We start from the raw sequence: 57,671 nt of genomic DNA on the forward strand, positions 1-57,671 counted from the left end.
TTTAACGCTCGATGTTCAGTTTTCAAGGAGCAATCTCGTCTTCGCTCTCGGCCTCTTGCTCGGCGGCCTCTCAGCGGCGACTTGAATAATATATCACAGACGCCTAGAGGAATGCAACACTTTTTTATAATCTATTTTAAAAGCTATGCATGCTTACCCGGCTCGTCTAGAAAGCAGGCTCGCAAGTGCGTTTCATAGGAATAAGAAAACCGACTGCCCTCACGGACAGTCGGCTCAATGCCTCCATCTACATTCTATTCGCCGCGCATATGCGGGAACAGCAGCACGTCGCGGATGGACGGCGCGTCGGTCAGCAGCATGATCAGGCGATCGATGCCGATGCCGAGTCCGCCCGTCGGCGGCAGGCCGTACTCCAGCGCGCGGATGAAGTCCTCATCCAGATCCTGCGCCTCGTCGTTGCCCGCTTCCTTCTCCACCAGCTGCGCCTCGAAGCGCTGACGCTGGTCGATCGGATCGTTCAGCTCGGTAAAGGCGTTGGCATGCTCGCGCGCGACGATGAACAGCTCGAAGCGGTCGGTGAAGCGCGGATCCTCCGCATTCTTCTTGGCCAGCGGCGAAATGGCCACCGGGTGTCCGGTCACGAAGGTAGGCTGGATCAGCGTGTGCTCAACGAACGTCTCGAAGAAGGCATTCACGATATGGCCGAACGTCATGTGCGGCTCGACCGGCACCTTGTGCTCCTTGGCCAGACGGTGCGCTTCTTCGTCGCTTATGTCGGCCGTGAAGTCGATGCCTACGGCCTTCTGGATCAGCGAGGTCATGGACTCACGGCGCCACGGCGCGGACAGGTTAACCTCCTGCCCTTGATAGACGATCTGCGTCGTGCCCAGCACTTCCTCCGCGAGATGGACGACCAGTTCCTCCGTCAGCTTCATGATATCCTTGTAATCCGCATAAGCTTCATACAGCTCGAGCATGGTGAATTCCGGATTGTGGCGCGTCGACATGCCTTCGTTGCGATAGACCCGGCCGATCTCGTATACCTTCTCCAGACCGCCGACGATAAGCCTCTTCAGGTGAAGTTCGATCGCGATCCGCATATACAGCTGCATGTCCAGCGCATTGTGGTGCGTAATAAACGGCTTGGCCGCGGCGCCGCCGGCGATGGCATGGAGCGTAGGCGTCTCGACCTCGAGGTATCCGCGCCCGTCCAGATAACGGCGCATCGACTGAATGATGCGCGAGCGCGTGATGAACGTCTTTTGAACGTCCGGGCTCACGATCAGATCTACGTAGCGCTGGCGGTAGCGCGTCTCTACGTCCTTAAGGCCATGGAACTTGTCCGGCAATGGAAGCAGCGACTTCGTAAGCACCGTTAGTCCCGATACCTTAATTGAAGTCTCGCCTGTACGTGTCTTGAATACGGTGCCCTTGACGCCGATGACGTCGCCGATGTCCAGGATACCGAACGCTTTGTACTCATCCTCGGATACCGAGTCCTGCCGCACGTAGATCTGAATCTTGCCGCTCAGATCCTGAATGTGCGCGAAGGAGGCCTTGCCCATCGAACGCTTCTGCATGATGCGGCCCGCCACGCTGACTTCCTCGGCAAGCTCGTCCAACTCTTCGGTCGACTTGGCGTCGAGGCGCGCGAGGATGTCGCCCGCCTGGGCCGTACGGTCGAACTTGGTCCCGAACGGGTCGATCCCCAGCTTGCGAAGTTCGTCCAGCTTGCCGCGGCGGATCTGCAGCATCTCGCTGAGTTCGGCGGCGGTAGGTTCCGCGCCTGCCTGTTGTTCCATATCTTGACTCATGGTGTACACCCTTTCCTTACTTCAATCCGTTCGTGCACGGACCACCCCTCTTCGTTCAAAAAAGCTCCCGCTATCGGAAGCTTTTTCGTTCTTCGCAGATGGCCTGAACGCTCGCCCGGCACGAAGCCGGCGGAAGCGATTACCTTTTGATATCGACGATCTTGTATTGGATGATGCCCGCGGGGACGCTGACTTCGACGGTCGTGCCCTTGCTCTTGCCGATGATGGCGCGCCCGACGGGGCTCTCGTTGGAGATCTTGTTCTTCAGCGGATCGGATTCGGCCGTGCCGACGATCGTGTATTCAAGCGTTTCGTTAAACTCGAGATCCTCGACGACGACGGTGGAGCCGATGCTGACCGTGCTCAGGTCGATCTCGTCGTTGTTGATGATCCGGGCGTTGCGCAGCATCTTCTCCAGCGTGAGGATGCGGCCTTCAATGAATGCCTGTTCGTTCTTGGCATCTTCGTATTCCGAGTTTTCGCTGATGTCGCCGTAACCGATTGCAACCTTAATCCGCTCAGCAACTTCGCGGCGCTTGACGGACTTCAGGTTCTCCAGTTCCTCTTCGAGCTTCTTGAGCCCGTCCGGGGTCAGAAGCACTTCTTTTTCGCTCATCTCACCGATCTCCTGTCGAAGATATGATATCCATGCCGGGCATGAAGGCTTGCTAGCGGAGGCAGCGCCGCGAATAGCGCGGCGGGACGCACACCTTGAATACAGTTATATGGCGAATTGCCGCCGACATGACTGGGAAAGTCCCGGCCAGCCGCGGCAATCTCGACCGTCTTGCGAATATTGCTTTGAATTATATTTCAACCCCTATTAAATGTCAATTGACAGGGAGCTGGCCCCGAATCAATGGACGACCGCGGGTCCTTCCTCGGTCTGCGCGGAGACGTCGAGGTCGGCCAGCGACTCCACGTATTCGTCGAGTCGGCGGGCGACGTCGGCGCGACGCGTCATCTCCATAATCTCGTTTTTGACGTGCGCGGCGTCCGGCAGCCCCTTGAGGTACCATGCCAGATGCTTGCGCATCTCGCGTACCGCCTGCCCCTCGCCCTTAAGGTTGATCAGGCGGTCCATGTGCAGCATCGCGATGCGCATCTTCTCCGAAGGCTCCGGCTCCGGGAGCTTCTCCCCCGTGGTCAGATAATGGACGGTCCGGTAGAGCATCCACGGATTGCCAAGCGCGCCGCGGCCGATCATGACGCCGTCTACGCCGGTATGCGCGAGCATGCGCTCCGCGTCCTCGGGCGAGAATACGTCCCCGTTACCGATCACCGGTATGGATACGGCCTCTTTAACGTCCTTTATAATATCCCAGTTCGCGTGGCCGGTATACAATTGCTCCCTGGTGCGCCCGTGCACGCTGACGGCCGCGCCGCCGGCGCGCTCGACCGCGCGCGCGTTCTCCACCGCGTAGATATGCTCGTCGTCCCAGCCGATGCGCATCTTGACCGTCACGGGCTTCTCCGCCGCATCGACCGCGTAGGAGACCATCTCGTAAATCTTGGCCGGATCGAGCAGCCACCTGGCGCCCGCGTCGCACTTCGTGACCTTTGGCACGGGACAGCCCATGTTGATGTCGATGATATCGGCGTTCGTGTTCTTGTCGACGAACTTGACCGCCTCGACAAGCGACTCGCGGTCGCCGCCGAATATCTGCAGGCTGAGCGGTTTCTCCCGCTCGTCGACGAACAGCATCTCCAGCGTCCGCCGGTTGCCGTGCAGGATGGCCTTGTCGCTGACCATCTCCGCGCACACAAGACCGCAGCCGAATTCCTTGGCGATCAGCCGAAAAGCCGGGTTGCAAACGCCGGCCATCGGCGCCAGCACCACGTTGTTATTCATCTCCACATTGCCGATCTTCAGCATGTGATTCCCCCTCCTTGGGGCCGCGCGGCTCCGAATCCGGACCCAGGCGGCGTATGCCTTCCCTCTCGAGCGCAGCCGGCGCGATCTGCGCTTCCCAGGGGAAGACTTCGCCGGGCGTCCACACGTCACGCAGCGGCGCAAGCACGAACGCCCGCTCCCCCATGCGGGGGTGCGGGAGCGTCAGCTCGTCCGTCTGGAGCGTCTCGTCCTCGTACAGCAGCAGATCCAGGTCGATGATCCGGGGCCCCCAGCGGAACTCGCGGACCCGGCCCATCGCGAGCTCCAGCGCGAGCAGTTCTCGCAGCAGGCCGAGCGGCGGCAGGCTCGTCGCAAGAGCCGCCGCCATATTGATAAAATTAGGCTGGTCCGTATAGCCGACCGGCGCGGTCTCGTACATGGCGGATACGCGCTCGACGCGGATGCCGGGCATGCCGCCGAGTCGCGAGAGCGCCTCCGACAGCGTCCGCTCCCGGTCGCCGAGATTGGCGCCGAGCGCCACATAAGCCAGCTTCATCATGCTTCAGTCCTTCTATACCTCCGGGCGAGGCCGCCCGCGATCGGTCATCTGGCGCGCGTCAGCTCAACCGTGACGCCGTCGAACGTAATGTCGAACGGCGGGTTGGGCTTGGTCACCCCGACCGTGACTTCATGGATAATAGTATACGTACCGAGTACCGCCGTTGCAATGGTCGCCGCGAGCTTCTCGATGAGCTTTACTGGCGGCCCTTCCACGATTTCCTTGATCAGCGCGTGCACTTCGGCATAGTTCACCGTGTCGGCCACGTCGTCGCTCTCCGCCGCGCGGCTCAGATCGATCTTCATGTCCAGATCCACGTAGTACTTCTGGCCGAGCTTGTTCTCTTCCGGATAAACGCCGTGATAACCGTAGAAAACCATTCGCTTCAGCTTCATCCTATCCATTTGTCGGTCACTCCTCCGTCTTCGCTTGGCGGTATACGATCGCGTCCGTCATCGCCGCGACCCGCTTCATGGCTCGCACGTCGTGGACGCGCACGATCTGGCAGCCCTGCGCGATACCGAGCGCCGTCGTCGCGCCGGTGCCTTCGACTACGTCTCCGGCGGGCAGGTCCAGTGTCCTGCGGATAAACGTCTTCCGCGAAGTCGCCAGCAGAACGGGATAGCCGAGCGCGTTCAGCTCGCCGAGCCGTCCCATCAGCTCGAGGTTTTCTTCGTAATCCTTGGCGAATCCGATGCCCGGATCCAGCCAGATCCGGTCGTCCGCGATGCCCGCAGCCTGCGCAAGAGCGACGCTCTCCCGCAGGTCTGCGGCCACGTCCGGCACGAAGTCCCGGTAATCTCGCTGCGCGCGATTGTGCATCAGGATGATCGGGACCTGCGCGTCGGCCGCCACGCGCGCCATGCGGGGGTCGTGCTTAAGACCCCAGATATCGTTTAAAATGTGGGCGCCTGCCCTCAGCGCCAGCTCCGCGGTCTCCGGCCTGTACGTATCGACGCTGATCGGCAGCCGAACCGTCCTGCGCAAGGCTTCGATGACCGGGAGAATCCTGCGCTGTTCTTCCTCGGCGGTGACGGGTTCGTGTCCCGGTCTCGTCGACTCGCCGCCGACGTCGATCAGGTCCGCGCCTTCCTCGGCCATCTCCGCCGCGCGGCGGACCGCCGTTTCGACCGAATCGAACTGCCCTCCGTCCGAGAACGAGTCCGGCGTTACGTTCAATATGCCCATGACAAGCGTCCGTTGGCCTAGCGAGAGCTCCAGGCCGTCCGCGAAGCGGTAGCGTCTATGGTAAATGACGGGATTCATGCTTCATCGCCTTTCTCCGCGGCGGCGCGGTAGGCCGCCATCAGCCTGCGGGTCCATGGGCCCGGAGTTGCGGAAGCCTCCCCGCGGCCCGCGTCCGCGGCTGTCGAATCCCCGCGAACAAGCGTCCCGTCCGATGCCTCCAGCCGGATGACCGGCACAATCTCCTGAATCGAGTTCGTGACGAACCATTCGTCGGCCTGCGCCAGCTCGTCCCACCGATAACGGTCCTCGCGGCATACGATGCCCTGCCGCCTTGCCAGATCCAGCACGAAGCTCCGCGTGACGCCGGCGAGCGGACCCGTGTCGAGGGACGGCGTGTGCAGCTCTCCGTCGCGAATCCAGAACACGTTGCTCACCAGACCTTCGACGACCTCGTCTCGCTCATTTAGAAACACGCCTTCCGTGGTGCCGGCTGCGCGCCCGGCCTGAAGCTCCCGCTTCGCCGCGATATTGTTCATATAGTGGAACGACTTGAGCCGGAGCTCCCCGATCTCCGGCCTGGAGCGCCGGAGACGCAGCAGGCGCAGCGCCTTGCCGGGCCGCGTCGCGGGGTCGTCCGGCGCGAGCGGCTTGGCGTAGACGATCTCGCGCGGACGGTCGTACTCGCCCGAAGGCAGGCCGACCTCGCCGCTGCCGGCGGATACCGACCAGCGGATATAGGCATCGGCGAGGCCGCCGGCCTCCAGCAGCCGCGCCACGCCGGCCGCCATCGCATCCGGGTCCGGCCTGTACGCGATGCCGAGGGCTGCGCAGCCCTCGGCCAGCCGCTCCGCGTGCTTGCGCAGCAGCCAGGGTCGCCCGCCGTACGTACGGAAGGTCTCGAACAGGCCCATCCCATACAGGAAGCCGTGATCGTAGACTGAGATCACGGCTTCCCGGCTGTCCTTCAATTGTCCGTCCAGCAGCAGCGGCTTCATTGCCGCAGGCCCGACTTGTAGTTCAGGAAGTTCTGCAGCAGCGTGCGGCCGTGGTCGGTCATGATCGACTCGGGGTGGAACTGCACGCCCTCCACGACGTACTCCTTGTGCCGCAGCGCCATGATCTCGCCGTCCGTCTCCGCGCTGATCTCCAGGCAGTCCGGCAGCGTGTCCCGCTTCACGATGAGCGAGTGATAGCGCGTCGCGGTGAACGGCGACGGCACGCCCTCGAAGATCGTGCGGCCGTCGTGCGCCATCTCGCTCGTCTTGCCGTGCATGAGCTGCGGCGCGCGCACGACGTCGCCGCCGAAGGCCTGTCCGATCGACTGGTGCCCGAGGCACACGCCGAAGATCGGGATCTCGCCCTTGAAGCGGTCGATCAAGGCTAGGCTGACGCCCGCCTCGTTCGGCGTGCAGGGCCCCGGCGAGATCAGAATATGGTCGGGCTTAAGCGCCGCGATGCCGTCCAGATCGATCTCGTCGTTGCGCTTCACGACGATGTCCTGGCCGAGCTCGCCAAGATACTGAACCAGGTTATAAGTAAACGAATCGTAATTGTCGATGACCAGAATCATGCCCAGTCCCCCTTCGCGTCGGCCTTCGTCCCGTCCGGGCTGAGCCGCTCCCCGTACTGTACCGCCTTCCAGAGCGCCTTGGCCTTGTGCAGGCACTCGTAGAACTCCCGCTCGGGATCGGAGTCGATGACGATGCCGGCGCCGGCCTGGATATGACATAGGCCGTCCTTCGCCACCATCGTACGGATAACTATATTAAATTCCATATTTCCCGCATAGTCAATCCATCCGATTGAGCCGGTATAAGCCCCTCTACGTACGGGCTCGAGCTCCTCGATGATCTCCATCGTGCGGATCTTGGGCGCGCCGGTGATCGTGCCGCCGGGAAAGGACGCCGCCAGCACGTCAAGACTGTCCTTGTCCGGCGCCACGCGACCCTCGACCTGGGATACGAGATGCATCACGTGCGAGTAGCGCTCGATCGTCATCAGCTCCGGCACGTGCACCGAGCCGTAAGCCGAGACGCGGCCCAGATCGTTGCGCGCCAGGTCGACGAGCATGATGTGCTCCGCCCGCTCCTTGACGCTCGCCAGCAGCTCGTCCGCCATCGCGGCGTCCTCCTCCGGCGTGCGCCCGCGTCTGCGCGTGCCCGCGATCGGACGCATGCTCACGCGCTCGCCCTGGCGCTTGACCAGGAGCTCCGGCGACGCCGACACGAGGCTGAAGCCCGGCAGCCGCAGCAGACCCATATAAGGCGAAGGATTAATGAGGCGGAGCCACTCGTAGAGCGCCTCCGGGCTTGCCGTGACGGGCATCGTCTGCCGCAGGGACAGGTTCACCTGGAAGACGTCGCCCTGGCCGATGTACTGCTGGATCCGCCGCACGGCCCGCTCGAACGCTTCCTTGGAAAAGGAGGTCCGCAGCCCGCGCGCGAACGCCTCCACGTCTAGCGCCAGCCCCTCCTCCGCAAGCAGCCCGCGCGCGGACGCCAGGGCCGATGCCGCCTCGGGCGCCGTGGCCGCCGCCACGATCGCGTCCCAGTCGGCCTTCATGCGCGCCGCGCACGCGCCTGCCGCGTCGTATGCGGCCGCGAGCTCCGCGTCGCTAGGCGCAATGCCCGGGTCGGCGTGGACGGCGAGGTACAGCTCGCCCGCCTCGTGATCGACGATCCAGAGCTCGTCGATCAGCAGAAAGACATAATCCGGCAGCCCGAGCTCGTCCGCCGCCGTCTGCGGCAGCCGCTCCAGCGAGCGCGCGACATCGTAGCTCCAGTACCCGACGGCGCCGCCGATGAACATCGGCAGCCCCGTGTCCGCGGGCGCGCGATAGCGGCGCATGATCTCGCGCACGACCGAGACCGGATCGCCGCTCAGCCGCTCGGCGGCCTGACCGGGGCCGTCCCCGCCGCAGCGCAGCAGCTCGGCTTGGTCGCCCCGGCCAGTCAGCACTGCGCTCGGCCGAATGCCGAGGAACGTGTATCGGCCGCCTTTGCCGCTCTCGAGCACGAAGGCGCTGTCGCCGGACCGCTCCCAAGCGCCGCGCCAGAGCGGCACCCGGTCTTCGCCGGGTTGCAGCCGGTGCCGCTCTACGTACGGAAGCCGGCTGTACGGTTCGTTGTCAGCGGAGCCGCGATTTGCCCACTTCAGCCATTGCTCCAGCGTCATGCATCTATTCAAAAGAGAATCGTCCTCCTCGGCTTGCCTTCCTCTTAGAGTATACAAACAAACTTATTCGGCGGATAGTGGCCGCGCCGTCTGCCGACTGCATAAGGTCCGTCGCAGCCCCCTTCCTTAAATTGGGAACTTTTGTGCCTTGGCGCTCGTCTACTTATTCGAGTCCATGATTCCATAATGCCGACACCTCATAAGGAGATGATTTACTTTGCATATTCGCGTACCCTTCCTCAGATCCCGGTTTCTCGGCCTGGCGCTCCTGCTTGCGGCAGGCACCGCGACCGCAGCCGGCGCGATCCCAGCTGACGCCGCCGCTCCGAGGCCCATCAAGCTCGTCGTCAACGGCAACGAGATTGCAGCCGGTTCCGCGGCGCCATACCTTGATGCCAGCGGCAGCGTGTACGTGCCGGTCCGCATGGTCTCCCAGCTGCTCAAGTCTTACGTCGACTGGGACGGCGTCCGGAAGCTCGTATCCGTCTATGCGCCCAACCATACGGTGAAGCTGACCCTCGGCGCCAAGACCGCGTTGCATAACGACAAGTCCTTCGCGCTGAACGCGCCGGCCCGGATGAAGAACAACACCGTGTACGTGCCCGTTCGCTTCGTCGCGCAGTCGCTAGGAGCCGAGGTCAAGTGGCAGAGCGCGCAGCGCACGGTAACGATCGACGACGGCGATCCGTACGCCGCGGGCTACGCCATCACGACGACCCCGTCCATGTTCTGGCTGGACAAGAAGACCGGAGACCTCTACCAGTCCGATCCGTCCAACAGTCCGGCCGTGCTGACCGGGAAGCTCGACTTCAAGCTTCAGGAGTATCTGAGCCTGTCGGTCGACAAACTCGGCGCAGGTGGGTACATGATCACGGCCTCGGATATTTACGGCGAACCCCACATCAACGTCCAATATACGACGGCGTACATCAAGAACAAAAAACTGGTCGACCAGTCCGCGGTCCATTACTGGCAGCGAATGACGCCGAACGTGACGCGTCTCGGCAGTCAGCCCGTCCTGACGGACGGCAGGACCGTACGGATCCTGAATACCGACGGCACGGTGGATCATGCATACGATCTGGCGAAGCTCGGCGGCCTGGACGAAGCGTATGGCGTGGAAGGCATCGGCGCGGGGTACCTGCTCATCCGGCCGAACCGAACCGGGCTGCTGACGCTGGTCGACCCGGGGACCGGCAAGAAGAAGGAGCTGTACGAGCTGCTCGGTCCCGAGGATCGGGAATACGCCAAGCTGAACGACGTCCCTTACCATGGCGACACGTTTACGGTGAGCGGCGAGAGAGACGGCGTCATCGATCTGGATTATGTCGGCGTCAAGGACGGTAAGCACCGCACGCTCACGGTGACGGTCAAAGATTGGTTGTGAGTCGCGATCCGACTCCATGAATACTCCGAAGTCCCGCCGCCGGCGGGGCTTGTTACTTTTCGGACGAGAACGGGTACTTGACGGCAGACGGATTTAGAGGAGCGTAGCATCATGAGCATACAGGATGGCAATCCGGCAAAAAGACCCGTCATCGCGTTGACCGGCGCGAGCGGCTATATCGGCCGCAATCTGCTCAAGCGGCTGACGCCGTTCGCGGACGTGATCGCGCTGTCGCGCGGCGAGGGCCGGGAGGATCAGCCCCACGTGACTTGGCGCTCATGCGACCTTTTCTCGCTGATCGATGCCGAACGGGGGCTGGAGGGCGCGGATTACGCGGTGTACCTGGTTCACTCCATGCTCCCTTCGGCCAAGCTCACGCAAGCCCGGTTCGAGGATATGGACGTGCTGCTCGCCGATCACTTCGCCAGGGCCGCCAGCAGGAAGGGCGTACGCCAGATTGTCTACCTGAGCGGCATCATCCCGCCCGACGTCCCGCCGAGCGAGCTGTCCCGCCATCTTAGGAGCCGGCTTGAAGTGGAAAAGGTGCTCGCTTCGTACGGCGTACCCGTGACGACGCTGCGCGCCGGCCTGATCGTGGGGCCCGAGGGTTCTTCTTTTCCAATCCTGCTGAAGCTCGTGCGACGCCTGCCCGTCATGATCCTCCCCAGGTGGACGCGCACGCTCACGCACGCGATCGCCCTATCAGAAGTTCTGGATGCGTTGACGGCGACGATCGGACGGACCGACCTGTATCGACGCGCGATCGATATCGGCGGACCCGACGTTATGACCTACCAGCAGATGCTCGGCCAGACGGCGGAGGCGCTGGGGAAGAAGCTCCTTTTTATCCCGTTTCCCGCCTTTTCCGTGTACCTGTCCCGTCTATGGCTCGCCCTGGTTACCGGAACGCCCAAGGAGATGGCCTATCCGCTGATCGAGAGCCTCGTGCACCCCATGGTTGCCAAGCCCGAGGCGCGGGAGAGCGGCATCGGCGAGGGCGTCGTTTCGTTTCGACAGGCGGCGGAGGAAGCGATCCGGCAGGAACGGGACAAAGCGATCCGCGACGGCCGCGCCGCGAGCGGGAAAAAGCGAAAATCGCGCGGAGGGGCGGCGAAGTCGGACGTACGCTCCGTGCAGCGCGTCAAGCTGCCTGCCGGAATGAACGCCGGCAACGCCGCGAAGTCATACCTGGTCTGGCTGAACCGGTGCGCGGGACCGTTGATCAAGGTCGTGCACGACAGGGCGCACATCTACCGGATCCGCGTGGCGGGTCGGAAGGCGCCCTTGCTCGAGCTTACTTATTCTACGGAGCGGAGTTCGCCGACCCGGGCGTTGTACTATATCACGGGCGGCTCCTTCTCGAGCCGCAAGGAGACGCATCGCGGCCGGCTGGAATTCCTGCAGGTACCGAACTCCGACGAGTGCATCATCGCGATTCACGATTATTTGCCGGCGCTGCCCTGGTTTATTTATAAATACTCGCAGGCCAAGATTCACTTGTGGGTGATGTACGCGTTTCGGCGCTTTTTGAAAAAGCATATCCGTTGATGGAGCGGGGCTGCGGAGCGCTCCAGCCCTTCGGCTACGCAAAAATCCGGCCGCCCCGAAGGGCGGCCGGATCGTCTGCCTGGCTATTAGTTCTCGAAGTTGAACAGAGGCGTGCTCAGGTAGCGTTCGCCGTTGGAAGGTACGACCGCGACGACGCGCTTGCCGGCGCCGAGCTCCTTCGCCACTTGGAGCGCTGCGAAAATCGCCGCGCCGGAGGAGATGCCGCACAGGATGCCTTCCTTCTTGGCGGCCGTGCGCGCCCACTCGAAGGCGTCTTCGTTCTCGACCGCGATGATCTGGTCGTAGATCTCGCGATCCAGAATCTCAGGCACGAAGTTCGCGCCGATGCCCTGGATCTTGTGAGGACCGGCTTTGCCGCTCGAGAGCAGCGGGGATGCCGCAGGCTCTACGGCAACGATTTTCACGCCGGGGAAGTTGTCCTTGAGCACCTTGCCGGCGCCGGAGATTGTGCCGCCCGTGCCGATGCCCGCCACGAACGCGTCCAGCTTGCCGTCGAGCGAGTTGATCGCCTCGACGATCTCGGGACCCGTCGTCTCGAGATGGATCTTGAGGTTCGCTTTGTTCTTGAACTGATCGGCGAGGAAGTAATCCGGGTTCTCCTTGAGGAGCTCTTCCGCCTTCTTGACGGCGCCGTTCATGCCTTCGGATCCAGGCGTCAGCACCAGCTCGGCACCGTAGGCGCGAAGCAAGTTGCGACGCTCGAGGCTCATCGTCTCAGGCATGACGATGACTGCGCGGTAGCCCTTGGCCGCGGCTACGAGCGCGAGGCCGATGCCGGTGTTGCCGCTGGTCGCCTCGACGATCGTGCCGCCGGGCTTCAGCTTGCCTTCTTTTTCCGCTTCCTCGACGATGCTAATGGCGATCCGGTCCTTGACGCTCGCGCCGGGATTCTGGTACTCCACCTTGACGTACACTTCCGCGCTGCCCTCGGGAACGATGCGGTTCAGGCGGACGAGCGGCGTATCTCCGATCAGGTCCGTGATATTCTGCACGATTCTAGCCATGGCGAATAATTCCCTCCTCATCATGATAACGGACGGCTTCGTCCCTAATATCCTATTCCGACCAATTAAGTCGGCTTTTATCTTTTCTCATCTTATCAACGTTGCCTAAGATTGTCAATAGAAGGATAATGCCGCGAAAATTAAAATTGCAGCGCTCCGTCAAGCACGCGGGCCCCGTATTTGTCCAGCAGCGACTGCTCGACCTCGGACAAAGACGGCGCTACCGACAGCGCATACTGACGCTTCGCTTCATCCCGCTCCGCCTGCGGCTCCTGCTCTCCCTCGTCCCTGCGTCCCGACAAGAGGACGATCTCGTAACCCGCATCGGTGCGTATCGGACCCGCGGCTTCGCCGATCTCGAGCTTCGAAGCCGCTTCCAGCAGCTCCGGCGCCACGAAAGGATCGTCGGACTCGACCCACCCGAGGTCTCCGCCGCCTTCCGCGGTCTCCGCATCCTTGGAGTCCGAAGCCGCCAGCTGCGCAAAGTCTTCCCCCTGCTCCAGCAATCCGAGCAAGCGCTCAGCGTCCTTCTGCTTTTCCACGACGATATGGGACAGCTTCAGCTCCGAGCGCGGCGCGAACGCTTCAGGATGATCGCTCATGTAATGGTCGACGTCCGTCTCGGTCACGTTGATGCCGCGGATGGCGAGCGCTTCGAGCTGCAGCTTATAGACAAGATCCTTGCGCACGTCCTCGCGGCTCATGCCGAGCTGGTCCTGCCTGGCGGCATAGAAGGCTTCCAGGCTCCCGTAGCCCTCGCTCGCCTTGCGAAGCTCCCGCTCGACCGCCTCGTCCGATATCGAAATGCCGTCGGCCTCGGTCTCCTTCTGGACGGCTACCCGGAGCATCATCATCCGGACCGTCTGCTCTCCGTACGAATCGAGCAGCGCGTTCAGCAGCTGCCGCCGGGTGATGCGCGTCTCTCCTACGATCGCCACGGTATCGCCCGCTCCTCCCGGCGCCCCCGTCATCGAACCCGATGGGATCGGTTCCGTGCCGGGCGGCTCCGCCGTATGGGCCGGCTTGGCCGTACAGCCCGTCTCGGCAGCCAGCGCCCACGTCAGGGCAAGCAGAACGATCGGCTTCCCCAGCCGCTTCGTCTGCCACATGGCCGTATCCCTCCCTTTGCTATATTAAGAAGTCGCGCGTTCCAGAATCCCCCGGAGCTGCTCGCTGTCGAATTGATAAGCTTCATTGCAAAAATGGCAGTGCACTTCGGCGTGCCCGTCCTCGTCGATCAGCTTGCGAAGCTCCGACTCGCCCATGCTGACGAGCGTACGCTCGACGCGTTCGCGAGAGCAGCCGCAGACAAACTTCGGCTCGATCGAATCGTGGATCGTCACGTCGTCGCCGACCAGGAATCGCAATATTCCTTCCGCGGACTCGCCTTGGTCGAGCAGCGCGGTCACGTGCGGCATCGCCGCGACGGCCTGTTCCAGCCGGGACAGCTGTTCGTCGCTGATGTTGGGCAGTACCTGGATGACGAAGCCGCCGGCATGCAGCACAGAGTTGTCGGTATCGACGAGAACGCCCAGCCCGACGGCGGACGGCGTCTGCTCCGAGGCCGCGAAGTAATACGTAAAGTCCTCCGCCAGCTCGCCCGAGATGAGGGGCACGCTGCCGCGGTAAGGCTCCTTGAGGCCGAGATCCTTGGTCACGTTGAGAAAACCCGTCTTGCCGACGGCGCCAGACACGTCGAGCTTGCCCAAGCTGTTGCTCGGCAGGTGCGTGTGCGGATAATCGACGTAGCCTTTTACTTCGCCGGCGGCGTTGGCGTCGACGACGATCTGGCCGATCGGCCCGTCGCCTTTGACCTGCACCGTCAGTTTCTCGTCGCCCTTGAGCATGAAGCCCATCATGGCGGCCGCCGTAGCGGCACGGCCCAGCGCGGCCGAAGCCGTCGGGAACGTGTCGTGTCTCCGCTGCAGCTCGCGCACGAGCTCGGTGGTCTTCGCGCCGAATACGCGCACGGCGCCGCCCCAGGCGGTGCCTCTGATCAGTTCGTCCGTCACTTCATCCGCTCCTTTGCCTCTGTGATGGAGGGCCGGTAAACCCGGCCGCGATTCTTATAGATTGCGTTCGTAAATGATTCTTAATCCTTCCAGCGTCAGCATCGAGTCGACGGTCTCGATCGTCTCCGACTCGCCCGCGATCAGCTCCGCGAGACCGCCCGTCGCGATGACGCGCGGCGTGCAGCGCTGCTCGGCGCAGATACGCTTCACGATGCCGTCGACTTGACCGGCATAGCCGTAGATCGCGCCGGACTGGATCGCGGCCACCGTGTTGCGGCCGACGACCGCCCGCGGCTTGGCCAGCTCGACGCGCGGCAGCCTCGCCGCCCGCTGGTAGAGCGCTTCTGCCGAGATGCCGATGCCCGGCACGATCACGCCGCCGAGATAAGCGCCCGCCTCGTCTATATAATCGAACGTCGTCGCCGTGCCGAAGTCCACGACCACCAGCGGCGCGCCGTAGTGCTCGATGCCGGCGACGGCGTTGACGATCCGATCCGCGCCGACCTCCTTGGGATTTTCGTAGCGGATATTGAGGCCCGTCTTGATGCCCGGTCCGACGACGAGCGCCTCGCGCCCGACGTACTTGTCGAACAAGCGCTCGAGCGTATGCATGAGTGGCGGCACGACGCATGACACGATGACGCCGTCGATCTGCGCCGCGCGGATGCCCGCGATGCTGAACAGGTTGGTCAGCATGATCCCGTACTCGTCCACCGTGGCCGAGCGGTTCGTGCTGAGCCGCCAGTGATGGAGAAGCTCCGTGCCATCGTACAGGCCGAGCACGATATTGGTGTTCCCGACGTCGACGACCAGAATCAAGAGACTTCCCCCTTCTTGATCTCGTTCAGGTCCAGACTGATATCCAGCGCGTTGAAGGAGTGCGTGAGCGCGCCCACGCTGATCACGTCGACCCCGGATGCCGCGACCTCGCGGACGCGCTCCGGGCGGATGCCGCCGGAAGCTTCCAGCACGATATGCGGCGCGATGCCGCGAAGCTCGGCGCACGCGGCCTTCATCTGCTCCGGCGACATGTTGTCGAACATGACGACGTTCGCGCCCGCGCGGGCGGCCTCTATCGCCTGCTCGAGCGACTCCACCTCCACCTCGATCATCATCGTGTGGGGAATGCGCGCCTTCGCCGAAGCGACGGCGGCGGAGATGCCGCCGGCCGCCTTGATATGATTATCCTTGATCATGACCGCATCGTACAAGCCGAAGCGGTGATTGCTCGCGCCGCCGACGCGCACGGCGTACTTCTCCAGCGTGCGGTGGCCCGGCGTCGTCTTGCGGGTGTCGGCGATCCGTGCCGGGAAGCCCTCGGCTGCGTCGACGTAGACGCGGGTCTTGGTCGCGATGCCGGACAGCCGCTGGAGCAGGTTCAGCGCGAGGCGCTCGCCTGTCAGGATGCTGTGCGTGGCCCCTTCGACGACCGCGAGCACGTTGCCGCGCTCGACCCGGTCGCCGTCATGCGCGCGCGATTCGACGCCCAGCGACGGATCCACGATGCCGAATACAAGCCGCATGAGCGGCATGCCCGCCAGCACGCCGGCTTCCTTGGCATGGATGATGCCCTTCGACCGGTGTCCCGCAGGCACCGTCGACATGGTGCTCACGTCGCCGCTGCCGACGTCCTCGGCCAGCCAGGCCTTCAACTGCGCCTTGACCGCGTCGACCGCCGGTCCCGCGATTTCCCAATCCTTTTCCGATTCAAACATCGCCTATGAACTCCTCTCCGATGCCCCGTTCCCTGTGCATGAGCGAATGCTTGCGCCAGAGCAGATCGTCCTTGTCCGGGAAGTCCTCCCGGTAGTGCGCCCCGCGGCTCTCCTCCCGCAGGAGCGCCGCCTCCATCATCAGCGTCGCGCAGGTGAGCAGGTTCGCGTACTCGAACTCTTCGCGCGTCGACATCTCCGTCTGATACAGCGGCGACTGTCGGCGCAGCTCCTCGAGCCCCTTGGTCAGGCCGTGCGCCTCGCGCCGCAGCCCCGCGAAGCGGACCATCAGCTTCTGCAGCTTGAGCCTGCGCTCCGCCATCTTCCCCGCGGGCACGCCGATGCGCTCGGCAGCATACCCGGTACGCGCCTCGAGCGAGACCGGCGGCAGCGAGCGGATCCGCTCGACGATGCGGCGTCCGAAGACGATCGCCTCGGACAGCGAGTTGCTCGCCAGCCGGTTCGCGCCATGCACGCCGGACGACGACACCTCGCCGCAGGCGAACAGGCGGGCGATGCTCGACTCGCCGTTCAGATCGGTGCGGACGCCTCCCATCATATAATGGGCAGCAGGCGCCACCGGAATCCAATCCGTCGTCATATCGAGGCCGTAATTCAGGCAAAACTCGTAAATGTTCGGAAAACGGTGCTTGATGAGGTCCGGCGTCTCGTGCGTGATGTCAATGTAAACATACGTCGACTTCGTCAGTTCCATCTCGCTCACGATCGCCCGGGCCACGATGTCCCGCGGCGCCAGCTCGAGCTGCGGATGGTATTTGTCCATGAAGCGCTCGCCCCGGATGTTGCGGAGCACGGCACCCTCGCCGCGCACGGCCTCCGAGATCAGGAAGCGCGGCGCGCCGGGGTAGCAGAGCGAAGTCGGGTGAAATTGGTTGAACTCCATATCGCGAATGACCGCGCCCGCGCGGTAAGCCATCGCGATGCCGTCTCCCGTCGCCACCTCGGGATTGGTCGTATAACGGTACAGCTGCCCGGTCCCTCCGGAACAGAGGATCGTGGCGGAGCCGCGCACGATCACGCGCGTGCCGTCCGGCTTCTGCACAAGCGCTCCGATGCATTCGCCTTCCTCCGTCAGCAGGTCGAGCACGAAGTGATCGTCCCACACCTCGACCTCGGGCACGCTCTGAACCTTGGCCGCGAGCGCGCGCACGATCTCGTAGCCGGTCGCGTCGCCGTTGGCATGCAGGATGCGCCGCTGGCTGTGCGCGCCTTCCTTGGTCAACGCGAAGTGCCCGTCCTCCTCGTCGAAGAGCGTGCCGTATTCGATCAGGTCCTGGACGCAGTCCGGCCCCTCGTGCACGAGCACGTCTACAGCCTCGGGGTCGCATAGTCCGGCACCGGCGATCAGCGTATCCTGCCGGTGAAACTCGGGCGAATCGTCCTCCGAGATAACGGCCGCGATGCCCCCTTGCGCATAGCGCGTGTTGCTGTCGAACAGCGACTTTTTCGTGATCATGAGCACGCGGCGTTCCTTGGCCGCCTGCAGCGCCGCGAATAAGCCCGCGATCCCGGCTCCGATAATGATGATATCCGTCTGTACGGTCTCAAGCGCCGCCGGATCGAAATCGACGATATAACGTGGTATCATGGCCCTCTGCGACTCCCCGCCTGAAGTTATTGGTGTCTCTCGGCTGCCTTGCGGCATTACTTGACGAGCAGCATGCGCTCCAGCGACAGACGCGCCTTGTCGGCGACGTCCTGCGGCACGTGAATCTGCGGCTGCATCGTCTCCAGCGCCTTGACGACCTTCTTCAGGTTGTTGACCTTCATGTTCGGGCAGACGAGGAACTTGCTCGCGAAATGGAACGTCTTGTCCGGGCTGTCCACGCGCAGCTGATACCCTGTGCCGTCTTCGGTCCCGACGATGAATTCTTGGTGGCTCGATTCGCGGCAATACTTCAGGATGCCGGTCGTGCTTCCGACGAAGTCGGCGAGCTCGACGACCTCCGGACGGCATTCCGGATGCACGACGAATTGGGCGTTCGGATACTTGGCCCGCATCTCGTACACGTCCTTGACGGTCAGCATGTCGTGCGTGTTGCAGTAACCTTCCCAGATGATCATTTTCTTGTCCGTATGCTGCTGGACGTAGTGTCCGAGGTTCTTGTCCGGGCACCAGATCACCTCGTCGGCGTCGACCGAGTTAACGACCTGAACCGCGTTCGCCGACGTGCAGCAGATGTCGGTCTCGGCCTTCACGTCCGCCGACGAGTTGATGTAGGTCACGACCTTGGCGTTCGGATGCTTCGCCTTCAATTCGCGCAGGCCGATCGGGTTGACCATGTCCGCCATCGGACAGCCCGCGCGCTCGTCGGGCACGAGCACGACCTTGTTGGGCGCGAGGATCTTGGCGCTCTCGCCCATGAAGTGCACGCCGCAGAACACGATGACGTCGGCGTCCGTCTGCGCGGCCTTCTGGGCAAGCAGGAACGAGTCTCCCCGGAAGTCGGCTACCTCTTGAATCTCGTCGCGCTGGTAGTAGTGAGCCAGAATGATGGCATTGCGTTCTTTCTTTAATTGGGCCAGGCGCTCGCGCAGCTCGCGATTCTGCTCCGCTTTCCGTTCAAGGGCTAAAGCTTCCATGATGAGTCTCCTCCTGCGGCGTTGACGCCAGGATATGCTGAATTGTGAAAATAAGCACAAATTAGGCCGCTTCTCAAAAACGGGTCGCCAAAATCGCAACCGTCGTCAGTGATTCAACAATAAATTTACACTTGCCAGGGGGTACTGTCAATGAATGTTCACAGATTTTTGGAAGAAGTTTTCCTCGTATTTATCGGCTTTCATGACGATTCCATGAAGGCAGGAACACCCGTTCCTACCGAGCGACAGAGAAAGGACTATGCGAAAATTACGGTACAATATGGCGGAGAAAATGAAATCGCATACACGGTTAGATCAAGCAAAACCCGCGACCTGCTGCACATGCAGCGAAGTCGCGGGTTTATTCGTACAGCCGTTATTTCGGTTCGTTGTCGTCTTCCGTCCGTTGGTCCGGATTCGGAGGCGTCTGCGTGGCGTTCGTCTCTTCGTCGCGCGGGGTGATGCGGACGCGGACGTTGCCGCCGAGCGTATCGATCGTAGGCTCCGCGCCGGTCGGCTCTCCGCCGCCCGATTCGCCGCTGCCATCGCCGCTGTCGACTGCCGCGTTGATGTCGCCCTTCTCGATGAGCGCCTTGATCTGTTCCAGTTCCAGCGTCTCCACGGAGAGCAGCGTGTTCGCGAGCAGATGCACTTCGGCGCTCTTCTCGGTGAGCAGCTTCTTGGCCCGGTCGTAGCAAGACTGAATGATCGATTGCATCTCCTGATCGATCTCGTAGGCGATCGCGTCCGAGTAGTTCTGCTCGTGGCCGATGTCGCGCCCGAGGAACACTTGACCCTGCGTCGCGCCGAACTGCATCGGTCCGAGCTTGTCGCTCATGCCGTACTCCATGATCATGCTGCGCACGATGCCCGTCGCCTGCTTAAAGTCGCTGTATGCGCCGGTGCCGATCTCGCCGATGAACAGCTCTTCGGCGACGCGGCCGGCGAGCAGGCCCGTGACCTTATCCAGCAGCTCTTGCTTGGTGACCAGCATGCGATCTTCCTTCGGCAGCATGATGACGTAACCGCCCGCGCGTCCGCGCGGAATGATCGTCACCTTGTGCACCATGTCGGCGTGCTCCAGGAAGAAGCCGACGATCGTATGGCCGGACTCGTGATAAGCCACGATGCGCTTCTCGCGATCGCTGATGACGCGGCTCTTTTTCTCGGTGCCTACGATGACGCGGTCGATCGCTTCGTCGACCTCTTGCATCGCGATGTCCTTCTTGTTCTTGCGCGCGGCGAGGAGCGCAGCTTCGTTGAGCAGGTTCTCCAGGTCCGCGCCGGTGAAGCCGGTCGTCCGCTTGGCGATGGTGCCCAGCTTGACGTCCTTGTTCAGCGGCTTGTTGCGCGCGTGAACCTTGAGCACCGCTTCGCGGCCCTTGACGTCCGGACGGTCGACCGTGATCTGACGGTCGAATCGGCCAGGGCGAAGCAGCGCGGGGTCGAGAATGTCGGGACGGTTGGTCGCCGCGACGATGATGATGCCTTCGTTGGCGCCGAAGCCGTCCATCTCGACGAGCAACTGATTCAGCGTCTGCTCGCGCTCGTCGTGTCCGCCACCGAGGCCTGCGCCACGTTGACGGCCCACAGCGTCGATTTCATCGATGAAAATGATACAAGGCGCGTTCTTCTTCGCGTTCTCGAACAGATCGCGCACGCGGGATGCGCCGACGCCGACGAACATTTCGACGAAGTCCGAGCCCGAGATGCTGAAGAACGGCACGCCGGCTTCGCCTGCAACGGCGCGCGCCAGCAACGTCTTACCGGTACCCGGAGGGCCCACGAGGAGCACGCCCTTCGGGATGCGGGCGCCGAGGGCCGCAAACTTGCGCGGATCCTTCAGGAATTCGACGACTTCGACGAGCTCCTGCTTCTCTTCGTCCGCGCCCGCCACGTCCTCGAACGTCACGCGCTTCTTCTCTTCATTATAGAGACGGGCCTTGCTCTTGCCGAAGTTCATCACCTTGCCGCCGCCGCCCTGCGCCTGATTGATCAGGAAGAAGAACAGGATGAACATAATGACGAACGGTATGATGGAGGTGAGGAACGTCAGCCAGAAGCTCTCGCCCTGCATCGGCTTGTTCTTAAGATCGAAGCCCTGCTCAACCGCCGCGGCGTTGATCTTGTTGGCGTCCTGATCGGTCTGAATCCGGGTCGAGAAGGCTTCGCCCTTGTGGCCCTCGGGCGCCTGGCCTTCCTTGAAGTGGCCGGTCAGCAGATAGGTGCCGCGGTTGACCTGCATCTCGAGGTCCTGAATGGTCTTCGACTGGATCGCAGTCATGAGCTGATTGTAGGTGAGCGGCTCGGTCGTCGTATTCTTGCCTATGAAGAATTGAACGATGCCGACGGTCACCAAAAATATTAGCAGATAAAATCCCGTATTCCGGATAAACCGATTCATCCCTGACCTCCTCCCGACACGCTTTCATCATTTTACCATAGCCTGTCTCGGTATCTCAATAAAACGCGCGGTTGCGCGGAAAAACCATCGGAAGGCTGTAGTACTCAGCGGTTCGAGTAAATTTCTTCTTTTAAAATGCCCACATAGGGCAGGTTGCGGTAGTGCTCGGCATAGTCGAGACCGTAGCCCACGACGAATGCGTCCGGAATGGTGAAGCCCGTATAGTCGGCGTTCAGGTCGACGGTGCGGCGCCCCGGCTTATCGAAGAGCGCGACTACGCGCACGGACTTCGCGTTGCGTCGCTCAAGCACGTCGATCAGGTAGCTAAGCGTAAGGCCGCTGTCGATGATGTCCTCCACGATGAGAATATCGCGTCCCTCGACGGAGTTGTCGAGATCCTTGACGATGCGGACCTCGCCGCTGGATCGGGTAGAATTGCCATAGCTCGATACGGCCATGAAGTCCAGCTCGATCGGAATCGTGATGTTCTTGGACAGGTCGGCCATAAAAATAAAGGCGCCCTTCAACACGCAGATTACCAGCGGGTTGCGCCCCTCGTAATCGCGGCTGACGGCGGCTCCCAATTCCTGTACCTTCGATTGGATCTGCTCTTCCGAGTAGAGTACTTCTTGAATGTCATTCTGCAACGATGGGACCTCCCAGGCCGATATTAAACGGTATGATGGCTTGACTCCGAACATGTCACGCGGATCGCTCCGCCCGTTCCCTCTCCCGGCACGGCATGCCGCGAGCGTCTGAGACCCGGCATCCAGAGGATGCGGCCGGCGCCGTCGACGAGCAGCGGGTTCAAGTGGCGCAGGCTGCGCGGGACCTTGGCATCGACGAGTATATCTTGCACCTTCTTGGAGCCGTTTAGTCCGAGGGGGTCCATGCGGTCCCCCGGCATGCGGCTGCGCACCGCAAGCGGCATCGGCAGCTCCGCCTCGTCAAAAAAGGCCTCCCAGCGGGAGCCCGGCGTAGGGTCGACGATCTCGTCCTCCCGGCTGAACCGGAACACGAGTCCGCACTCGGGCACCGATAGCTCCAGCTCTCCGGAATGCGCGGGGATCTCCGCGACGGTATAGATATAGCCGGCTTGCGCGTCCGGCGCAGGCCCTATGTACGCATAGCCATACTCCCGAATCAGCGCAAGTCCGCTCCCGACGTCGATCCGGGCGATGTCCGGCCGCTCGGCCGTCAGCGTCGCTACGATCTCTTCGACCTGTTCGAAACGAGCCTGGGCATGCGGTCCTGCAAGACCATTTAATATTAGTTTAATCATTCTGCGTTGTAAAGCAAGGTGAAGCCCCCGGAATACGTCCGCGTCCAGTCTCCATCCCGCGCCGGACCGCTCGGCCCCCGCGGCCAGCGCGCGTATGGCAGCCGCCTCCATATAATCGTCTTCGGCCGAAGCAAGCTCGGCCAGTCGGGCCAGCCCGGCGCGCAGGTCCGGGTTGTACCGCTCGAGATAGGGAAGCGCCTCGAGACGCACGGAATTCCGAAGGTAATGCGTCTTGGCATTGCTGCTGTCGCTCGCGGACGGCACGCCTTGCCGTACGTTGTATGCGAGCAGCTCGCTCTTGGTTATACGCAGCAAAGGACGGATCAGTTCCAACTCTTGCTCGCCGCGCCGCAAGGGAATGCCTGCCAGGCCGGTGACGCCGCTGCCGCGCAGCATCCGCATCAGCACCGTCTCCGCCTGGTCGTCGGCGTGGTGGGCGACGGCGATCGACGCGGCGCCGTGCATCCGCGCGGCCTCGCGCAGGAACGCGTACCGCCGTTCCCGGGAAGCCGCCTGCGGATTGAGACCGGTCGCCGCGATATAGGCGGGCATATCGATCTCGGCAAGCTCGAACGGAATGCCCCAAGCGGCGGCAATGTCCCGTACGAGCTCCGCCTCCGCCTGCGACTCCGATCCGCGAAACCCGTGATTGACATGCGCGGCGATGACATGCCAGCCGTCCCGGTCGGCCGCGGCCTTGAGCAGGTGGAGCATCGCCATCGAGTCCGCCCCGCCAGATACGGCCGCGACGACGCGCGCGCCGGGCCCGATGCCGAACGTATCCCTCAGCGACCGCGCGACCCGGGCGCCCAGCTCGTCTTGCGCCTCCACTCGTACTTCCCCCAATTCCCGTTCTATTGAAGCAGCCAGAAGGCGGCGGCGGACACGCACAGCAGGAGCGAGGCGGCGAACAGTCCCGCCATCCACCCGGGCACCTTGCCCCGGCTCTTGTGGACGGCCTCGTCCGCGGCTGCCCGCATGCCCGCGCGCCAATGCTCGGAGGCTTCGCGGGCATCCTTGAACTTGCCATAGAGCGCGCGCTCCATCCAACTCTCCATCTTCTTAAGCTCCGCATGGCTCCGCACCAGCGCCATGAGCTCGCGCGGATGGCGGTTCTGCGGCAGCAGCATCTTGGTCATATGCAGCAGGCGCTTGCCGTCGAGCGCGTGAATCCATAGTACGGCGGCGGAAAACACGTCGTACGCCGGATCGGCCGTGCGGCTGCCCGCCGACCAATAGCCGCGGTCGTACACCTCGGTGAATTGGCGCACCGAACGCCCTATCGCCGTCATGCCGCCGAAGTCGACGAGGGCGACCCTTCCGTAATCGGTGACGAGGATATTGTCGCTCTTGATATCGCCGAATACCCAGCCGGCCGCGTGCAGCTCCGACAGGCGATGGAGGAGACGATAGCCCACGACGCCGTACCAGGCGCTGCCGTGCTCAGCCAGATATGCCTTAACCGGCACGCCGGGGATGTACTGCATGACGTAGAAGGGCAGCACGCGTCCCTGCCACTCCGCGTCGTCCACGTCCAGCAAAAAAGGCGGACGACCCCGCTCCCGCTGGTCGAGCGAGGCGAGTACGTTCGCTTCCGCTTGCAGGTCCTCGATCTGCATGCCGATCTTCAGCGCGTAAGTGCGCATCCCGCTGACCGCCATATAAACTTGCCCGTTGGCGCCGATTCCGAGCATGCGCCCTATCCGATATGAACGTCCGTTCCACTTCCCGCGTAGTACCGTTCCAGGCGGCACGCGCGTCTCAGACGACGTAGTCACTCCGCATCCCGTCCGTATCGTCTCGCCTCGCAGGCGCGTTTTGCTGCGGTTCTGCCTCCAGTTTACCACAAGTTGCCTGGAAAAACTCCACCACGCGCAAGAGCGCGGGTCCCGTCGGCGTCGTGCCCTTCATGCTGATGCGGCCGAAAATCTGGCCGATGCGGTCGGCGCGGTCCGTCCAATCCAGATCAAGCAGGCACGCCTCATGCGAGCGATCCCCCGGGAAATGGAACACGGCGACCGCGCTCTCGCCGCGCCGCGCCTGCAGGCTGAGCGCCAGGTCCCTCACGGCTTCTTCTACGGCTCTCATCTTGGGCTTCATGCTGGCGCTGGCGTCGATCAGCAGCGCCACGCGCAGCTCCGCCGTCTCCCCCAAGTCTTCCATGACGCGCACGATCTCCGCGCGCTTGTCCGGCGGCAGCTCCGCGGCCGACTCGACGCCGAAAATCTGGCGCAGCTCGCGGTTGACCTCGCCGCGGATCGTGCCCTGCACCGTCTGGCGCGTCATCATCTGGACCGTGCGGGACAGCAGCGCCGGCGAGACGATCCGGCTCATGCCCCCGCCCGCCCGAGCGATCTCCGCGATCTCGAGCGCGCCCTGCTCGCCGATCCCTCCCTCGTCCACGATGCCTACGACGTTGACGGATATGCCCTCCGCATGGGCGATCGACGCCGCGATCGCCGGGCTGTCGCCCACGTTTGAGCAGCCGTCCGTGATCAGCAGGATTTGTCTCATGCGCATTCGCTCCTTCTATGGCTATCATTCTATCTCCAGTGTCGCCAGAAGGCGCGAGATTTAACCCATAAGTCATTTTGCCGATGCCCGGCCGGTTAGCGATGTCGAAGCATCCTTCTTGCAGTGGGATCACAGGGTGCACGAAAAATAACGATGTGGCACATCGTTATTTCGGCTGAGTCAAGATGTTCGGGAGAAAATAGCGATGTCTCGCATTCTTATCTTGGCGGGAAGTATGTCCCGATGCGGATTAACGACGTCGCACATTCTTATTCAGGCTGGATTATGATCCGAGGGCGAAATAGCGATGCGGCATATTCTTATTGCAGCGGGAAACCAGGGTTCGGCGATTTGTAGGCGCGCGAAAGAGAGAGACCCCGAAGGGTCCCTCTCATGCATTCGTTCCGCGGGTGATGGCGGAGGCAGGCTAGGCGCGAGCCTGCTACCGTCTTCCGATGCGATCGATCTGGCGCACGTCCGCGAGCAGCGGCTCGAGCTGCCTGGCCGCCGCCTCCGCACGCGCGCGCATGTCCTGCACCTTGGTCATCAGATCGAACTGGATGAACTCGACCCGCTTCTTGGCGGCGCCGATGAACACTTGATCCGCGGGCGTCTCGGGCTTCATCGCGAGCAGCTTATCCAGGATGGCCTGCGCCTGCGCACGGGTATCCTGCTCCATGCCCCTGCCGTTGGCGGCGGCGTCGGTCAGCCCTGCGATCGCGAGCTCAGCTGCCTGCTGGTAATTGTCTAGCAGCCCGTCGTACAGCGCGGAGGCCGCGGGATCGCCCGCGATCTCCAGAATGACGATCGGATTGCGCAGCTCGGAGAGCGGGTCCGCCGGGAAGGACGCGGCCGCGTCGGTCAGGTCGCCCGTATCCCGCAGGTAACCGTCGATGTTCATGCGGATACCCTCGATCTCCTGCTCGATCGGCTCCATCTTGCCGACCGCGTACAGGATCTGGGCGAGATATTGGACGTGCGCCTTATGATATTTGAAAAAGTGATTCGTGCTGGGTCCGCCCCCGGCCATCTTCGCCAGCTTTTTGAGCAGAGACATGGCGTTCTGCATCGCGTATTGCAGCTTCTTTTTATCATAGACCGCCTTGGCCGAGCGGAGGAGCGACTTCTCCTCCAGCACCTTGTCTTCGTTGCGCTTGAACTTGAGTGCGTCTCCCATCGCGGCGCCGCCCTACCTGGAACCGGCGGTCACGAGCGACGAGCTGCCCGTGCCGGCGTCTTCCTGGTCCTCCTGAGCGACCGGCGCCGGATTGAGCAAGGCGTAGATCTGCGCGGCGGCCTGGTCTTTGTCCGACAGAATCTGGACCGCGAGCCGCTTCATTTCCACCTCGGCCTCGAGCAGGGAATTGCGCAGCTCCTTTTCCCGGACCGACTCGGTCTGCAGGTTGCGGGAGTAGCTGTCGAGCGCCTCGCCCTGACCGAGCAGCGCCTCGACGACGATGCCGTCCGTTCGCAATACGTGGCGATTCGCCGCCAGGATGATGCCCGGCACCTTGATGGACGTCCCCGTCGAATCGTCGAGATAGAGCGACGTATAGTCCTTCTTCACCCGCAGGTAGTTCGACGACGGGATAACGTTGCCGTCCTCGTCCTTGAACGGCTGCTCCTCCACGAACCGGTGATGCTTATCCTGATAGTCGAAAATATTGGCGAGCTGATAAATGATGGCGTTGCGCACCTCCGTGCGCTTGTCGGGCACGATCATCTCCTCAAGAAGCGCGTCGAGTTGCGGCAGCGTCACCTCGCGGTACACCTTCTTCTCCTCGCCGTTGACCGTGTCGATCGTGAAGTAACCGATGCGCACGTCCACGAGATGGAGCAGCGTGATGAATTCCTGGTTCATCTGGCGGAAAACGAAGTTGAGCGTGCGGCTGACGTTGATATTCTCGATCTCGCGGACGATCGTCGACTCCTCGCTCGTCGTGCTCTTTTCCTCGTAGGTCGTGTTGATCTGCACGTCGCGGCGAGCCGAGGCCTTGGCCACGTGCTTCTGCGTATTGTTGGAAACGTTCTTGGCGAACTGCTCCCGCGCCGCGTTGGTGCCGCCGCTCATGCTGGCGCTCACCTTGGCGCTGCCCCAGCCCCAGCTGGCTCCCGCTTCGGCCCCTACCTTATACTCGTTGCTCTCCTCGTAGTTCTTCTGATCCGCCTGCTCCTTGGCGATCGACTGCTCGAACTCCTCGGAAATGTCGTCCGTCACGGAGTCGAGGATCGTCGCCGCGCTCTTCATCGTCGTCTCGTTCTGCGCGTAGGAGCGAATGCTGATCTTGCTCTTCTCGCCCGGGAGCAGGGAGAACGTTTTGATCGTCCGTCCGGCGCCGTAGTTGGTCAGGTAGGACGACAGCCGGTACGACTCGACGAGGATGATGCGCTTGAGCCGAGAGTTGACCTCCGGCGTGATCGTGACGTCCACGGCGATCGTCGTCTCGACCAGGTTGCCCGCATTGTCGTAGGCGCGCGCGGTGATCGTGTGCTTGCCGCTCTCGTTCAGCGTGAGCGTGCCCTTCCAGGCCGACCAGTCGCCCGGCGACTTCTCTCCGGCGCGCACGCCGACCGGGTTAAGGTCCAGCGCCAGCTCGACGTACGCGATGCCGCCCGCGTCGGACGCCGTGCCGGACACCTCGATGACGGCGCCCTGCGAGTACGGGCCCGAGATCTGAGCGTTATTCGCCGGAGAAACGATGCTTACGCTCGGCGGCGAGGCGTCCACGAACAGCGTGATGCTGTGCGTGCCCGTATTGCCCGCGGCGTCGACGGCCTTGGCGACGATCGTATGGCTGCCGCCGGCAAGCGTGATGGTCTTCTTCCAATTCGCGTAGCCGTTCGCGCTCTCGGCGACCTGCGCGGCCGTACCGTCGACGGTGAGCTCGACGCGGGCCAAACCTCTATCGTCGCCGGCAGTGCCTTCGACCGTGACGTTCACCGCTTCGCCGCCCTTGGAGCTGAGCAGCGCGCCGGCGGTCGGCGCGACGATCTGGACGGTCGGCACGATCGTGTCCGGCTGCGGCGCAAGCTGGACCGTAACGTTGATCCTGCTCAGGGTCGTCTGCAGGGTGTCCGAATGCCGCGCCTTCGCCGTGATCGTCAGCGTCCCCGCCGTCTTGAGCACGGTCTGGTAATACCATTCGCCTTCGGTCAGCGTCGCCGCTTGGAACGTTCCCGACCCGATCTGTACTTGTACGTAGGAGATGTCGCCGCCGCCGCTGACGACCGAGGCCGTCCCGCGGATCTCCACGGGTACGCCGTTATAAGGACCGGCTACGATCGCGTTCGGCGCGGGCGACGCGATGCTCACGGATATAATGACCGGATCCGGTTCCGGATCGGGATAAGGGTACGGATCTTCCTGCGTGGGGATTCGGGGAAGCATCGAAGGGATGATCCCGTCCGTATCGCCGCCGCCCGGCGTGCCGTCGGACATTCTTAACGATCCGGCGCGCGCGGACGGCGCCGCGTCCAGGACTGCCTCCGTGACCGGACTTGCCTGCGTGAATACGTACGAGAGCGCGCCGGTCATCGTTTTGACGATATGAAGCTTGCGTCCCTCGGCCTCCTGCCGCTCGACCTCCTCCGGCGTGAGGCTCGCGAAGCGGGTCGTCATCCGTTCTCCGGAGCGCTGCTTCGCGAGCAGCAGCTCCGCGGAAGATGCCTCCGGCGCAGCCGCCGCCGTACCGCCCGCAAGCCGCTTCTCCCCCTGCAGGCTATGGGACGCCGACGACGGCAGAAAGTAGCCGTCATGGAGCTGCAGGTCGATGAAGTTGCGGCCGCTGTAAGCCGTCGGTTCGGGCACGTTGTAGCTGAGCACCGGCGCGACTCCGTTCGGTTGAAGCTTAATCATCGGTTCCTGCCCTGCAGGGGAAGGGTTTTCGTTTGCCATTTCATTATTCATCTCCGTTTCGATTCGGTTAGGTGGGACGGGAGCGTTCTTGCCCCGTGCACAACCTAATTCTGCCAACTCGAGCGGCCGCAGGCCAGTGTCGCGGGTCATGTGACGGTCATGTGACGGTAGACTCGGAACGCATAAGCAACATTCGTATCGCTTCATGTCGAAGCGAAGCGGAGGCGGTCGGGAAAAAAGCAAAACCTTGCGCAGCCGGGCCTTCGACGGGTCGAAGAGCCGGGACGCAAGGGTCGTGCAGCCTAAACTAGAGGCCCAGTTCCGCCGCGTACTTGCCCCAGTGCGGGCGGCGGCCGTCCTTGTCCACGATGCCGTATTCGTCCGACAGGCCCCAGGAGGTATAGATGCCGCCGGTCTTGGCATGGAGCTCGGGGTCCGCGGCCAGCGCCGCGATGCCTCTCGCCGCGTAGTAGGGCGTCTCCGACTGGAGGAAATGCGGCTCCTGCGCCGCGCCGTCCCGCCAGTTGGCCTCCGTGACCTTGAAGTGGTCGAGCATCTCCTCCGAGCGCAGGAAGCCGGGCGTCACCGCCAGCGCCGTGACGCCGTGCGGCTTGAGATCGGCCGCCATGCCCTGCGCCAGATGGATGGCGGAGATCTTGGCGAGGCTGTAGTAGAGGCTGCCGCGGTACCGGTAGTCCCAGCCGTCGGTGATCTCCATCAGCAGCCCTCGCTTGCGTGCCGCCATGAGCGGCGCGGCGTATCGCGAGGTGATCATATGCGACCAGACCGCTCTTTTTTGAATCGTCAACCCATTGTCGAGATCATGCTCCCAGAAGGGCACGCCCCACTGCGTGAGCGACTCCCCGCCCCAAATGTCGTTCACCGCGATGTCCAGCCTGCCGCCCTGCTCGTCCGCGATCCGTTCGAAGAGCCTGCGTACCTGCTCCTCTTCCGTATGATCGACGCGCACCGCGATGCCGCGTCCGCCCGCCCTCTCGGCCAGTTCAGCCGTCTCGTCCACGGTCTCGGCCCGGCCGATGTCGGACAGACCGCCTCTGACGCTTCTGCCCGTGCAATAGACGGTCGCTCCCGCCTCCGCCAGCGTGACCGCGATCGCTCTGCCCAGCCCCCGCGTCGCCCCTGCCACTACGGCGATCCGTCCTTCCAGCTTCCTCTCGTTCATTCGTCCAGCCTCCTGTTCGGTCGTGATCGCTCTCATTGTAACGGGGGATTCAAGACATCCTCTGTCATATATCCATGATAAAATGACAAATAACCCCCCCGAAGGAGAGGATGGCATGAGAGCCGATCGGCTGCTTCATATTCTGCAATGCCTTCAGACGGAACGGCTCGTGAGCGCGCGCGAACTGGCGGCGCGGCTCGAAGTATCCGAGCGGACCGTTCACCGCGACATGGAGGCGCTCGCCCAGGCGGGATTTCCGGTGTATGCGGAGCGCGGGCCGCGCGGGGGCTGGATGCTGCCCGAGGGCTACCGCACGCGATTGACGGGCCTGACGTCGGACGAGATCGCAGGTCTGACGGTGCTGCAGTCCTCGAGCGCGGTCAGCGACCTGAACCTGTCCGGGCCGACGGGGAACGCGATCGCGAAGCTGGCGGCGGCGCTGGCCGGACCGGTACGCGACGAAGCGGCGTATGCGCGCAAGCGCCTGCACGTCGACGGCGCGGGCTGGCATGACGCCAGAGAACCCGCGCCGTATCTGGGACTCGTGCAGCAAGCGGTATGGGAGCGGCGCAAGATCCGCATCCGTTATCCGTCCGGGGAAAGGGAGGACGGCGCCGAGAGCGTGGTGATGCCGTGGGGGCTCGTGGCCAAGCGGCATACCTGGTACTTCGCGGCGGTCAAAGAGCGTCGTGAGCCGGAGGAGAGGCCGGCTGCGGGGCGTGAGTCTGCGGCGGCGCACGGCGAAGATGCCGCGGCCGTCCCTGCGGGATCGGATCATGCGGGCAAGGCGTCGTCCCGCCATCCCGACGAACGCGCGGAGCCGGAGAAGCCAGAGCCTCGCACGTACCGCGTCTCCAGGCTCGCTGCAGTCGAGCTGCTGGAGGAACGGTTCGAGGTGCCGGACGACTTCGACCTGGCGCATTGGTGGGAGCGGTCGATGGCGCGATTCCGCCGCGAGCTGCCCGTGTATCCCGTGCGGCTCCTTGTCCGGGGGGACGTGTGGGCGAGATTTTCGCGGGAAATCTACGTGCGCGTCAAGACGGCGGCCGACGAAGCGGACGGGTGGAAAGAAACCGAAGCCGATTTTCACACGCCCGACTCCGCCTTGGCGATTCTTCTCGGGTATGGCGCCTCGATCCGGGTGCTGTCGCCCCTGGCGCTCGCCCGCTCTGTTTTTTCCGAAGCAAAAGCTCTCCTGGCGCTGTACGAGGGGCCGGACTCGGCTCCCCAGGACCAGGGCCATATATAAGTCATCTGACGCGGCGCGTGGCCGCTGCTGTTCATCATCACCGATTGATTGTTGCCGTAGAGCCAGAAAACCGTACTCACCTCCGTGCGATCCGCGATGGGCATGCGCTTAACGATCTATAGGAACCCCTGACGGGGAACGATGCTAATTCATACGTTCAGGCGAGAGGCTGCGAGCGGCCTGCAGGCCTTGGCAGGGCAAGCGGCGTAACCGCGTCCGTGCTGCCTTAAAGTCCTCGCGGCGGGCCGGTCGTACTAACTTCCGCCTGCTGCCGATCTCCGTCGCTGCGTTGACGGACGGGATGCGGACGTCCCTGCGCCGCGGCGGCCTTGAGCCGCGCCATCTGACGTACATCCGGCATCCTTCTCTGCCGACGCCCGCTGAGCCGGTGGCCATCCATCGGGAAGGACATGTCTCGCCGCGCCTTCCGCGGTTCGGGTCTCGCCTGGACATCGGCCGCCGACCGGCCGCCTCGCTCCTGATCCTGCCGCATGTCCGCCATCGGCGGCGGAGCGAGACGCAGGCCGGTACGCCGCTGCGCGTCGGCAAGCCGGCGCCTCGGCTGCATCGGCAGCAATGCCGGCCCCGCGCCTCCGGTCAAGGGACCCGGCGACGGACGCGCCCCCGCGGACTCCAGCCGCTGGACGGCCAGGAACACCTGCTCCGCGATCGCCTCGATCCGCTCGTCGGTCAGCGTGCGGACATTCGTGCCGAGTGCCGGCCGCTGCCCGAGCCTCACCCTTTTACCCCCGCCAAGCTTGCTCTGAATCCGCAGCACCATCCGAATCACTCCCTCTTTTATTTTAGAAAACATGACTCAGCTCACCGTCCTTGGCCGCTCGAATCGGGGTGCGCCCGACCAGCGGAAGGACGCCCACTCGGGCTGATGCTTGTTAATGCGGGTAACGACGACCGTCATGTCGTCCTTGACCGCCCCGCCCGGATATTGCCTAAGCGCGATGTCGAGCAGCTCGTCCGCGATCTCCTGCGGATCCTCGGTCTGGATCTCCTGCAGCACCCGCTTCATCCACAGCTCCTTGTTCATCGCGTGCACGGCGTGACCCGGCGAATCGAGTATGCCGTCCGTCATCATGACGAGCGTGTCGCCCGGCTGCAGCTGGACCCGCAGCACGTCGATCTCGATATCCTGGATGATGCCGATCGGCAGATTGCCGGCGGCGATCGGAATCACCTCCCGGCCGCGCTTGATGAAGCTCGGCGTGGAGCCGATCTTCAGCATCGTGGCGCATGCGCTGTAGAGGTCGATGAGCGCCAGGTCGACGGTGGCGAACGACTCCTCGGGCGAGCGCAGCATGAGCACGGAGTTAACCGACTTGATCGCGAGCCGCTCATCGATCCCGGACTGCAGCAGCTGCTCGAGCATCGACAGCGCGGCGCTGCTCTCCATCCGGGCCCGCGCGCCGTTGCCCATGCCGTCGCTGAGCGCGACCGCGTACTTGCCGCTGCCCAGCTCGACCGCGCTGAAGCTGTCGCCCGAGAGCACGTCGCCGTCCTTGGCCGCGCCCGCCATGCCGGTCTCCACCTCGAACACCTTGGCCGAGCCGAAGGTCACCGTCGTGAGCCGGTCCGGCCGGTCGGAGGTCCGCTCGTGGCGGACGGACACGGTCTCGCCGAGAATGTCCGACAGCAGCGGCGCGATGACCTTGCGGCTCTCGTCGAAGCCGGGCTTGAACGCGTGGACCACCTCGATCTCGATCTGTCCCTCTTCGAGGCTCACGATGTCGATATGCTGGATGGCGAGGCCCAGCTTGTCCAGCTCCTCGCGAATCTGCTCCTCGTGATGGCTCTGCTCGCGCGCTTCCCGCCGGATCTCCCGTACCAGGTCGTCCATGACCTGGGAGACGCCGGACAGCTGCTCCGCGACGAGCATGCGGCTGTCCTGCAGCTGCGTCCGCCAGTGCAGATCGTGGCGGTAGAGCTCATACTGCCGTTTGAGCACGTCGAGCACCTGCGGAACCTTGACGCACTGCCTGTGCATCGGCTTCGGGATGTCGCCGGCGGCGAGTTCCGGCTTCTCTTCGACGGCCGACATGAGATCGGTCATGAGCTTGTAGGTCTGGAAAAACTGCTCGTCCCAGCAAGCGCCGCGCTTGTGGCAGCTGGCGCAGTTGCGCTCGTGCACCGCATTGATGAAGTGCTCGAAGTCCTGGTTCTGACGGGCCGTCTCTCCGGCCTGCGTCATCTGCGTGAAGCTGCGGGACAGCTGACGGAACACCTCGGAGAAGCGTTCGACCCGCGCGGCCGTCAGGTCGCGAACTTTTTGCGCGTATTCTTGTTGATTGCGGGCATAATTGGACGTGCCCGGCACATATTGTGCTATAGAGTCCGTCCAAGACTTCGGCGTGACGGCGATCAGGAGCGAGGCCGCGAGCGAAGCCCAGATCGACGCCATCGTCTCGGCGGAGCTGCCGGTATAGAGCGCGAGCACCGTCGTGCCGAGCAGGAGGCCGAACACGGCCGCCGCCTTGCCGCCTTCGCGGAGCAGGCCGGCCAGCAGGCCGCCGAAGGCGAGCAGGCTGATCTGCGGGACGGACCCGAGATCGGACAGGCTGAGTATGATGCCCGCGACGACGCCCGCCGACGTCCCGAGCGCCGGTCCCGCCGACAGCGCGAACAGCAGTACGATGTATCGCGTGAACACGGCGCAGAGGGCGACGCCGTAGATCGTCCAACCCGTAAGGCCGGTCATGACCGAGGCCAGCAGGATCATGAGGCCGATCCATTCTTCGTGCCGGAGCCTGGCTGCCTTGGACGTCTTGGTCAGCAGCGGCATCGCGTGAACGAAAAGCAGGGTGAGCACCAGGGACAGTCCGGCCTCCACGCCGGTCAGCAGGTAGGGCAGCCATCCCTTGTCGTCCTGCATGACGGTGCCGAACAAGCCGACCAACAGGCACGAAGCGAGGACGACGATCGGCGCATGGGATAGATCCGCCCGTTCATACGCATCCAGCCCTCGATACAATAGATAGATGACGCCGATCTGCGCAGCGATGGCAGCGGGCTCCGGGACCTGCGCCCAGAAGCTCCCCGCGATCAACCCAATCGCAGCCCACCAGGCATGCTCCCTGCGCATATAGAGCGTGACGCCGTAGTAAGCCGCCGCAAAAGGCGCAATCCCCTCCAGCATCGAGGCGCGGCCGAGCAGGAATCCGAGAATCGCGACGCCCAGCAGCCAGAGGCCCTTCTTTCTTTGCAGCGACGTGCCCCATATGCTCCGCTCCTTCGCGGCCGTCGAATGTCCGGCTGCCGCGAGCGCGGCTCCCGCCGTCATTCTAGGCTCCTCTCTCCCGAACCACTGCTTTTCCTTGGCCTTCCTGCCTGCCTTGCGCTTGTCCGACCCCGCGCCTGCGTCTTGCCCGGACCGGGGTACGAATGGGATAACGGATGGCTTGTCCAAGTCTGGCACCTGCTTTCCTTTGTTCGATTGCGTGAATGTTTTTAATTATAGAAGGGCGCAATCAGGAAGTTTGTCAGACCGCGTTGGCGAACGAAAAGTTTTTTCCGACAGATCCCACGGCCGGGCAGCGCGCCTCGCGCGGTTCCGTTTTTAACGCGGCGCGACGCGGTTTGGCACGGCTCGCTCCGCGTCCGGCCTTCTGCGATACGTTTAAATACGCCGCTATCCGACGGCATATCGGGGCCGCTATGCTGACGGCATTCGCGAACGGTTTGACGTACGGGCGCGAATCTCGCAAGGCCCGCTGCGACATGGAATTACTTTCGGGCGATATGCTATGATACGGGGGTGAAAACAGGACAAGGGGGTTTATGAAAAATGTATATGAAAAGGACCCGCGCAGCAGGCGCGCTGCTCCTGCTCGCGGCCGTATTCCTGATCGTCTCGGGCTGCGGCAGCCGCGCCAATCAGAACCAGGCGGGAGGCGCATCGTCATCGGCCGCAACGGAGACCGCTTCAGCCTCAGCTTCCGTTTCGGCTTCGCCTTCCGCATCGGCATCCGCCTCGGAGACGCCTTCATTCGATCCTTCATCGGACAACGACCCTGTCGTCACGATCGAGATGGACAGCGGCGACAAGATCGTCATCGAGCTGTATCCCTCCGTCGCGCCGAACACCGTCAACAACTTCATTTCCTTGATTAAACAAGGCTTCTATGACGGTACGATTTTCCATCGCGTCATCCCCGGCTTTATGATTCAGGGCGGAGATCCGGACGGTACCGGCGCGGGCGGACCGGGATATGCCATCAAAGGCGAATTCGCGGCGAACAACGTGGACAATCAGCTGCTCCACACCCGCGGCGTGCTCTCCATGGCCCGGGCCCAGGACAATGACACCGCCGGCTCCCAGTTCTTCATTATGGCGGAGGATTATCCGTCCCTGGACGGACTTTACGCCGCCTTCGGCAAGGTCGTATCCGGCATCGAGACGGTGGACGCGATCGTCGCGCTGCCCCGCGACGCCGAGGACCGTCCCGCCGAGCCGCCCGTCATGAAGAAGGTCACCGTGGACACAAAGGGCGTGGATTATCCGGAGCCGGAGAAGATGGCCGAGTAAGCGGCGCCGCGCAAAAAACAACGACCGTCTGGGGCAGTCCCCTGACGGTCGTCTTTGGTGTGCTTAGATTGCCTCGGCTGCGACGCCTGCGACGGAATAAAAGAAGGCAAGAACGCTCTCGAGGAGCATTCTTGCCTTCTTTTGGTTCTATTGAATGATAATGCTGAGGACGAGAAGGACGGCGCCGACGGCGATGAGCAGGACGACCAGGTAGAAAAACCATCTCACTACCGCCGGCATGCCGCTCAGATCCGCCCGGCGGTTAGGCACGCCGACGATACGGTTCAGGTGATCCGTCGCGTCATTAAAGACGTAGTTCTCCTCCGGCGCGTCGCGGACGGCTTCGGGCTGCGTTTCGTGCAGTCGATCCTTATTCATGCGAATCCCTCCAACCTATAGGCTGTAAAGATAGGATGTCCCGTCGACGGCGCTCGCGAGAGGAAAAGGCCCGCAGGAAACAAATAAGCCGGACTCGCGAGTCCGGCTGTGTATCTATAAAGCAACACGATCCAAATCTAGGAGGGGCTCCGATCAAGAACGGCGGCCGCCTCGTCCGCCACGCTTGGATTCTGTGCTCTTCTTCAGGTTGGAGATGCGTTCTTCGCTATCCTTCAGGAAACGGGATACTTTGTCCTCGAAAGTGGCGCGGACCGGTCCTCCGGGTCTGAAGTTCCTGCCTCCGCGGTCGCCTCCGCCGCCACCGCCTCGCGGTCCTCGCGGGGGGTATTGCTGTTGCTGTTGTTGTTGCTGTTCCGGCGGTTTGTCAACCGCTTGCCGGATCGACAGCCCGATCTTCCCGTCCTTGTCAACGTTGATGACCTTGACGGTGACGACGTCGCCGACCTTCAGATGGTCCTTGACGTCCTTGACGTAGCTGTCTGCGATCTCGGAGATGTGCACGAGGCCCGTAACGCCCCCGGACAAGTCCACAAATGCTCCGAAATGCGTGATGCCGGTTACTTTACCCTCCAATTTGGAGCCCACTTCGATGGCCATAAAAACCGAATTTCCTCCCTGAAGAAAGTGTGCCGAGATCCTAGCGGCTTCAAACGATAAGTCCGGCTGTGCTGATTATAACCGATGTAGAAAAGCAAGGTCAACCGACGTCCGCCCTTGCGGGGCTTGGCCTCCCGGATTTATCAAGGGGCCTTCGGCTCGATGAGGATGGTTCGCTCGCCTGGACGGGTCATCCCCTGCTGCCTGGCGATCTGGCCGATGTACTCGTCGTCGTTCAGTCTGGTGATCTCTTTTTTCAGCGTGTCGTTTTTAGACTGCACCTCGGCCAGCTTGGTCTTGACGTCGTGCAGCTGCGTCGAACGCTCGGTTGTATGCTGCTGCTGAACGATCAAGGTGTAGATCGCCCAGCTCATGAACAGAACGACCATGAGAAGCAAGAGCTTAAGCCGTCTCTTGACGCCGACCGAAGCCGGGGTACTCGCGGTACTGCTGGTTGGCATTCGGTCAGTCCTCCCTGCGCACGCTATAACATAGTGTATAAATTATAGCATAAATTCGAGAAATCAAAATATCCTTCTTGCGGCATGCTTTGTGAACGGATCCTGTCGATTAATCGTCCCGATCGGGGGGATCGGGCTTATCCGGGCGATCGGGAACTTCAGGCCCTCGCAATACGCGCCAAACTTCCTTTACCCGCTCTACTGCCCGCTGAAACATATGCCTTGCCCGTTGGAATTGCCGGCGGACAGGAAGCAGCCTGTCCCACAGCCAACGGCCCGGCGGCCCGAGAGGGCGGAGCAGCAGCTTGATGATCCAGATCAGCACGGCCGCCGTTACGACGAATACCGCATCCAGCAGGCTCGCGAGCATACGAACGATCCACAGTACGGGCACGATGAACAAAGCGCGAACGGTGCGCCAGATCAGCAGCCCCAGCCTGCGCAGCGCCTCGAATATCCACCCCGCTGCTCGCAGAACCTGCGCGCTGAATAAGCCGAAGTACGCCGTCACGCCGATGCCGATACCCAGGAAAACATAAAGGCGCACCTCGCCGTAATTGACGCCAAGCAGGATGCGGAACACGATCAGCGTGGCCGCGATCCAATAGAGCAGGTCGATCAGCGGCAGCAGCCAGCGGCGGAATCGAAGACGAGCGGCGGCGGCCCGATAGATGTCAAAGACGGTGCCCATGCCGAGACCGCACAGGATCATCGCGCCGATCGTCGACCAGTGAACGGCGGCGTTCACCGGAACAGCTTTCCGAGCAGGCCCTTCGACTTGGCGGATGCCTTGCCGTCCAAGAAGACGAACGAGTCGATCGTGCCTTCGATGGTCACGAGGCCGTGCTCCAGACTCAAGTTCTTCATATGCAGATTATGCCCGCGCACCGCGAGCGGGCCGCAGGACGTGTCCAGCAGAAACTCCTCGCTGTCGAAGCTCTCGACCTGGCTCACGCCCGTGATATCCATTAATTTGCGGCTCTGCAGACGGACATCCTGCACCTTGCCGCTCTTCCCCTGGTCCATGGCGCGTCCCTCCTTTTAGATGAGACTAGCATATGGGCCCGGCCGGGGAATTAGAACGGACACGAAGCGTCGCCGGCCGATAACGCCGTTTAAACTTCTGGATAAAAAAAAGATCCTTCATCCCCGGATCGGAGAAAAAGGATCTTAGCTGAACAAATCGTCGCTCTCGCGCTTGCGGACTTCTTCCTTGACGATCGAGTAGAGGCCTTCCGCGTCTTCTTTTTTAGTAGACTCCAGCAGCTTCTCCACGCGTACGGTCAGGATGCGCTGCCCGTACTGGATCTCGAGCTCGTCGCCGATCTTCACGTCGGCGCTCGGCTTGGCTTCGCGCCCATTGAGAAGGACGCGTCCCTGATCGGACACGTCCTTCGCGACGGTGCGCCGCTTGATCAGCCGCGACACCTTCAGGAACTTATCGAGGCGCATATCTTACTTGACTGCGTCCTTCAGCTTGTTGCCGGCTTTGAAGGCAGGAACCTTGGAAGCGGCGATCTCGATCGTCTTGCCCGTTTGCGGGTTGCGGCCTACGCGGCCGGAGCGGCTGCGGGTCTCGAACGTGCCGAAGCCGATCAGTTGTACCTTGTCGCCGGAAGCGAGCGCGTCGGATACTTCGCCCAGGAAGCTGTTCAGTACGTTTTCTACGTCTTTCTTGGTCAGGCCGCTTTTTTCGGAGATGTTGTTGATCAGGTCGGTCTTGTTCATGGTTACTTATTCCTCCCATAATGGAAATGCTTAATTAGGTTGGCGCCGTTCGCCTTATGCATCTGGTTGATCTGCAAAAGCACGAAGAATACTATTCTTCGAAGGGCGATAAAATCCTGCAAAATCCGCAAAAAATAATTCGAAAAAAAGCGAAAAAGCGCGGCGCGGCGAATAAAGCGAGACCTTAGAACTAGTCGGCGGCGTTTTTCGCTTCTTGCCACCAACCTTCCATCTCTAGTAAATCAGTCTCGTCAAACTTGCGGCCGCTTATACGCAGACGCTCTTCGATATAGCGAAAACGCGCCGCGAACTTGCGGTTCGTGCCGGCCAGCGCTTCCTCGGGATCCGCATGGATGAACCGGGAGGCATTGATGACCGCGAACAGCAGATCCCCCAGCTCCTCCCGCTGCCGCTCGGCCGACTCGCCGCTGACCGCCGCCTTGAGCTCGTCCAGCTCTTCGGCGATCTTGTCCCACACGCCATCAAGATCCGGCCAGTCGAAGCCGACGCCGGACGCCTTCTTCTGGATCTTGTGCGCGCGCGGGAGCGCGGGCAGGTCCTTGGGGATGCCGTCCAGCAGCGACGCCCGCTCGGGCCGGCCCTTCAGCCGCTTCTCCTCCGCCTTCATGGCCTCCCAATTGCGCAGCGCCTCCTCGGCGTTGCCCGCGTCCTCCGTGCCGAAAACGTGCGGATGGCGGAAAATGAGCTTGTCGTTCAGCTCGGCGAGCACGTCGAAGACGTCGAACGCGCCCGACTCCTCCTCCATCTGGCTGTGCAGCAGGATCTGGAGCAGCACGTCGCCGAACTCTTCCTTCATGCCGTCCGGATCGTCGAGGTCGAGCGCCTCGATCGCCTCGTACGTCTCCTCGATGAAGTTGCGCCGGATCGACTGGTGCGTCTGCTCGCGGTCCCATGGACAGCCCTCGGGGCTGCGCAGGATGGAGACGATCTCGTGCAGCCGCTCGAACGATCTCCGCTGCAGCCTGGCGTCCTCGCTGGCGGGCACGTAGACCAGCGTCAGGTTGCCGTAGCTCTCCTGGCGGTCCAGATCGTACAGCGGAATGCGCCCGACGCGCTCCTGGCCCGCGATGCCGAGCGCCTGGCCGACCACGATCTCGTGATCGTCGGGATAGACGCTCATCAGCGTCAGCTTGACGTCCGAGGCGGTATAACCGTCGTAGACCTGGCCGATGACGGTGTGCAGAGCCGGACGCAGATGCTCGCGCCTGAGCCCCGCCGCGTCCAGCAGCTGGAAGCCCTCGATCGGATCGAAGCCGAGCCGCACGAACGCCTGATCGAGGAAGCTCTCGCCACCGAGGATGCGAAGCGAGACGCCGCGAGCCTCGGATCGCTCTCGCAGCAGTTGAACCGTGCGCTCCGCGACCATCGGATGGCCCGGCACGGCATACGCGACAGGTTGCTCCGGATGGGCGGCCGCCTCGCGCAGCAGCGTCTCCGCGATGTCCTCGTACACCTGCTCGAAGCTGTCGCTGCGCTCGTACAGCGCATCGAACGGCTGCATCGCGATGCCGCGCCGCGCGAGATCCGCTACGGCCGGATGGTCGGCGGTGCGGCAATATCGGACGCCGGCGGACTCCAGCGACTTCAAGATGCCCAGCGTCAATTGATCCTCTCCGCCGGAGCCTAGCCCGACGACGGTGATGGATGGAAGCATGCGGTACTCATCCTTTCCGGTGCCTGAAGGTCGATAAGCCAGTATAGGTGTAAAATGGGGAAGAAGTCAAAATGCGGTCCGACACGCGGCGAGAGACTGTGCGGCGGGGGCAAGGACCGGATTTATGGGGTGCGAATCTTGGCCTGCGGCTCGGCTTGGGGAGGCGGAGACCAAGGAGAGTCTTTGGCTGCGGTTCGACTTAGGGAGCAGAAAATTCAGGGCGAGTCTTGGGCCTGCGGCTCGGCTTAGAGAGGCGGAAATGCAGGGCGAGTCTGTGGCCTGCGGTTCGGCTAAGGTTGGCGGAAAATGCAGGGTGAGTCTTGGGCTTGCGGGTCGGCTTAGGGAGGAAATGGTATTTTGGGGTTGCTCTTGTTGAGGGTATGATTTTACCGTTTTAACGGTATCCCTTTCGATCAGGAGGATAGGAGTAAAAGGCATGGCGAGTCGGCTGCAGTACGGCGTATAGCCGGGAGTCGCGGGATGATTGCTCGGGTTCGGCGCGACTGTTAATCGAATAAAGAGTCGAGTTGCGATAAAGGGACGAGATGTTGTGGAGCGAGCATGCCTGATCGAAGGGGATATCGTTAAAATGCAGTTGTGGACGGACGAGGAACGCTGATAGGGTGCTGCGGGGCGCGCGGAGATGATGGTTGCCGAGCGCCGAGAGGAGCCAGGGCGCGCGGGGAGTGGACGGTGAACGCGGATAGAATGGCTGCCAAGCGCGCAGAAAAGATGAGGGCCGAGCGCCGAAAGATGGCGGCCGGGCGCGCAGACGATGTGGGGCGCGGCGCCTTGTTAGGGCATGGGCGGCGGGGCGCCCGGCTCACCGGAAGCCTGTTCAGCGCGGCGCGAAGCGGGCTGCAGGCGGAGCAGCCACCGCTCCGCGGGCGAGCCGGCGAGGCCCGGAATCGCGCGCCATTCGCGCGGGCCCAGGGCGCCGACGGCGGCGAGCATAGCGGCGAAGGCGAGCGCGCCCAGCGCGATGCACGGCAGTGCCGTGAGCAGCGCCGCTACGCGCGGGGCTAGCCCGTGCGTGAGCGCGGATAGCGCGAGCGAGCTGCCGCCGGCGGTCGCTGCGAGCGCCGCCAGCGCGAGCGTGGGGCGGGCGGCGTCGCCGAGGCGCGGGGTCGGCAGCGCGCCCAAGCGGCGCAGCGCACGCAGGTTAAGCGCGGCGGCGAGGCCATAGGCGCATGCGGCGGCACAAGCGGCTCCGGCGATGCCAAAGGCAGGCACGAGCGCGGCATTAAGCGCGGCCTTGGCCAGGGCGGCGAGCGCCAGATGGACGGCCGGCGCACGCAGGTCGCCGAGTCCCTGGAGCACGGCGGCGCTTACGGCCTGCAGCGCGGCGCCGAGCGCGGCGGCGCCCAGCACGGCCATCGCTGCGGTACCTCGCGCGTCGGCGAAGAGCGCGACGTTGATCGGCCTCGCGAGAATCGCTAGACCGACGGCGGCAGCGGCGCCGAACCACCAGGCAAGGCGTACCGCGAATGCAGCCTGGGCGCGGCTCTCCGCGTCGACGCCGGGACCGGAACGGGCCATCGTCAAGCTGGGCACGAGGGCGGCGGCAGCGCCGGCGGCGGCCATGGACACTAGCTGCAGCAGGGCAACGCCGCGATTGTACTCGCCAAAGGCCGTCATGGCCGCACCGGCCGTATCGCCTGCGCTCTGCAGGAGACGCGGCAGGGTAAACGCGTCGATCAGCCCGAACAGCGGCGCCACGATTGACCCCGCTGCGATGGGCAGCGCCACGCGTACGATCCGTCGGAGCAGCACGCGGCCAGGCTCATTCGACGGGTCTATCGCTGTGGCGGCTGAGCGCTGTTCGCTGCTATCGTAAGGCTGGCTGCGCCTGCCGGAGATCAGCATCGCGGCCAGGCCGGCCGCAGCGCCGGCAGCCAGGCCTCCGTGCACGGAGGCGGCCGTCGAGGCCGCAGACCAAGCGTGCTGCAGCGCCCAGCCGAGGGCGCAGAGCATGAAGGAGACGCGGGCGCATTGCTCCGCGAGCTGCGACAAGGCCGGGCGGCCCATCTCGAGCCGCCCCTGCGAGTAGCCGCGCAGCGCGGCCGTGAGCGGCGCCACGAGCAGCGCCAGCGAGGAGGCGCGGATCGCGTCCGCCGCCTCGGGCGCGCCCATCCAGGCGGCCAGCGTGTCCGCCGCCGCCCAGAGCACGGCGAACGCGGCGAGGCCGCTCGCCGAGAGTAGGGCGGCGGCATAGCGAAGCAGGCGCCGGGCGCCGCGCTCGTCGCCGGCGGCGATCCGCTCGGCGACGAGCGCGGACACCGCGACGGGGATACCTGCCGCCGCCAGCGTCATCCACATGACAGCCAGCGCATAGACCGCGCTGTATAGGCCAAAGACGCGGTCGCCCGCCAGGTTTTGCAAGGGGATCTTCTGAAGCGTGCCGATGAGTTTGGACAGCAGCGCGGCGCCCCCGAGCAGGGCGGCGCCGCGCATGAGTTGCGATGATTGGCTTTTCAAGACGCTTGGCCGGCCGCGGCATGCCGCGATCGACGCTCCTCCGTTCATGCGATTCAAGTGAGACCATTATAACACACGCTGATGAGGGGTTAGTGTGGCATAGCTGTTCGGATGTTGTTCGCAAAACCGCTTATTTGACGGTCACAAGCTGCCACTTACCACTCATTGCTACACAGACAAGGCCCGAACACGTATCGCCATCTCCCGCTCCCCCTCGCATCCGAGATAATGCCCTAATGCGCTTATCTGCACGCCTCCGCCGCCCCTCACGTCCGAGATAATGCCCTAATGCGCTTATCGCCGCATCTCCGTTAGCCCTCGCCTACGAGATAGTGCCCTAATGCGCTTATCGGCACGCTTCCGCTACCCCTCTCATCCGAGATAATGCCCTAATGCGCTTATCGCCGCATCTCCGCTAGCCCTCGCTTACGAGATAGTGCCCTAATGCGCTTATCAGCACGCCTCCGCTGCCCCTCACGTCTGAGTTAGTGCCCTAATGCGCTTATCGGCACGCCTCCGCCGCCCCTCTCGTCCGAGATAATGCCCTAATGCGCTTATCCCCTCGCGTCGCTCGACTGAGACGACCGCATAGCAAAAAAGGCGCCGCTCCGTCCGCCTCGCGGGCAGCGCGACACCTTATGCCAAGTATCTCCACGCACGCACCGGCGCCGCCGCTCGTATGCGCCCTACGCTCCGCCTTGCATTTTCCGCAAGACGAATAGTCCCGACTGCTCCTCCGCGTAGTCCGCGAACAGCAGGCCCGCGTCCATCAGCTCCGCGCCGGTCGACCGCCGCGCGGGTCCGCCGTCCAAGTCCTCCAGCTCGTACGTCGCGTCCGCGTCCAACGCCCGCAGCACGATGCGCCGCCGCGGCTCGCCGCCGTCCAGCCGGAAAACAAACAGCAGATGCTCTCCGCCGTCCGCCAGCGCGTACTGGAACGCGGCCCAGCGCGAACCTCTCCCCTCGCGAAGCGGCTGCTCAGTCAGCCGGTACAGGTCGCCCTCCCGCACGAAGCGCCGGACGGTCGTCCGGTATAGCTCCGTATGCCGCGCCAGCCGCTCGCTCAATGGCTCGGGCAGGTCGGGCAGCCGCTGAGAGACGCCGAACGCCCCTAGCATGCCGATCCGCGTGTAATAGTCGAACTGCGCGAGCTTCAGCGCGGGACTGCGAGGGTCGAAGCGCTGACGCGGATGCTCGCAGATCCAATCGGAATAGCTCCAGTGCAGCGCCCGGTTGGCAGCGAGGAACGTGGATACGCCCCAGAAGATCTGCAAGCTGTGCTCGGGCCAGTCGGGATCGCTGAGAAAGGAAGCGTGCGTATGGCGCGCCATGCCCAGATCGAGCCGAAGGCCGCCGGAGGAGCAATTCTCGAGCAGCACGTCGGGGTGGGCCTGCCGCAGCCGCTCCAACACGTCGTATAGTCCGCGTATATGCTCGTAAAGTCCGTCCCCCGCGCCGTGTCCGTGATCGCAGCGGTCGCAGCCGGCCTTGGGGTCCACGTTGAAGTCAAGCTTGATCCAATCGCAGCGATAGTCCCGAATGAGCCGATCCAGCTCTGCGTACGCCCATTCCCGCGCCTCCGGATTGCCCAGGCACACGTAGCCGAGCGGCTCGCCATCGCGGACCGCTGGGAACGACGGACGGCTCTTGGCCAGCGACGCATGCGGACCCAGTCCTTCGATCTCGCACCATAGGCCGAAGCGCATGCCGAGCCCCCGCACGTACGCCGATATCTCCCCGATTCCGTCCGGGAAGCGATCGGCGTTCACTCGGTCCCAGTCGCCGCGGATGTCGTGCCAATTCAGGCTTCCCTCGGCGTCGCCGAACCAGCCCGCGTCCAGCGTGCAAGCCTCGAAGCCGAGCTTAGCCGCCGCGGCCGCGTTGGCCTTGAACGTAGCCGCGTCGATCCGCTGGTCCTCGTAGCTGAACCAGTGGTTCCACTCGGCCGGCAGTCGGTCGGATACCGCGCTGCCCGGGTACCAATGCCGCCTGCCGACGCGCGCGAGCGGGACCGACACGGTGTGCAGATCTCCGCCGCTGCCCAAGGTTACCGCGACGCGCGGACTCTCCATCGACTCGCCAGGCGCCAGCTCCTTGGCGAACGCCCAGTCGTTGAGCCCGGCCGTGACCGCGACGCCGCCGTCCTCGCGGCGCTCGCAGTGCACCTTCCAGTTGCCGGACCACATCGGGCTGATATGGAGCAGCGCGCCGTCGTCCCGCGCGAGCGCGACCCAGGGATGCATGCCCTTGGACGAACGGCCCCACCGCGTCTCGGCCACGAAGGACTCGCCGAGCGGCGCCTCCTCGGGCTCGAACTCGGCGCCCCAGTCGCTGCGGTAGGACAGCACCCGCCACTCGCCCTCGGACAGCTCGAGCTGCAGCGGATCGATCCGCTCGACGAGGAGCGAGCCCTCGCCCGCGTTGCGAACCGTTACCCAGCGCTCGAAGACGGGCTCGTCCTCGTAGATCGTGGTGTGACTTTCGACCTCGAAGCGGAGTTTGTCGCAGCGCAGCCTGACTATATAATGCCGAACCCCGGGCATCGGCGAAGATACGCCGGCTTCGAAGCGCTTAAGGCTAGCGGAACGGCCTCCGAACCGCACGCCTCCGCACTGCAGCGTAAAGTCGCTGCCGGATCGGCTGCCATGGCTGACCACACGCCGGCCGGAGAGACCGAGGCGACATAGACCCGCGCCCGCGCCGCTCGCCTGCATATACTGCAGGGTGCCCGCGGACCAGTCCATACCGCAAGCGGCCAAGATGTCCCTGCTTGGATTCGTCCCTCCCGGTCCTTCCCGCTCTTCCCGCTCTCCCGCCACGCCAGACGCTCCAGACGATCGCTGCGTTTCCCATCCTTCGTCCCGTCGCTCGCCCGTCATTCCCGCCCCTCCTGCCTGTAACCAGCCTGCTTGCATGTCGATGACGCCTGACTCTCGTCGAGTCTGAGGAAACGATCGATTCGAAAAAAACCGCGGAAGCCTTGCGGCTTCACGCGTGCTTCTAAACGTGCCGCGCTTGCAGCCCTACCGCTCCACGCGCACCTCGAATGCGCCGCCCTCCGCGACGACGATGCGCGCCTCGCCGTCCGGTCCGTCTTCCCGGTCCGCCGCCGGGAGCCCGTTCACGAGAATGCGCGCGCCGGCGGCCCGCGGCAGATCCATGCGCACGGTCCATCCCGCTCCGGCCAGCTTTACTTTATATACATCCGCGGCTTCGCCGAGCGCGATCTCCAGATCGACGGCCGCGGCGCAGGCGTCGTGACCGATCGCGACCCGGCGGACCGCCGCCTGGCGCCATGCCGTCGGCAGCCGCGGCCGCAGCGTCAGCTCCTTGCGATGGGTCTTCGGCGCGATGCCGAACATGAACCGCACGATCGGCCAGTGAATGCCATAATTCGTCCAGGCCTGGACGAAGCAGCCGTAATCCGGCGACATCTCGCTGATCGAACCCGGCAGCCTGCGACCGAAGGTGGAGGCGATCAGCTTCACCAGGCGCAGCGCCTCGTCCATCCGGTCGTAGCGCGCTTCTGCCACCGCCTGCACGCCGGTCGAGATCGTCATCATCTGCGTCCGATACATGCCGGACAGATACGTGCCCGCGGGACCCGTGAATTCCTCCGTACCCATGCGCTCAAGCGCCCGGAGCGCCTGATCGCGCGGGGCGAGACCCGTTTCCATCGGCGTGTTGATGACCCAGTTCTTGAACAGCCACGGGCGCTCCAGATCCGGGGGCAGGTCCGCGATCTCCGCCTGCATCGCCCGCATCTCCTCCACCGCGCGATCCGCGCCCATGCCCGCCGCGCGCTCGATATACACCGGCATCCGCTCGCGCACGGCCTCGACGCGCGCCATGGCGTCCGCGTACAAGCCCTCTTTATCCAGCCAGAGATCCGTGTTGATCTTGTCCGCCAGCCGACCCGCCGTCTCGCGCCAGCCTGCGGCGGCTTCCGCGTCGCCGAGCAGCTCCGCCATATCCGCGCCCGCGAGCAGCGCCGTCCACGTATAGACCGCCGTGTCGATCAGCTCGACGTTCAGCCCCTCGATCTCCGTGATGCCGTAGCCCTCGGGCAGCAGATCCCCGTCGGGATCCATCTCGCCGAGCAGCCACGCGAGCCCCCGGCGCACGGTCGGATAAGCCCGCTTCAGGTAATCCCAATCGCCCGTCCAGTCGAAGATCTCCCGCACGCTCTGAATATAGTGCGGCGTCTCCTGCGTGTTGCCGGGATTGGCGACAAGGCCCCAGGTCGTCAGCTCGTGAATGATGCGGCCGTTGCCGTTGGTCCGCTCCGACGTCTCCCGGATGAGGTCGGACGTCTCCATCGCCAGTCCTTGCCTGCCGACCGCGAGCAGCGCGGGCAGCGCGTAGCTGTTGTCGCAGCCGAACCACCACGGATACTCGGGAATGCCCGCCGTCAAGCCTCTGCCGACGCCCGGCACGTCCAGGACAAGCCACTCATTGTGGATCTTCACCCAGTCGAACACCCGGGCGAGCTCTTCGTCCGGAATGTCGAGCTCGGTGCGGGACAGCAGCGATTCATAGCGGAGGCGCTTAGCCCTTCGCATATCCGCGTGACCGTCGCGGATGCGGGCGTACGATTCCGCCGCCTCGGCTTCGGACAGCACCGAGCCGGCGATGTAGAATCTTAGCTCGGCTGTGCCATTGGCCGGCAGCGCGATCCGCATGCGCAGGCTGCCGTCGGCGCCGTTGCCCGCCGTAGGCGCGCGCGAAGGCGCAGACTGCCCGCCATCCACGTGCGGCTCGCAGCCCTCCGCGTCGCTGCCGAAGACGACGAACCAAGGATGCTCCCGGTCCCTCGCGACGACCGCGCCGAGCGCGGCGTCCGCGCGGGCTTCGTCCGGCGCGTCCTCCATGCCGGCCTGCTCCGAGAACCATACCGGTCGCAGCTCCGTCCGGCCCAGGAAGACCGCCGTCAGCTCGCGGTCGCGGCCGCTCGTGTCCCGCAGACGGTACTCGACGACGAAGCCGGGATGCTCGTCCGGGCAGAACTGGCTGCGGACCGCCTCCAGCCCGAGCTGGGGCAGCGCGTAATCATGCTCGTTGAAGTACGCGAAGTTGCGGAACGCGTCAGCCTTCTCCAGCCAAGCGCCGTCCGAAGAATCCGACGTCTCGGCCAGGTGCAGCCAGAAGCCGTCCATGAGCTTGATCGGGTGGGCCCACAGCCCGCCCATCTCGTCCGGAATGTGGTGGCCGAAGTCCGGAAATCCGCCGTCCTGGCCCCCGATCATCGAGCTGCGGCGTCCCGCGCAGACGAACAGATCCATGTCGTCCGTAACCTTCGTGTCCCGACCCGCCGTCAAGCCGGCTAGGCGGAGCGCGGCTTCCACCTGCGGTTGGTTTTCTTCCAAAATATGCTCCATGAGCGATTCGCTCCTTCCGAGTTGTGCTTGTGCGTTGGGTGAAAAAGAAGCGTACGAAGGCGTCGTCGGCCCTCTGATGCGGCGATCGGGGTCATCCGAGCAAGGCCGGCAGGTTGGCGGAGGGCGATCGTCCGAATCTCGCGATGCCGCCTGCGCGCCCTACGCGCGGCCGGCGTCCTGCGCCCGCTCTGCGCCGCGGCCTCCCGGCCGAAGCGCAGACAGCAGCAGCACCAGCGCGTAGCAGACGCATGCCGCCGCGAGCGCCCAGCGGAGCCCGGCCGCGAGCGACAGCGCCGCGCCGAGCCAGGAGCCCCATACGCCCGCGATGCCGTTCACCGCGAACAGCAAGGGCGAGCTGCCCCGCTGCCCGCGCTCGGCGGCCTCCATGCGGAGCGGCAGCGGGACGCCCATGAGCAGCCCCAGCGCGGCGGCGCATACCCCCAGCACGGCCAGCCTCGCGCCAAGCGCCAGCTCGAGCAGGCCGCCGCCCCACAGCGCTTCGGCCGCGGCCAGCAGCGCGATCAGCGCCGCGGCGCCGCCTGCGCCGACCGCCTCGGACAGCCTGCGCCGCCCGGCGAGCCGGCTGCCGAGACTGCCGCCGGCGAGCATGGCCAGCAGCACGACGGCGGTCGCGGCGGCGGGACTGCCGGCGTACTTCATCGCCTTCTGGATGAAGGCCGCCTGCAGGCACATATAGCCCACGCCTACGAGCACGCTGACGAGCAAGGGCTTGCCGCCAAGGCCGGCCCGGACACGCTGCGGCGCAGACGCGGACTTCGGCGGCGCGACCTCGCGCCACCATACCCACGCCGCGAACAGCGCCGTCAGTCCCGCGATGACGCCCAGCCAGGTCTTGAGCGAGCCCGGCATGCCGGGCGTCAGCTTGTAGAAAAACGGCCGGTCGTCGGTCGTCGGGTACACGCTGAATTCGCTGTCGCGCACGAACGTGTCGAAGGATTGTTTGCCCTCGATCAGCGGTTGCAGGAACTGCTCGTTGGTATCGGGCAAGAACAGCGTCTGCAGACTGAGCGCCTGCGCCCCCGCACGCAGCGTGTCGAGCTGGGACGAGGCGAGCGGAGCGCGCTGGATGACGGTCAGCGTCAGACCCGGCCCGGCCGATTCGTCCGATGCCATGAGCAGGGCGGCGTGCTTGACCGCCGTGGCCGGCGTCGCGCCGGTCGCGTCCATCAAGGCCCCGAGCCCGGTGTAGAAGGCGCGGACGCCCTCGATGCCCTGGTGCGAGATGACGATGAGACGCCCGCCGCCGTTGAGGCGGTCCAGATACGCGCGGAACGCCTCCCGGGTGAACGCGTAGTTCTCCGTCAGCGCATGACCGCCCACGCCGCCGACCTGCGAATACACGAGGTCGAGCGCGATCAGGTCGTATCGCTCGTCGCTGCGCTCCAGCACGGTGCGGCCGTCGCCGACGACCGCCGTCACGCCGGGACGGTCGAGCAGCCCGCCGTTGTAGGCGGCGTCCTCGCGCATGGCGCGCACGATCCCGTCGCTGAGCTCGACGGCGGTCACCTGCTTCGCGCCGGCGAGCAGCGCGTACAGGATGTCCCTGCCGCCGCCCGCGCCGACGATGGCGGTGTTGTCCGCCGGTCCCGCCGCGAACGGCAGAAACTCGATATCCTTGGCGAGGCCCGCAACCGAAGGCAGATTGCCGTCGAACTTGTACATGTAGCTCCCCGCGCCGCCGTCGATGAACACGGTCTTGCGCGCGGGATCGCTCCCCGAGACGACGTCGGCCCGCGCGAACGCGTCCCAAGCCGTCCGCTCCAACGTCGCGCCGGGCTGGCGCAGCGCGTTCACGATCGTCTTGTCCGGCGCGGCGCCGCGCATGCCGGCGTAGTCGATCTGCCACCAGCCGGCGCCGGTAGCCAGACCGGCGACGACGGCTGCCACGGCGGCAAGCGACAGCAGCGGCGCGAACCGCATCCATCCGTCGCGTCTCTCCGTGCCGGCCCGGGACGGCGCAGGCACGAGCAGCAGCGCGGCCGCCGCGAACGCGGGGATCGACAGCGCGAACATCGCCTGCAGCCCGCCCCAGCGCTGAATCAGCCCGTAGGCGGCCGCCACGCCAACCCCTGCGCCGAGCAGGTCGGCGGCATAGAGCGAGCGCGTGCGGACGCCGCTCGCCAGCGCGCGGCCCATGCACCAGCCGAACAGGACGAACGGCATGGCGCCGAGCAGCGCGTACAGCGCCAGCTGGTCGACATAGGGGAACCGCGCGAGGAACAGGCTAAGCAAGGCGACGAACAGGCCGAGGCCGAGCGCGGCAAGGCCGGCGGACAGGCTGGAGGTCGCATCCCGGCTGCCCGGATCGGCAGAGGCGCCGGCCGAGCCGGACGTGCCGTCGGACGGCGCATCAGCCCCCCTGCCGGACGTGCCTGCCTGCCTGCGCGCCGCGTAACTGCCGGCCCCGATGCCGAAGACGGCCAGCGAGACGACGAGCGACACGTAGTGATACTGCAAGAGCACGCCGAATACGTTGGTCAGCGCCATCTCGAGTCCCAGCGCGGACGCCGACAGGCAGCCCAAGCCCAGCATCCAGCGGAGCGCGCCGCTTTTTCCACCCGCTACAGCCATCCGTCCGTCACCCCTTCATGCCGGTCAGCGTGATGCTCTCGACGAAGTATTTTTGACCGATAAAATAAAACAGCAGCGAAGGCAGCATCGTCACCATGGAGGCGGCCATCAGATAGTTCCACTGCACGTTGTTCTGGCTCTTGAAGAAGTTGATGCCGAGCGTCAGCGTGTACAGCTCCGGCTTGCTGAGGTACAGGATCGGCTGCATGAAGTCCTTCCAGCTGTCGTTGAATTGGAAAATCGTGATCGTCACGATCGCCGGCACGGTCAGGGGAAGGATGACCCGCAGCAGGATGCCGAAGGTGGAGGCGCCGTCGATCTTGGCCGCTTCCTCGAGATCCGCAGGGATCGACATGAAGAACTGCCTGAGCAGGAAGACGAAGTACGCTTTCCCGAAGAACAACGGCACGATCAGCGGATAGAAGGTGTTGATCCAGCCGAACTTGGTGAACATGTAGAACTTCGGAATCATCGTCACGGTGTCCGGCAGCATCATGGTCGCGAGCGTCAGAATGAACAGGAACGAGCGTCCCCGCGCCTTGAAGCGGGCGAAGCCGTACGAGACGATGATGCAGGACAGCACCGCGCCGATGATGGACAGGACGGTGATGATGATCGTGTTGTTGAACCATTGCCCGAAAGGCAGGCTCGTGAAGGCGGTCTTGTAGTTGATCCACTTGACCGGATCGGGAACCCACTTGGGCGGCCAGGTGAATACCTGGTACGACTCCTTGAGCGAGGTGGACAGCATCCAGGCGAAGGGCACGAGCATGATGAGGGAGCCGATCGCCAGCAGGACGTAGATCAGCGAATTTTTAAACAGCAGTCTGCTGCGGTTCGTCGAGGTCATGCGGGATCAATTCCTTTCCCCTTCGTAGTAGACCCAGGCCGCCGAGGACTTGACGACGAGCGCCGTGAGCGCCAGGATCAGGATGAAGAGCACCCAGGCCAGCGCGGAGGCGTAGCCCATCCTAAAGTTCTGGAACGCGTGGTCGAACAGGTAGAAGTTGAAGAACAGCGTGGAGTTCATCGGCCCGCCCTTGGTCATGACATAGGCTTCGCCGAAGGTCTGCATCGCGCCGATCACGCCCATGACGAGGTTGAAGAAGATGGTCGGGGTCAGCATCGGGATCGTCACGTTCCTGAACTTCTGCCAGCCGCCCGCGCCGTCCAGCTCCGCGGCCTCGTACAGCGAAGGCGGGATGCCCTTGAGGCCCGCCAGCCAGATGATGACGCTGCCGCCGACCGTCGATCAAAGGCTCATGATGACCATGGAGGGCAGCGCCCACTTCGGATCGAAGATCCAGCCCGGCCCGGCGATGCCGAAGTAGCCGAGGATCGTGTTCAGTAGGCCGATCTGCGGATTGAAGATCCACATCCACAGCACCATGACGGACACGCCGCTGACGACGGCCGGTAGGTAGAAGATCGTGCGGAACAGCCGCATGCCGCGGACCGCCTGGTTCAGCAGCAGGGAGAGAAGGAGCGAGCAGATCAGGCCCAGCGGCACCGAGAATACCGAGTACAGCGCGGTCACCTTGAGGGACTGCCAGAAGAGCGGGTCGTGGTTGATCGCGGTGTTATAGTTTTTGAGTCCGACGAACTTCGCGGGCGTCAGCATATCCCATTGGTTCAGGCTGATCCAGAGCGAAGCGACCATCGGCACCGCGAAAAACACGAGCAGACCGATCAGCCAGGGCGAGGTCAGCAGGTAGAAGGTGCGCTCTTCCTTGCGCTCCGCCTTGGACAAGCGGCGCTTTGGCGGCTTCGGCTTCACGGCGGTGTATTCGGTTGCTGTCGCTGCCTTTTCCATGATCATGCACCTCTTTCTTTTGTGAAATGCCGGCTAGGCGGCGGATAGCTGCAAAAATGCAGTTAAATCAGGCTTATATCGAGGACGCATCCGATTGAGCCGGTAAGGGGAATTAAGTGCATTTTCACAGCTATCAAATCTGGTTAGGATGGCGCCGGGAGCCAGGAAGATCGGCGGGAAGCGCGCTCCCCGCCGTCGTTCCGAATGCTGCATGGCTTGCCTCGATGCGCGCGGATTCTTACTGGTTCTTGGCCGTCGCGAGATCGGTCGTCGCCTGCTTGACTGCGGCGTCGAGCTCCTTTTTCACGTCGATCGGCTTGCCCAGCATCATCTTGTCGAGCACGGTCTGCATCGCCTTGGCGCCCGACGCGCCGAAGAATTCGCTCGTCTTCTCCGGGAACTCCTTAATATTCGGCACATCGTCGAGGAACGGCTTCAGGTGCTCATCCGTCGCCTGACCCAGCTTCTCCGTCGTGGACTTGACCGCCGTGAAGGCGTATTGCGCCATGATCTCCTGGCCTTGGGGACCGGTGAGATACTTCAGGTACTCCCAAGCCGCGTCCTTGTTGGCGGACTTGGAATACAGGCCGTAGCCGGAATAGCAGATCGTGTTGGCCGCGCCGCTCGGGCCGACCGGCATCTGCGCGACGCCGAAGCTCAGATCCGGGTTTTTCTTGTATTCGGCGACCGGCCAGCGGCCCGTCATCGTCATGGCGACTTTGCCCGCCGCGAACAGGTCGACGCCTTGAAGCGCCGCGGAGTCGGAGCTCGATGGGCTGATCTTGTCCTTGAGGTACATATCCTGGTACAGCTCGAGCGCCTTGACGGTGCCGTCGCCGTTCATGAAGCCGTCGAACGACTCGCCGTCGGGGCTGATGACGCTGCCGCCGTAGCTGTTGATGAGCGGCAGGATCGCGCGCAGCCAGCCGCCCGGCAGCTCGACGCCCCACTGCGACGTTTTGCCGCCCTTTTGCACCGTCAGCTTCTTGGCCGTCTCGTAGAACTGATCCCAGGTCCAGCCGGTCTTCGGATAAGCGACGCCCGCGTCGTCGAACAGCTTCTTGTTGTAGAATATCGCGATGTCGGAGTAGTCCTTGGGCAGCGTGTAATATTTGTCGTCCAGCTTGCCGACGTCCAGCACGCTCGTGTAGTAATCGTTCAGGTCGATGCCGGACGCGCCCTGGATATACGGCGTCAGGTCCTCGAGCGCGCCCTTCTGCATAAACATCTTTACGTCGCCGTCGCCGATCTGGAAGATGTCCGGCGCCTGGCCGGCCGCGACTTGCGTGAGCAGCTTGGTGCCGTATTGGTCGGGCACGGATTCGATGTTAATCTTGACGTTCGGGTGCTCCTTGGTGTAGTTGTCCGCGATCTGCTGCTGCTGCTTGAGACCGTCGCCGCCGTCCCATGTGCCGACGCGGAGCGAGACGTTCTTGACCTCCGCCGAAGCCGAGGGGCTCGCCGGTGCGGAAGCGCTTGCGGAAGACGACGCGCCGCCCGAGGCCGGGGCCGAAGACGAGCCCGCGTTGTTGTTGTTATTTCCCCCGCATGCCGTCACCGCCATCGCAGAAGCCAAACCGAGTGCAAGTAATGCCGTTCCCCTTTGTCTCATGCACGAACACTCCTTTGGTTAGGTATGGAATATGTTTAAGGGTGTCCGCCGCCCCGATCGGGCGCGGCGGAGCCTCAGAAACCGAATGTCAGGCGTTCGCGGCGGCGGCCCTTGACTCGACGCGCACGGTGCGGCCGCTTGTATTGGAGACGATGCGAACGCGGTAGTCCTCGCCGTCGCGCTCGACGTCGACGCCCAGCGTCCCGGCGCCCAGCCGGATGCCCCGCGCTTTGAGGCGGTTCATGCCGGGCGGCAGCGCAGGCGCGAGCCGGACTTCGCCGGACGCGCCGTCGACCGCGAGGCCGAGCATGGCCGTCAGCATGACGAGCGGCGTGCCGGCCGCCCAGGCCTGCGGCGAGCAGGCGACCGGATAGCGGACGGGCCGGCCGCGGGCTCTCGCGTAGCCGCAGAACAGCTCGGGCAGCCGGGCGTTCTCGAAGTGCGCGGCCGCGGCCAGCAGCCCTTCGATGACGATGCCGCTCTGCTCCGGGAACCCGCCGGCGGCGAGTCCCAGGAGACACATCGAGTTGTCGTGGGGCCAGACGCTGCCGTCGTGGTAGCTCATCGGGTTGTAGCCGGTCTGGCCCTCGGCCATCGTGCGGATGCCGTAGCCGCCGAACAGATCCGGAGCCGCGAGCCGCTTCGCCACGGCGGCGGCCCGCTCCGGCGCGAACAGCCCCGAGGCGAGCGCATGACCGGGATTGGAGGTCACGGAGCGCACCTGGCGGCCGTCGCGGTCGAGCGCGATCGCGTAGTAGCCCTCTTCCTCCATCCAGAACGCCGCCTCGAACCGCTCCCGCAGCGCCTCCGCCTCTACGGCGAGCTGTGCCGCGAATTCCCGCCAGTCGCGTCCCGGCTCCTCCGGCAGGCGCGCCAGCTGCTCGGCGAGCAGCCGCTTGGCCTGGTACGCGTACCCTTGCACTTCGACGAGCGCGATCGGCGTCTTCGCGTACTCGCCGTCCCGGTGCACGATCGAGTCGGCCGAGTCCTTCCAGCCCTGATTGGCGATCCCCTTGGCGGATTCGCTGTGATAGGTGACGAAGCCGCCTGCGTCCGCCGCGTTGCGGTCGATCCAGCCGAGCGCCGCCTCGGCGTGCGGCATCAGCTCGCGCAGCGCGGCGAGGTCGCCGGTCCACTTGACGTATTCGGCCAGCAGGACCAGGAACAACGGCGTCGCGTCCACCGTTCCGTAGTAAGGCGTGAACGGCACCTGATTCGTATTGGACAGCTCGCCGCGGCGCAGCTCGTGCATGATCTTGCCCGGCTGCTCGTCGCGCCAGGCATCGTCCCGCTCGCCTTGGTAGCGCGCCATCGTGCGCAGCGTCGCGAGCGCGACCTCGGGCCGGACGGGCAGCATCTGCAGGGCGGTGATCAGGCTGTCGCGCCCGAACAGCACCGCGTACCAGGGGAGCCCCGCCACGGGGAAGCGCCCATGCCCTTCGTCGTTCATCAGCACGCGCAGGTCCAGCACGCCCCGCTCGTATAGCGCGTCGAGCTGCGGGAGATCCGTCTCGAGCGTCGCGGACGACGCGACCCAGTCGGCATAATCGGCATGGAGCTTCTCCAGCGCCTCGGATCTCGGATAGACCTCGGGCTCGGCGTCGCCGATCGTCGGGATGAGCAGCAGCTCCAGCGCTTGGGACGCGCCGGGTGCTAGAGACACCGCCAGGCTCAGCGTGCCGTCGTCTCCGGCGCTGGCCGCGGGGTCGTCCCAGCGGACCTGCAGCGCCCGGCGGATGCCGTCCGTGCCTTGGTACGCGAAGCGCAGCGAGTCGCCGTCCGCGACGGGCTTCTCCGGTATGCCGAGCTTGCCGCCCATGAAGCCGCGGACCACGAACATGTCCGTGAAGTCCGCTTCGAACCGCAGCGATACGTCAAAGGCGAGCGGCATGGGGCTGAAGTTGGTCATCGTCAGCTTGTCGTACAGGACGTCGCCGTAGATGAAGCGCATCCGACGCAGCTCGACGGATTCCCGCCACAGGATCAGCTCGCCGTCCGCCTCCATGTGGGGGTTCGTCAGCACGGTCTCGGACAGGTAGTTCTGGTCCGCCTCGGATGACAGCACGATCGGCTTGCGCCCGTTGATCAGCAGCTCCATACGGCTCAGGAACCGCGTATCGCTGCGGTACAGCCCGTAGCCGGCCTGCTGTCCCTCGCCCGCGTCCGCGGGCGGCGGCACGACGTCGCCGGACAGATCGGTCAGCAGGAAGAGGTCGTTATCTTTAATCACCCGGTAGTCCATGGCGCATTCTCCTTCTTGCTGTTTGTTGCCGGCACGCGATTCGGTTAACCGCTTTCATTTATCCGGCAAGGTTTTCCAAAACGTTTCGGTTTTCGAGGAAATAAAAACGCCTCTCAGTCGTCATGGCTTGCGGGCCAAACGATTACCCGGATAAAGGCGCGGTGCTCTGACGGACGATCAATTCGGACTGAAGCGTGATCTTGCGGCCGACGTCGCGGTTCTCCAGCATATCCACCAAGAGCTGCGCGGCTTGATAGCCCATCTCGTAACGATCCTGGCGAATGGTGGTCAGCGGCGGCGAGCAATGCGCGGCGATGGCGATATCGTCGTACCCGACGATCGACATCCGCTCTGGCGCCCGGTGGCCCAGCCGCTCCAGCGCCCGCAGCGCGCCGAGCACCATCAGGTCGCTCGCGGAGAATACGGCGGTGACGTCGGGATGCTGGTACAGGATGCCGTACATAGCCTCGAATCCGCCTTCTTCACGGAAGCCTCCGTTGTAGATCAGCTTGGGGTCGAAGGGGATGCCCGCTGTCTCCAGCGCCTGCCGGTAGCCCTCGAGCCGGTCCTGGCTGACGGCGGCCTCGTCGTGCCCGTTGATCATGGCGATGCGCCGGTGGCCGAGCCCGAGCAGGTGGTTCACGGCCGATACGGCCCCCCGGACGTTGTCCGTCGTGACGTGTCCTACGTTGCGGCTCTCGGCTGGAATGTCGATGAGCACGCACGGGAAGTTCGTCTTGTGCACGACCTCTTCCAAGTACGGATCGTGCAGCCGCAGACCGGACAGAATCGCGCCGTCGACGTTGCGTTCCTTGCACAGGTCGGCGTAGGACTTGGACAGCTGCTTCTTGGG

Annotated in this window: 48 protein-coding genes (1 of these 48 running past the window's edge); 4 read left to right on the top strand and 44 right to left on the bottom strand. The window is 63.9% G+C overall.

The window, feature by feature from the left end; translation table 11 throughout:
• Positions 1-254 precede the first annotated feature (254 nt).
• From lysS to PQG80_RS22010, 9 genes are all read right to left on the bottom strand, one after another.
• On the bottom strand, positions 255-1,775 hold the full coding sequence (gene lysS, locus PQG80_RS21970) for a lysine--tRNA ligase (RefSeq protein WP_271753777.1): 1,521 nt from the start codon (positions 1,773-1,775) through the stop codon (positions 255-257).
• A gap of 139 nt (positions 1,776-1,914) precedes the next feature.
• Positions 1,915-2,391, bottom strand: a complete 477-nt coding sequence (gene greA / locus PQG80_RS21975; RefSeq protein WP_271753778.1) for a transcription elongation factor GreA — start codon at positions 2,389-2,391, stop codon at positions 1,915-1,917.
• A 240-nt stretch (positions 2,392-2,631) separates the two neighbouring features.
• Positions 2,632-3,651 (bottom strand): tRNA dihydrouridine synthase DusB, encoded by a 1,020-nt coding sequence (gene dusB, locus PQG80_RS21980; RefSeq protein WP_271753779.1) that lies wholly within the window; start codon positions 3,649-3,651, stop codon positions 2,632-2,634.
• Positions 3,620-4,168 carry a 2-amino-4-hydroxy-6-hydroxymethyldihydropteridine diphosphokinase gene (gene folK, locus PQG80_RS21985; protein WP_432432792.1) on the bottom strand — a complete coding sequence of 183 codons (549 nt, stop codon included), beginning with the start codon at positions 4,166-4,168 and terminating at the stop codon, positions 3,620-3,622. The genes dusB and folK overlap by 32 nt, the downstream gene beginning before the upstream one ends.
• A 44-nt stretch (positions 4,169-4,212) precedes the next feature.
• Positions 4,213-4,572: a dihydroneopterin aldolase gene (gene folB, locus PQG80_RS21990; RefSeq protein WP_271753780.1), complete on the bottom strand. Its 360-nt coding sequence runs from the start codon at positions 4,570-4,572 to the stop codon at positions 4,213-4,215.
• Between the two features lie 7 nt (positions 4,573-4,579).
• Positions 4,580-5,434: a dihydropteroate synthase gene (folP, locus tag PQG80_RS21995; protein ID WP_271753781.1), complete on the bottom strand. Its 855-nt coding sequence runs from the start codon at positions 5,432-5,434 to the stop codon at positions 4,580-4,582.
• Positions 5,431-6,351, bottom strand: coding sequence for an aminotransferase class IV (locus PQG80_RS22000; protein ID WP_271753782.1), 921 nt, complete (start codon positions 6,349-6,351; stop codon positions 5,431-5,433). The genes folP and PQG80_RS22000 overlap by 4 nt, the downstream gene beginning before the upstream one ends.
• The gene (pabA, locus tag PQG80_RS22005; protein WP_271753783.1) at positions 6,348-6,926 is read right to left on the bottom strand and encodes an aminodeoxychorismate/anthranilate synthase component II; all 579 of its coding nucleotides are present in this window, start codon (positions 6,924-6,926) and stop codon (positions 6,348-6,350) included. Before pabA ends, PQG80_RS22000 begins: the two co-directional genes overlap by 4 nt.
• Positions 6,923-8,542, bottom strand: a complete 1,620-nt coding sequence (locus PQG80_RS22010; protein ID WP_334219839.1) for an anthranilate synthase component I family protein — start codon at positions 8,540-8,542, stop codon at positions 6,923-6,925. Before PQG80_RS22010 ends, pabA begins: the two co-directional genes overlap by 4 nt.
• A 205-nt stretch (positions 8,543-8,747) precedes the next feature.
• Here PQG80_RS22010 and PQG80_RS22015 point away from each other — a divergent pair, with 205 nt between their 5' ends.
• Together PQG80_RS22015 and PQG80_RS22020 are read left to right on the top strand one after the other, a co-directional pair.
• Positions 8,748-9,917 carry a copper amine oxidase N-terminal domain-containing protein gene (locus tag PQG80_RS22015; protein ID WP_271753785.1) on the top strand — a complete coding sequence of 390 codons (1,170 nt, stop codon included), beginning with the start codon at positions 8,748-8,750 and terminating at the stop codon, positions 9,915-9,917.
• A 111-nt stretch (positions 9,918-10,028) separates the two neighbouring features.
• Entirely contained in the window at positions 10,029-11,465 is a 1,437-nt protein-coding gene (locus tag PQG80_RS22020) for an NAD(P)H-binding protein (protein WP_271753787.1), read from the top strand.
• 86 nt (positions 11,466-11,551) lie between these two features.
• On the opposite strand, the gene cysK is transcribed toward PQG80_RS22020, so the two are convergent.
• The 15 genes from cysK to PQG80_RS22095 all read right to left on the bottom strand — a co-directional run bounded on the left by cysK (position 11,552) and on the right by PQG80_RS22095 (position 30,057).
• Positions 11,552-12,490: a cysteine synthase A gene (cysK, locus tag PQG80_RS22025; protein ID WP_271753788.1), complete on the bottom strand. Its 939-nt coding sequence runs from the start codon at positions 12,488-12,490 to the stop codon at positions 11,552-11,554.
• Between the two features lie 140 nt (positions 12,491-12,630).
• The gene (locus tag PQG80_RS22030) at positions 12,631-13,599 is read right to left on the bottom strand and encodes a peptidylprolyl isomerase (RefSeq protein WP_271753789.1); all 969 of its coding nucleotides are present in this window, start codon (positions 13,597-13,599) and stop codon (positions 12,631-12,633) included.
• A gap of 24 nt (positions 13,600-13,623) precedes the next feature.
• Complete coding sequence (gene hslO / locus PQG80_RS22035) at positions 13,624-14,502, bottom strand: Hsp33 family molecular chaperone HslO (RefSeq protein ID WP_271753791.1); 879 nt, start codon at positions 14,500-14,502, stop codon at positions 13,624-13,626.
• 54 nt (positions 14,503-14,556) lie between these two features.
• Positions 14,557-15,321, bottom strand: coding sequence for a type III pantothenate kinase (locus PQG80_RS22040; RefSeq protein WP_271753792.1), 765 nt, complete (start codon positions 15,319-15,321; stop codon positions 14,557-14,559).
• Entirely contained in the window at positions 15,318-16,217 is a 900-nt protein-coding gene (gene nadC, locus PQG80_RS22045; RefSeq protein WP_271753794.1) for a carboxylating nicotinate-nucleotide diphosphorylase, read from the bottom strand. The genes PQG80_RS22040 and nadC overlap by 4 nt, the downstream gene beginning before the upstream one ends.
• The gene (nadB, locus tag PQG80_RS22050) at positions 16,210-17,823 is read right to left on the bottom strand and encodes an L-aspartate oxidase (RefSeq protein WP_271753795.1); all 1,614 of its coding nucleotides are present in this window, start codon (positions 17,821-17,823) and stop codon (positions 16,210-16,212) included. Before nadB ends, nadC begins: the two co-directional genes overlap by 8 nt.
• Before the next feature lie 56 nt (positions 17,824-17,879).
• Positions 17,880-18,818 carry a quinolinate synthase NadA gene (gene nadA / locus PQG80_RS22055; protein ID WP_271753797.1) on the bottom strand — a complete coding sequence of 313 codons (939 nt, stop codon included), beginning with the start codon at positions 18,816-18,818 and terminating at the stop codon, positions 17,880-17,882.
• A gap of 376 nt (positions 18,819-19,194) precedes the next feature.
• Positions 19,195-21,222, bottom strand: coding sequence for an ATP-dependent zinc metalloprotease FtsH (ftsH, locus tag PQG80_RS22060; protein ID WP_271753799.1), 2,028 nt, complete (start codon positions 21,220-21,222; stop codon positions 19,195-19,197).
• Between the two features lie 104 nt (positions 21,223-21,326).
• Positions 21,327-21,869, bottom strand: coding sequence for a hypoxanthine phosphoribosyltransferase (hpt, locus tag PQG80_RS22065; RefSeq protein WP_271753800.1), 543 nt, complete (start codon positions 21,867-21,869; stop codon positions 21,327-21,329).
• Positions 21,870-21,892: 23 nt separating this feature from the next.
• Positions 21,893-23,335 carry a tRNA lysidine(34) synthetase TilS gene (gene tilS / locus PQG80_RS22070; RefSeq protein ID WP_271753801.1) on the bottom strand — a complete coding sequence of 481 codons (1,443 nt, stop codon included), beginning with the start codon at positions 23,333-23,335 and terminating at the stop codon, positions 21,893-21,895.
• A gap of 23 nt (positions 23,336-23,358) precedes the next feature.
• Complete coding sequence (locus PQG80_RS22075; RefSeq protein WP_432432793.1) at positions 23,359-24,351, bottom strand: protein kinase domain-containing protein; 993 nt, start codon at positions 24,349-24,351, stop codon at positions 23,359-23,361.
• Positions 24,266-25,018 (bottom strand): vWA domain-containing protein, encoded by a 753-nt coding sequence (locus PQG80_RS22080; RefSeq protein WP_271753803.1) that lies wholly within the window; start codon positions 25,016-25,018, stop codon positions 24,266-24,268. The genes PQG80_RS22075 and PQG80_RS22080 overlap by 86 nt, the downstream gene beginning before the upstream one ends.
• Positions 25,019-25,460: 442 nt before the next feature.
• A complete protein-coding gene (locus tag PQG80_RS22085) occupies positions 25,461-26,195 on the bottom strand; it encodes a hypothetical protein (protein WP_271753804.1) in 735 nt (244 codons plus the stop codon).
• Between the two features lie 12 nt (positions 26,196-26,207).
• Positions 26,208-28,913 (bottom strand): Ig-like domain-containing protein, encoded by a 2,706-nt coding sequence (locus tag PQG80_RS22090; RefSeq protein WP_271753806.1) that lies wholly within the window; start codon positions 28,911-28,913, stop codon positions 26,208-26,210.
• A gap of 268 nt (positions 28,914-29,181) precedes the next feature.
• Positions 29,182-30,057 (bottom strand): SDR family oxidoreductase, encoded by an 876-nt coding sequence (locus PQG80_RS22095; RefSeq protein ID WP_271753807.1) that lies wholly within the window; start codon positions 30,055-30,057, stop codon positions 29,182-29,184.
• 115 nt (positions 30,058-30,172) lie between these two features.
• Between PQG80_RS22095 and PQG80_RS22100 the strand changes: the two genes are divergently transcribed.
• Positions 30,173-31,306 carry a helix-turn-helix transcriptional regulator gene (locus PQG80_RS22100; protein ID WP_271753808.1) on the top strand — a complete coding sequence of 378 codons (1,134 nt, stop codon included), beginning with the start codon at positions 30,173-30,175 and terminating at the stop codon, positions 31,304-31,306.
• A 226-nt stretch (positions 31,307-31,532) separates the two neighbouring features.
• On the opposite strand, the gene PQG80_RS22105 is transcribed toward PQG80_RS22100, so the two are convergent.
• Together PQG80_RS22105 and spoIIE are read right to left on the bottom strand one after the other, a co-directional pair.
• A complete protein-coding gene (locus tag PQG80_RS22105) occupies positions 31,533-32,087 on the bottom strand; it encodes a hypothetical protein (protein WP_271753809.1) in 555 nt (184 codons plus the stop codon).
• Positions 32,088-32,123: 36 nt separating this feature from the next.
• Positions 32,124-34,733 carry a stage II sporulation protein E gene (gene spoIIE / locus PQG80_RS22110; protein WP_432432794.1) on the bottom strand — a complete coding sequence of 870 codons (2,610 nt, stop codon included), beginning with the start codon at positions 34,731-34,733 and terminating at the stop codon, positions 32,124-32,126.
• Positions 34,734-35,102: 369 nt separating this feature from the next.
• Here spoIIE and PQG80_RS22115 point away from each other — a divergent pair, with 369 nt between their 5' ends.
• The gene (locus tag PQG80_RS22115; protein ID WP_271753812.1) at positions 35,103-35,843 is read left to right on the top strand and encodes a peptidylprolyl isomerase; all 741 of its coding nucleotides are present in this window, start codon (positions 35,103-35,105) and stop codon (positions 35,841-35,843) included.
• Between the two features lie 147 nt (positions 35,844-35,990).
• Here the strand turns inward: PQG80_RS22115 and PQG80_RS22120 are convergent, their stop codons facing one another.
• The 18 genes from PQG80_RS22120 to PQG80_RS22205 form a co-directional block, all read right to left on the bottom strand.
• Entirely contained in the window at positions 35,991-36,221 is a 231-nt protein-coding gene (locus tag PQG80_RS22120) for a hypothetical protein (RefSeq protein WP_271753813.1), read from the bottom strand.
• 153 nt (positions 36,222-36,374) lie between these two features.
• Positions 36,375-36,839 carry a S1 domain-containing RNA-binding protein gene (locus tag PQG80_RS22125; RefSeq protein WP_271753814.1) on the bottom strand — a complete coding sequence of 155 codons (465 nt, stop codon included), beginning with the start codon at positions 36,837-36,839 and terminating at the stop codon, positions 36,375-36,377.
• A 143-nt stretch (positions 36,840-36,982) separates the two neighbouring features.
• Positions 36,983-37,300: an FtsB family cell division protein gene (locus PQG80_RS22130; protein WP_271753815.1), complete on the bottom strand. Its 318-nt coding sequence runs from the start codon at positions 37,298-37,300 to the stop codon at positions 36,983-36,985.
• A gap of 109 nt (positions 37,301-37,409) precedes the next feature.
• A complete protein-coding gene (yabQ, locus tag PQG80_RS22135; RefSeq protein WP_271753816.1) occupies positions 37,410-38,048 on the bottom strand; it encodes a spore cortex biosynthesis protein YabQ in 639 nt (212 codons plus the stop codon).
• The gene (yabP, locus tag PQG80_RS22140; protein ID WP_271753817.1) at positions 38,045-38,326 is read right to left on the bottom strand and encodes a sporulation protein YabP; all 282 of its coding nucleotides are present in this window, start codon (positions 38,324-38,326) and stop codon (positions 38,045-38,047) included. Before yabP ends, yabQ begins: the two co-directional genes overlap by 4 nt.
• Positions 38,327-38,470: 144 nt before the next feature.
• On the bottom strand, positions 38,471-38,752 hold the full coding sequence (locus PQG80_RS22145) for an RNA-binding S4 domain-containing protein (protein WP_271753818.1): 282 nt from the start codon (positions 38,750-38,752) through the stop codon (positions 38,471-38,473).
• A 3-nt stretch (positions 38,753-38,755) separates the two neighbouring features.
• A complete protein-coding gene (locus tag PQG80_RS22150) occupies positions 38,756-39,028 on the bottom strand; it encodes an HU family DNA-binding protein (RefSeq protein WP_090117831.1) in 273 nt (90 codons plus the stop codon).
• Positions 39,029-39,218: 190 nt separating this feature from the next.
• Positions 39,219-40,703, bottom strand: coding sequence for a bifunctional methyltransferase/pyrophosphohydrolase YabN (gene yabN, locus PQG80_RS22155; RefSeq protein ID WP_271753820.1), 1,485 nt, complete (start codon positions 40,701-40,703; stop codon positions 39,219-39,221).
• Between the two features lie 795 nt (positions 40,704-41,498).
• Positions 41,499-43,181 carry an oligosaccharide flippase family protein gene (locus PQG80_RS22160; protein WP_271753822.1) on the bottom strand — a complete coding sequence of 561 codons (1,683 nt, stop codon included), beginning with the start codon at positions 43,179-43,181 and terminating at the stop codon, positions 41,499-41,501.
• 686 nt (positions 43,182-43,867) lie between these two features.
• The gene (locus PQG80_RS22165) at positions 43,868-46,060 is read right to left on the bottom strand and encodes an alpha-galactosidase (protein WP_271753824.1); all 2,193 of its coding nucleotides are present in this window, start codon (positions 46,058-46,060) and stop codon (positions 43,868-43,870) included.
• 144 nt (positions 46,061-46,204) lie between these two features.
• Positions 46,205-48,559 (bottom strand): glucosidase family protein, encoded by a 2,355-nt coding sequence (locus PQG80_RS22170; protein WP_271753825.1) that lies wholly within the window; start codon positions 48,557-48,559, stop codon positions 46,205-46,207.
• Between the two features lie 159 nt (positions 48,560-48,718).
• A complete protein-coding gene (locus PQG80_RS22175) occupies positions 48,719-51,151 on the bottom strand; it encodes a class I SAM-dependent methyltransferase (RefSeq protein ID WP_271753826.1) in 2,433 nt (810 codons plus the stop codon).
• A gap of 7 nt (positions 51,152-51,158) precedes the next feature.
• Positions 51,159-52,001, bottom strand: a complete 843-nt coding sequence (locus PQG80_RS22180) for a carbohydrate ABC transporter permease (protein ID WP_271753827.1) — start codon at positions 51,999-52,001, stop codon at positions 51,159-51,161.
• A gap of 6 nt (positions 52,002-52,007) precedes the next feature.
• Entirely contained in the window at positions 52,008-52,382 is a 375-nt protein-coding gene (locus PQG80_RS22185) for a carbohydrate ABC transporter permease (protein WP_334219841.1), read from the bottom strand.
• Between the two features lie 21 nt (positions 52,383-52,403).
• A complete protein-coding gene (locus PQG80_RS22190; protein WP_271753828.1) occupies positions 52,404-52,964 on the bottom strand; it encodes a carbohydrate ABC transporter permease in 561 nt (186 codons plus the stop codon).
• Between the two features lie 238 nt (positions 52,965-53,202).
• Positions 53,203-54,576 carry an ABC transporter substrate-binding protein gene (locus PQG80_RS22195; protein WP_271753829.1) on the bottom strand — a complete coding sequence of 458 codons (1,374 nt, stop codon included), beginning with the start codon at positions 54,574-54,576 and terminating at the stop codon, positions 53,203-53,205.
• An 88-nt stretch (positions 54,577-54,664) separates the two neighbouring features.
• Positions 54,665-56,818 carry an amylo-alpha-1,6-glucosidase gene (locus PQG80_RS22200; protein ID WP_271753830.1) on the bottom strand — a complete coding sequence of 718 codons (2,154 nt, stop codon included), beginning with the start codon at positions 56,816-56,818 and terminating at the stop codon, positions 54,665-54,667.
• A 142-nt stretch (positions 56,819-56,960) separates the two neighbouring features.
• On the bottom strand, positions 56,961-57,671 hold the 3' portion of the coding sequence (locus PQG80_RS22205; protein WP_271753831.1) for a LacI family DNA-binding transcriptional regulator. The gene runs 309 nt beyond the window's last position; 711 of the gene's 1,020 nt are visible here — the last part of the coding sequence; the start codon falls outside the window, past its right edge — the gene reads right to left on this strand; the stop codon is at positions 56,961-56,963.

Origin of the sequence: Cohnella rhizoplanae, assembly GCF_948329515.1 — a bacterium.
In the GTDB taxonomy this organism is placed as follows: domain Bacteria; phylum Bacillota; class Bacilli; order Paenibacillales; family Paenibacillaceae; genus Cohnella; species Cohnella rhizoplanae.

Bases quoted from the DNA above. Each gene is read 5' to 3' on its own strand.
- PQG80_RS22130 (WP_271753815.1), bottom strand. From the start codon at position 37,300: ATGCCAACCAGCAGTACCGCGAGTACCCCGGCTTCGGTCGGCGTCAAG.
- greA (WP_271753778.1), bottom strand. From the start codon at position 2,391: ATGAGCGAAAAAGAAGTGCTTCTGACCCCGGACGGGCTCAAGAAGCTC.
- PQG80_RS22115 (WP_271753812.1), top strand. From the start codon at position 35,103: ATGTATATGAAAAGGACCCGCGCAGCAGGCGCGCTGCTCCTGCTCGCG.
- PQG80_RS22100 (WP_271753808.1), top strand. From the start codon at position 30,173: ATGAGAGCCGATCGGCTGCTTCATATTCTGCAATGCCTTCAGACGGAA.
- folB (WP_271753780.1), bottom strand. From the start codon at position 4,572: ATGGATAGGATGAAGCTGAAGCGAATGGTTTTCTACGGTTATCACGGC.
- PQG80_RS22085 (WP_271753804.1), bottom strand. From the start codon at position 26,195: ATGGGAGACGCACTCAAGTTCAAGCGCAACGAAGACAAGGTGCTGGAG.
- PQG80_RS22020 (WP_271753787.1), top strand. From the start codon at position 10,029: ATGAGCATACAGGATGGCAATCCGGCAAAAAGACCCGTCATCGCGTTG.
- PQG80_RS22000 (WP_271753782.1), bottom strand. From the start codon at position 6,351: ATGAAGCCGCTGCTGCTGGACGGACAATTGAAGGACAGCCGGGAAGCC.
- pabA (WP_271753783.1), bottom strand. From the start codon at position 6,926: ATGATTCTGGTCATCGACAATTACGATTCGTTTACTTATAACCTGGTT.
- PQG80_RS22150 (WP_090117831.1), bottom strand. From the start codon at position 39,028: ATGAACAAGACCGACCTGATCAACAACATCTCCGAAAAAAGCGGCCTG.
- PQG80_RS22105 (WP_271753809.1), bottom strand. From the start codon at position 32,087: ATGGTGCTGCGGATTCAGAGCAAGCTTGGCGGGGGTAAAAGGGTGAGG.
- PQG80_RS22095 (WP_271753807.1), bottom strand. From the start codon at position 30,057: ATGAACGAGAGGAAGCTGGAAGGACGGATCGCCGTAGTGGCAGGGGCG.
- ftsH (WP_271753799.1), bottom strand. From the start codon at position 21,222: ATGAATCGGTTTATCCGGAATACGGGATTTTATCTGCTAATATTTTTG.
- folK (WP_432432792.1), bottom strand. From the start codon at position 4,168: ATGATGAAGCTGGCTTATGTGGCGCTCGGCGCCAATCTCGGCGACCGG.
- cysK (WP_271753788.1), bottom strand. From the start codon at position 12,490: ATGGCTAGAATCGTGCAGAATATCACGGACCTGATCGGAGATACGCCG.
- PQG80_RS22145 (WP_271753818.1), bottom strand. From the start codon at position 38,752: ATGCGCCTCGATAAGTTCCTGAAGGTGTCGCGGCTGATCAAGCGGCGC.
- PQG80_RS22190 (WP_271753828.1), bottom strand. From the start codon at position 52,964: ATGGAAAAGGCAGCGACAGCAACCGAATACACCGCCGTGAAGCCGAAG.
- nadA (WP_271753797.1), bottom strand. From the start codon at position 18,818: ATGGAAGCTTTAGCCCTTGAACGGAAAGCGGAGCAGAATCGCGAGCTG.
- PQG80_RS22175 (WP_271753826.1), bottom strand. From the start codon at position 51,151: ATGGCTGTAGCGGGTGGAAAAAGCGGCGCGCTCCGCTGGATGCTGGGC.
- PQG80_RS22030 (WP_271753789.1), bottom strand. From the start codon at position 13,599: ATGTGGCAGACGAAGCGGCTGGGGAAGCCGATCGTTCTGCTTGCCCTG.
- folP (WP_271753781.1), bottom strand. From the start codon at position 5,434: ATGAATCCCGTCATTTACCATAGACGCTACCGCTTCGCGGACGGCCTG.
- PQG80_RS22165 (WP_271753824.1), bottom strand. From the start codon at position 46,060: ATGACGGGCGAGCGACGGGACGAAGGATGGGAAACGCAGCGATCGTCT.
- nadB (WP_271753795.1), bottom strand. From the start codon at position 17,823: ATGATACCACGTTATATCGTCGATTTCGATCCGGCGGCGCTTGAGACC.
- PQG80_RS22180 (WP_271753827.1), bottom strand. From the start codon at position 52,001: ATGACCTCGACGAACCGCAGCAGACTGCTGTTTAAAAATTCGCTGATC.
- PQG80_RS22200 (WP_271753830.1), bottom strand. From the start codon at position 56,818: ATGGACTACCGGGTGATTAAAGATAACGACCTCTTCCTGCTGACCGAT.
- PQG80_RS22125 (WP_271753814.1), bottom strand. From the start codon at position 36,839: ATGGCCATCGAAGTGGGCTCCAAATTGGAGGGTAAAGTAACCGGCATC.
- lysS (WP_271753777.1), bottom strand. From the start codon at position 1,775: ATGAGTCAAGATATGGAACAACAGGCAGGCGCGGAACCTACCGCCGCC.
- nadC (WP_271753794.1), bottom strand. From the start codon at position 16,217: ATGTTTGAATCGGAAAAGGATTGGGAAATCGCGGGACCGGCGGTCGAC.
- PQG80_RS22120 (WP_271753813.1), bottom strand. From the start codon at position 36,221: ATGAATAAGGATCGACTGCACGAAACGCAGCCCGAAGCCGTCCGCGAC.
- PQG80_RS22090 (WP_271753806.1), bottom strand. From the start codon at position 28,913: ATGGCAAACGAAAACCCTTCCCCTGCAGGGCAGGAACCGATGATTAAG.
- yabN (WP_271753820.1), bottom strand. From the start codon at position 40,703: ATGCTTCCATCCATCACCGTCGTCGGGCTAGGCTCCGGCGGAGAGGAT.
- yabP (WP_271753817.1), bottom strand. From the start codon at position 38,326: ATGGACCAGGGGAAGAGCGGCAAGGTGCAGGATGTCCGTCTGCAGAGC.
- dusB (WP_271753779.1), bottom strand. From the start codon at position 3,651: ATGCTGAAGATCGGCAATGTGGAGATGAATAACAACGTGGTGCTGGCG.
- PQG80_RS22080 (WP_271753803.1), bottom strand. From the start codon at position 25,018: ATGAGACAAATCCTGCTGATCACGGACGGCTGCTCAAACGTGGGCGAC.
- PQG80_RS22195 (WP_271753829.1), bottom strand. From the start codon at position 54,576: ATGAGACAAAGGGGAACGGCATTACTTGCACTCGGTTTGGCTTCTGCG.
- PQG80_RS22170 (WP_271753825.1), bottom strand. From the start codon at position 48,559: ATGGAGCATATTTTGGAAGAAAACCAACCGCAGGTGGAAGCCGCGCTC.